Genomic DNA, 55,975 nt, shown 5'->3' with positions numbered 1-55,975 from the left:
GCGACGTGGAAGGAACCCGGGAAACATTGACGGCGATGCTGGCCGGTGTCACCGGCGAAAAAATCAGGAAGCTCGACGCCGGTGCTGCCGCGGCGCTGCTTGCCGGCTACGGCATCGCTGTGGTGCCCACGTTGGGATTCGGTACGCCGGACGAAGCCGTGCAGGCGGCTGAGACGGTGGGTTGGCCTGTGGTCCTGAAGACCACAGACCCAGCCCTCCGGCACCGGCTGGACCTTGGCGGCGTACGGTTGGACATCCAGGACGCGGAATCGCTGCGCCTCAATGTTGCACAGATGCGGCGGGCTTTGGAACCGTACGGATCGCCGTCCCTTGAGGTCCAGGCCATGGCTCCTGTGGGACAGGCCTGTACGTTCCGGGCCATTGAGGATCCGTTGCTGGGGCCCGTGCTCTCCTTTGGATTGGCCGGCGATGCCGTGAACCTGCTGGACGACTGGGCCCACCGGGTACCGCCGCTCTCAGCTGCGGACTTGCACGACGTCATCCGCTCCCCGCGGGCCTCCAGGAAACTCTTCGGTTACCAGGGGCTGCCTGCGGTGGATGTGGCTGCCTTGGAGGACATAGCTGCCAGGCTTGCCAGGCTGAAGGACGACCACCCGGGAATTGCGCTGGTGGAATTCAACCCCGTCCTGGCCGGCCCCTCAGGAGCCACGATCCTGGGTGCCGACGTCTGGATTGGCAACGCCGCACAGCGAACTGACAGCGCGCGGCGTGCAATGCGAAGTTAGCCACAGGGCGGGACGCACGGTTAGGAAGTCACCAAGCGATCTGTGAAAATGGGGGAATGAGCACCCAGTCTCCGACGCCTCAATCACGCCCGTCCAACACCGGGCACCACACCGCGCATAACCACAGCTCGCAGGGGCAGAGCCTGGACCAGGCGCTGCAGCAGGCGGGGTTTTATCCACGGCTGGTTGCCGACGTCGTCGATGACGCCTTGGACGGCCGGGAGTGCCTTTCCCATTTGGTGCATTTGGAGACGCACTTCGACCGCGCCGAGGTCCGCAGGCACATCACTGTACTGGTGCTCACCGAAGACATGCTGGTGATTACCCATGTTGACGACCAGCAGCTTGATGAAGCCGGCGAGCAAATTGTTGCGCAGATCTCCACGGAATCCGTCCCAGTGGCCCAAATCCGCTCTGTGGTCCTCAGCTACATGTACTCCCAGCCCCAGGACTACAAGCCCTCCGATCCTGTACGGGAGCTCACTGTCTCCATTGCCTGGTCCGGAGGCCAGCGTTTAGACATGGGGCCGGCGAGTTGCGGAGACCCCCAGTGCGAGGCAGACCACGGGTACAGCGGAACCATTGCCCAGGAAGATATTGTGCTGCGCATCAGCGCCGAAGCCGATGGTCTGCAGGCCGTCCAGGACGCCAAGCTCTTTGCCCGCGCCCTGCGTGCCGTTAACACAGGAAATCCGGCTCCCGTCCAGCACACGGCCATCCCGGCTCCACGGCCACGTTCGGGTGTCTTCAGCAACCGTCTGAGCCGCGGACACCAGCGTTGAGGGAAGCCGCACAGACCTCGTCACCGGTGACCCACGACACAGCCGATCTTCCCTCCGCCCCGCTGTTCGGGAGCAAATCGATCGCGGAAGTCTTCACGAGTTCTGCAGCAGCTCTCGGAGTGCCCGGGTTCGCCAACCACCTACAGGTACCGGCATCCCAACGAGTCTGCGTTGTCCTCGCAGATGGCTTGGGCCGCAACCTGCTCAAACAGAAGGCCTCCCACACGCCTTTCCTCCGCTCCGTTCTGGCCGAAGGGCAGGGCAACGTCCCGCAGTGGATCGACTCAGCATTTCCCAGCACCACGGCAGCCTCCCTGGCGAGCCTGGGCACCGGCTTGCCCGCCGGACAACATGGCATGGTGGGATACGACGTCCTGGATCCTGCGCAGGACAAGGTAGTGAACCTCCTGGGCAACTGGGATTCACAAGTGGATCCGGTGGAATGGCAGCCCCACGCCACCGTCTTTGAACGCCTGGCCCCGGAACTGGATGTGGTGACAGTGAGCCTGCCGCAATTCGGTAATTCGCCCATGACGCAGGCCGCCCTGCGGGGAAGCCGGTTTGTTGGCGGCACCACGCTGCATGCACGGACGGCCGCGGCGGCGGAGGCCATGTCCGGTGGCGGACGTTCCCTGATGTACTTCTACCTCAATGAGCTGGATAAAGCGGGCCACCGCTATGGCTGCCAGTCGGACCGTTGGGAGCATCAACTCGAAGAACTGGATTCCGCGGTCAAACGGCTCTCCTCGACGCTCCCGGCAGGTACCACCATCCTGTTGACCGGTGACCACGGCATGGTGGACGTTCCGGAGTCCCAGAGGCTCGACTACTCCGCGGATGAATCTTTGGTGGCAGGAGTAAGGCACACTGCCGGGGAGCCGCGCATGGTCCACCTGTACCTTGAGCCGGACGCCACAGTTGAGCATCGCGATGCCCTGCTTGCAGCCTGGCGGAATCGTTTCGGTGAGCGGATCTGGGCTTTCACGCGGAACCAGGCCGTGGACGCCGGATTGTTCGGTGCTGTCCGACCGGAGGTTGCACCGCGCATCGGCGATGTCATGATTGCAGCCCGCGACACCCTGGCACTGTATGACACCCGCCGTGCCCGCCCCGCTTCCCTGGAGGTGGTGGGCCAGCACGGATCGCTGACCAAAGCCGAGCGTGAAGTTCCCCTGGTATGTTTCGCTGCTGCCGGCAAGAAGGGTAAACGTGGCTGAACTGGTCTTCTTCTCCGGCACCATGGACTGCGGCAAGTCCACCCTGGCCCTCCAGATGGACCACAACCACCGCGCGAGGGGCCGCGGAGGTGTTCGCTTTAGCTGCAACGACCGCGCCGGGTACTCCACCATCTCCAGCAGGTTGGGACTCCACATCGACGCCGTGGAGGTTGAGGGCAGCACTGACTTCTGGGACGAAGTGGTGGTCCGCCGCACCAGCGGACTTCGCGTGGACTACCTTATTTGCGATGAAGCGCAGTTCTATACACCCGCCCAAGTGGAGCAGTTGGCGCGCGTGGTGGATGAGATGGAGGTGGACGTCTTCGCCTTTGGCATCACGTCGGACTTCCGCACCAGGCTGTTCCCTGGCTCGCAGCGCCTCATTGAGCTGGCCGATAAGGTCCAGGTGCTGCAAGTGGAAGCTTTGTGTTGGTGTGGGCGCCGGGCAACCCAGAATGCCCGGACGGTGAACGGCATCATGGTGGTGGAAGGCGAACAAGTGATGGTGGGTGACGTAGCACCCTCCACCGGAGGCGACAAGGCTGTGGTGGGCTACGAGACATTGTGCCGCCGCCACTACATGCGGCGGGTCACAGCGCATGGTGCCAACCTGATGGCAGGGGCGGACCAGCCGCTCCCTTTCGACATTGACGCCTGCCTCTGGCCGGGCGCCGGGGGGCTCCGCCTCAGCTAGGTCGTGGAACTAGTCTCCGCGGGCTCCAAAGACGATTTCATCCCAGCTGGGAATACTGGACCGCTTTGGCCGTGACGGCTGGCGCTCGGCAGGGGCATCGGCGTCCTTGCGGACCCCGGAGTCCTCGGGGTTCTTGGCATCATCGGCAGGCGTTTCGCTGCCCCGGGGATCTTCAGGAGATTCCTCGCGTGGAGAGTCCTCTGCCTTTCGAGGAGCGCTGCTGCCACCAAGGAGCTCGTCAAGACCGGCGGGTTTGCGCCCTGTGAGGGAAGTGACGGGGCGCAGCGGGCTGGCTACCACCGTGATTTCCCGTGTTTCCGTGCTGACGCCCTGGTGAAGCTTCAGCGAATCGTCATCATCTTCATCGTGGGGCTCGAAGTGCCGCGGTGCCAGGCTCAGCCGCGACAGCATGGAGGGGCGTCCGTCCTTGCGTGCGGGTTCCTCCGCGACCACCGTGGCCGGTTCGGGCTCTGCAGCGGCGGTTTCTTCGAGGTCCTCGTGCTCGCTCCCGGACCGTGGGTGGGCGGCGGGAACGTTGCTCAGCAGCACCGCCAAGGCGTCGTCTCCGTCTTCGTCCACGCCCAAGCGTTGCCCCCGACGCGAACGGAGCATTTCCAGCAGGCTGTCCGACTCCTTGGCAGATGCACGGGCGGCTGTCTCAGCATCGGTTTCGAAATCGAAGGGCCGGTCCGAGACGGCAGCAAGCCTGCGTGCCGGGACAGGTCCATCCAGTGGCTCCAGTTCGCTGAGTTGCTGGGCCCAGCGGTTGGCGTTCTGAAGGGACTTGCGCTGTGGGCTGAAGGTCCACATGGCGGGAGGTTCCTCGCCGATGCTGCCGTGGGTGCCCGGTACCGTTTCGAAGCGTGCGACGACGGTCCAAGAACCGTCTGTACGGCGCCACGAGTCCCATTCCGCTGTGGCGGAATCGATGCCGTGGGCAGCGAGCCTGTGGTCTACCATTTCACCCAGCGTGGCCGGGTTGTCGCCGAAAGCTGATCGGTAGGCGTCGTGGCCGGGAGCGGGTGCAGCGACCTCGATGTTGCGTGCTTGCCTGACGACGTACTCACGCTCAGCGAGGACGGGTCCTTCGTAGCGTTGGACGTTGGCGAGGGGCAGTCCGGACAGCTCGGCCACTTCGGCCGCGGTTGCTCCACTGCGGATCCTTGACTGGATGTCGCGCGGGGACATGGCAATGGCTGTGTTGGCGGCGCGGGCCGCCACTTGGGCAGGGGTCCGGCTCGCCGCTGCCCTCAAGGCTTCGTCGATCGGAAGCTGGAACATCGCACCGCCGGGGCCGCTCAAAAGCAGATGCCCGCCGTCGTCGTGGACGCCTACCAGTCGTAGATCCTGCATAACACCCTCCACCACATGGCATAACTGACATTCGAAACTCTGCCACCCGCCGGGGTCTTTTCCTACTAGGAGCGAGGGCGTGCCGTGATATTCCGGTGAAACAGGCCTGGTGATGAGTTTTCCCGGTGCTCATTGGCAACGACGGGGGCTATGGACTTTAGCGGGCCGGGAGAGGACAATCTGGCCGATATCGGGCACAAATCCGAGGCGTGCGGCGTTGCACCCTCACACCGGCGGCGATGGCCGCCGGACCGGCGAGAATCCACTGCAGGTATGGAGGAGGACTAGGAAGGACCATGGCCACCGATTACGATGCCCCTCGAAAGACCGAGGAAGACGTCAGCGAGGACTCCCTGGAAGAGCTCAAGACGCACCAGTCGGGGAAGCAATCTTCCGCCGTGGACGTCGATGAGTCGGACCTTGCCGACGGCTTTGAGTTGCCGGGTGCTGATCTGTCAGGTGAAGAACTCCTGATTCAGGTCATGCCACCCCAACCGGACGAGTTCACCTGTTCCAACTGCTTCCTGGTGAAGCACAGGTCCCAGATCGCCGCAGAGCGTGGCGGACACTTGTACTGCAGGGAGTGCGAAAGCTAGGTGCGTCAGTCTGCAGGGTGTTCCTGCAGAACGTTGTCAGTCCCGCGGGGCGGTGAGCGCCGACACCAGCTCGTCAGGCCTGCGGGAAGAGGCAAGCCAGTACGGAGTCCGGTCCGCGGGGTCCGTGATGTCAATCTTGACCACGGGGTCGATCCAGCCACGGAAGCACATGTAGGCAAGTCCGTTGAGCCGGGGGCCCCGCTCGGCGGTGGCTTCGGCTTTGGTGAAGGCCTGGACGGATCCCACGAACTTCCGGTCGATGCTCGCCCGGCCAACCCGGACGGTGGTGGGGGTAACCGTAATGGTGGGTGTTGAGAGCACCAACATGATGGTCATGATGGCAAGCAGGACCAGGGCGGCGATGATGCCCGTTGCTGCGCTGATGGGGCCGAACATCAGGATGCCGGCGCCGGACAGGCCAACCACCACAACCCAGATCCACACTGACGGCCACAGTTTCTCGGAGTAGAGGATCTCTGATGACGACGGGGTGTTCCGGGCAGGCACGGGGGAGGACTGGTCAGGCGTAGGCATGCCTCCAGCTTATCGGGCGATGCGGCGCCGCTGCGTCCACCGTCAGGTGACGGCGGCCGGCACGCCGGGTGCGCGGGTTCCTGCTCCCAGTAGAATGGACCACTGTGAGCAATGAGACCGCAGTATTCAGTACAGACACCGCCCCCGGAACCGGCAACGGCAGTGAAACCCCCGCGGCCTACGGAGCCTCCACCCTCGAAGTGCAGCTGAAAATGCTCGACGCCGGGTTGGAAGCGCCGTCGTACGCGCACCCGGGAGACGCCGGAGCCGACCTCCGGGCACGCGAGGACGTTCATCTCGCCCCCGGCGAGCGGAAACTTGTTCCCACGGGCGTTTCGATCGCGTTGCCGAATGGATTCGTGGCTCTGATCCACCCGCGTTCGGGACTGGCCACCAAGCACGGGCTGACCGTCGTCAACGCTCCAGGCACTGTGGATGCAGGCTACCGGGGTGAGATCGCAGTGACGCTCCTGAACACCGACCAAAACCACGCCATTGACCTCAAGCGCGGCGATAGAATTGCACAAATGGTGATTCAGCGCGTTGAGTACGCGCGGTTCGTGGCCGTTGACCAGCTGTCCGATTCCGTTCGTGGAACCGGCGGGTTCGGTTCCACGGGCGGCTTCAACGCACCGAAGGCCTAAGCAAACCACTGGACCTCCCTACGTCGGGGCATCGCCTTGGCGAGGTTAACGTGGTTCAACGTGGGTGCGGTTTACTTGGGGATAGACCACTACTAAGGAGAAAACCCAATGCTTTTTGGGCGCGGCAAAAAGTCCAAGGACGAGCGGTCGGAAACCACCGGCACCGTCGAGGAATCCGGTGCTGAGGCACAAAGTCCTGAATCAGATCAGCCTGGCACGCCCGGTGATTTCCGGCTTGCCAAAGGCCCCTTGGATATAGACGAGGTCGAGGACCGTGACGGTTACGTGGACCTCGGTGCGCTCCTCATCGCTCCTGCCGAAGGTCTCCAGTTGAGGCTCGAGGTTGAAGAGGCCACCCAGCGCGTGGTGGCCGTGACCATGGACCTGGATGGTTCCAGCCTGCAGCTCCAGGCGTTTGCGGCACCGCGTTCTGAGGGCTTGTGGGACGAGATCCGGGAACAGATCACTCAGTCCGTGGCCAGTCAGGGCGGGGAAACCGAAGAGGTTTCCGGGGCGTTTGGTACCGAGCTGGTGGCCAAGTTGCCAGCTGAAGCGGCCGATGGCAGCCGCGGCTTCCGCGCAGCGCGCTTCATGGGCGTGGATGGACCGCGCTGGTTCCTCCGCGGAGTCCTTGGTGGTCAGGCTGCCTTGGAACGTGACGCCGCAGCAGGGCTGGAAGAACTGTTCCGCCGGGTAGTGGTGGTGCGCGGCGACAACCCGATGCCTCCGCGCGAACTGCTGCAGCTGCGCCTGCCCAAGGACGCTGCCGGGCCGGGACAGGCTGGCGCTCCGCAGGGTGCTCCGGCCATGGAACAGCCCGAACGAGGGCCGGAGATCACGCAGATTGGCTGACACTTCGGGCGGGGGAGGGCTGGCAGGCCAGCGTCCCCGGACGCAGGGAGTCCGTGATCTTCCTGCCCGGGGAAGGGCGGTGTGCACGGGCTTCATCGAGTCGGTCACGCATCAGCCGCCCAGCGATCAGCCTTTTTTCTCCGCTGTTGTCGTCGACGCCCTGGGCCCTGGATCACATCAGGCCGTCAGCGCAGGCGGAGTCCGGAAGCCCTACGACCGTCTTCGCGTCATTTGGCTCGGCAGGACACGCGTCCCCGGCATCGAGGCCGGTGTGCAGCTTCGCCTGAACGGCATGGTGACCCAGCATGACGGTTTGCCGGCCATGTTCAATCCACGCTACGAAATACTTTCCCGTCAGGAGCATCTATGACCGTGGCCAACGGATCAGAACCCAAGGAAACCGGGGGCGCAGTTCCCGATCACCGGACCTCACCGGCGGCTGATTCCGCAAAGCCGTCGGCGGAAGCCTCCGGCTTGTCCGATCTCGCTGCCGGCTACGCCGAAAAAGCCGGCCTTCACCGGAACAGCGCTGGGCATGTGGACATGCTGAAGTCCGCCGGTGGGTGGCAGGGAATCGCTGAGAGCATTCTTCCCGGGCTGGTTTTCCTGGTGGTTTTCACCGTGACGCGGGATCTGACCCCTGCGTTGGTGGCGGCTTTGGCTGCCGCCGCGGTGTTCACCGTGGTCCGGTTGATCCAACGGCGTCCCCTGACCCAGGCATTGGCCGGAGTGGTGGGCGTCGGGATCTCCGCGTGGCTCGCGAATACCACGGGCAAGGCAGAAGACTTCTACGTCCTGGGCTTCTTCACCAACATCGCCTACATCGTGGCCATGGTGCTCTCCATTGTCCTCAAATGGCCGGTGGCAGGACTTCTCTTTGGCTTCGTTCGCAATGAGGGTCTCGAGTGGCGGAAGGATCCCGAACGGCTCCGGGCTTACAAGCTGGGTACGTGGATCGTGGTGGCGGTGCTTGCACTGCGCCTGGTGGTGCAGGTCCCGTTGTACTTCATGGGTGAGGCCGGCCTGACAGCGTTGGCGACCACCAGGCTCCTGATGGGCGCCCCACTGTACATCCTGGGCCTCTGGATTGCCTGGCTGCTCACCAAGCCTGCACCTCAGCCGTCGAAGCCATCGTCCTCAGAGGACTGATCAGCGGCTCCGGACGTTCCCTCACGGGGTTCGCCGCCGTCGTCGGAACCTGGCGACAACAGTGACCGGAGGCCGTCTTCGGCCGCGATGGTGGTGACGAAGAACAGCTCGTCGCCGCCATCGAGGACATCATCCCGGGTTGGGGTGATCGGCGCTTGGTCACGCAGGATGGCTACCAACGTGGCGTCCTCCGGCCAGTCGATCCCGCCCACAGTGCTGCCGATGACATGGGAGTCATGCGGGACGGTGAATTCGACGATCGAGGCCACTCCGGTCTGCAGCGTCAGCAGGCGGACGATGTCGCCGATTTCCACGGCCTCTTCCACCAGCGCCGTCATGAGCTGCGGGGTGTTGACCGCGACGTCGACTCCCCAGGAATCATTGAACATCCAGTCGTTCTTGGGGTTGTTCACACGGCCCACGGTGCGTCCCACACCAAACTCGGTCTTGGCCAGCAGGGACACCACAAGGTTGACTTTGTCGTCCCCTGTGGCTGAAACCACGACGTCGGCATCCTCAAGTTTTGCATCCTGCAGGGTGCTGAGTTCGCAGGCATCGCCCACCAACCAGCGGGCGCCGCGCAACCCGCTGCGGCCAATGACCTCGGGCTTGAGGTCGATCAGCAGTATCTGGTGCTTATGGGCCAGAAGTTCGCGCGCAATGGACGAGCCGACGCTTCCTGCGCCAACAATGACAACTTTCACTACGACTCCTTGGCGGGTGCTTTGGCGAGGATCCGGCTGATCTCGGACGTACTGTCCAGGCTCAGCATCGCGTGGACCGTGTCGCCTTCCTGGTAAGCCGTACCGGCCTGGGGGAGCACGCCCTCACCAAACCGGGTGAGGAAGGCGATGCGGATGCCCGAGGCGGCCTCGATCGAAGCGAGGCTGTGGCCGATCCAGTCTTCGTGCAGGTCCACTTCGGCCAGCACGAGCCGGCCTGAAGGCTCGCGGTAGTCTCCGGCCAAATGCTGCTCCGGCAGAATGCGGCGGAGGACCTGGTCGGCGCTCCAGCGGACGGCTGCCACCGTGGGGATGCCCAGCCGTTGGTAGATTTCGGCGCGTCCGGGATCGTAGATCCGTGCCACGACGTGGGCAACGTGGAAGGTCTCGCGGGCTACCCGGGTGGCCAGGATGTTCGAGTTGTCGCCACTGGAGACGGCGGCGAAGGCGTAGGCCTCTTCCACGCCGGCCTGCTTGAGGGTGTCCCGGTCGAAACCCACCCCGGTGACCTTGCGGCCGGTAAAGGTGTTGCGCAACCGGCGGAAGGCCCGCTCGTCCTGGTCGATGATGGCGACCGAATGGCCGGCATCCTCCAAAGTGTGTGCCAGGGTTGCGCCAACACGGCCGCAACCCATGATCACGAAGTGAGCCACCATGTCTCCTTTATCTGTGCTGTCCGTCCCGCTCGGTATGACTTTACCGGTGCGGCGTGGCTGCGCCCGCGACAACCGTCATGACATCGATGGGGATTCAGAGTAGCTTTGCGGAGTGCTGACAATTTTGAATGCCGCGAAGCGGGTTTTGGTGGGCCGGCCAGTCAGGAACGACCGGCTGTCCCACACCTTGTTGCCCAAACGCATCGCTTTGCCGATCTTCGCCTCGGATGCGCTGTCTTCGGTAGCCTATGCCCCTGACGAAATCCTGCTGACCCTCGCGCTGGCGGGAGTCAGCGCCGTGGCTTTCTCCCCGCTTGTCGGCCTCGCGGTCATGGTGGTTTTGCTCACAGTGGTGGCGTCCTACCGGCAAAACGTCCACGCTTACCCGTCCGGTGGCGGCGACTATGAGATTGCCAGCGTCAACCTGGGCAAATATGCCGGGCTCACGGTGGCATCGGCCCTGCTGGTGGACTACGTGCTGACTGTGGCGGTGTCCATGTCCTCGGCGGCAACCTACCTCACTACGGCCATTCCGTCGTTGCACGGACAACAGGCACTCATCGCCACCATCGGAGTGGTCATCCTTGCGCTGGTCAACCTCCGCGGGGTCAAGGAAGCCGGGACGCTCTTCGCCGTCCCCACCTACATCTTCATGGCTTCCATCCTGGGCATGACCGCGGTAGGCATCTTCCAAGCAGCTACCGGGACACTGGGTGAGGCGCCCTCCGCCAACTTCACCATCGTCCCGGAGCCGGGCTTCGACGAGGGACTGGTAGGACTTGCCGGAGCTTTCCTGCTGCTGCGGGCCTTTTCCTCGGGGGCCGCGGCGCTCACAGGTGTTGAGGCCATCAGCAACGGCGTGCCCAATTTCCGCAAGCCAAAGAGCAAGAACGCAGCCAGTACCCTCCTGCTGCTGGGCGTCATAGCGGCCTCCATGCTGGCCGGAATCCTCTACCTCGCCAACGCCACCAAGGTGCACATTGTCCTGGACCCTGCGCGCGAGTTCCTGGTGGACGGCAAACCCCTTCCGGAGGATTACATCCAGACGCCCGCCATCAGCCAGATCGCGGACACCATCTTCGGCTCGGGCTCCATCCTTTTCTATGTCGTGGTGGCTGCCACGGGTGTGATCCTCGTGTTTGCGTCCAACACCGCGTTCAACGGCTTTCCGGTGCTTGGCTCCATCCTGGCCCAGGACGGTTACCTTCCCCGCCAGCTCCGAACCAGGGGTGACCGCCTTGCTTTCAGCAACGGCGTCCTGGCTCTGGCGGCCGGCGCCCTGGTGCTGATCCTTGCGTTCAATGCCGATGTCACAAAGCTGATCCAGCTTTATATCGTGGGCGTCTTCATCTCGTTCACGGCCAGCCAGCTCGGGATGATCCGCCACTGGGGCCGGGAGCTGAAGCTTGCCAGGGACAAGGCTGTCCGCCGCCGCATCTTCAAGTCGCGCACCATCAACATGCTGGGCTTCGGCATGACCGCCTTGGTCTTGGTGATCGTGTTGATCACCAAGTTCGAGCAAGGTGCCTGGATCGCTTTGCTTGCGATGTTTGTCCTCTTCCTCATCATGTGGAGCATCCGTGCCCACTATGACAATGTGGCCAGGGAACTGGCCGTGGACGAGGACTCGTCCCCGCGGGCGTTGCCCACCCGTGTCCATGCGGTGCTGCTTGTCTCGCACGTCCGCAAGCCTGTCCTGAGGGCGCTGGCCTATGCCAGGGCGTCGAGGCCCTCACGCCTTGATGCAATTACCGTAGACATCAACACCGAGGAGACCGAGCACACCGTCCGGGATTGGGAGAAACTGGAAATTCCGGTGCCCCTGACCGTCCTGGCCAGCCCGTACCGCGAGACCGTGACGCCCATCATGGACTACATCAAGAACATGCGCCGTGACTCGCCGCGGGACCTGATCGTGGTTTACATCCCCGAATATGTCGTGGGCAAATGGTGGGAACAACTGGTCCATAACCAGACAGCACTCAGAATCAAGACGAGGCTCCACTTTGAACCTGGAGTCATGGTTGCCAGCGTTCCGTGGCAGCTGAAATCCTCCGAAGAAGCAAAGGCACTGCAGGATACCTAAATGACCTCCCACAGCAATTCCTCCCACACCGATCACCCCGTCAATGACAACCAGGGGGCGTCCGGTACTGAACTTGTCGTTGACATTGGTCCCATCGCGCACGGAGGGCACTTCGTCGCGCGGCATGATGGCCGCGTCATCTTCGTCCGGCACGCCATCCCGGGGGAGAAGGTCCGTATCCGGTTGACTGACTCCGGTGACTCGTCGCGCTTCTGGCGGGCCGACGTCGTCGAAGTCCTTGAAGCCTCGCCGCACCGGATCCCGCACTTCTGGAGGGCAGCGGATTCGCAGGCCTCCTGGCGCCGCGGCGGGCCGCCGGTTGGCGGAGCCGAGCTCGGGCATATTTCGCTGGAGCACCAGCGCGCCCTGAAAGCCGAGGTGCTCGCCGAACAACTCAAGCGGCTGGCCGGACTGGACCTCGCCACCGAGGTGGAAGCCGTGGGGGACCATCACGATGACGGCCTCGGCTGGCGCACACGCGCCGGCTTTGCCGTGACCTCCAAGGGGCGGTTGGGCATGCATGCCCACCGCTCGGACGTGGTGCTTCCCATCAAGGAGATGCCGTTGGCGCTCCCCGGACTGAACGACCTGAAGCTGTGGGACCTTGACCTCTCGGGCATCGCCCGCGTCGAGGTTGCCGTCCCGGCCAATGGTTCCAGGCCCCTGATACTACTGGCGCCGGAGGAGGGGACGAGCCCCAAGAGGGTGCACAGCATTTTGTCTCAGTTGCCGCATGACGTGTCCGTCGCCAGCTTCGACCCCAGCAAGGGCGAGGTCCTGCAGCTCCGGGGGAGGACCTGGGTGCAGGAGACCGCGGCGGGCCATGATTACCGGGTCACCGGCGAGGGTTTCTGGCAGATCCACAAAGACGCACCGGAAACGCTGGTGGGCGCTGTGACGGACTATCTTTCGCGCGGCGGGCACTTGCAGCCCGGCGCCGCAGTTGCCGATCTCTACGCCGGTGCCGGGCTGTTCACGGCACCGCTGGCCGATGCAGTGGGTGTCACTGGCTCGGTGCTTTCAGTGGAGGGTGCCCCCGGCACAAGCCGCGATGCCCGCAAGAACCTGCACGGGCAACCGCAGGTGGAAATTGTCCAAGGGCGGGTGGAACGCGTGTTGCACCAGAGTGCGCGGAGCTTCGATTCCCTGGTGCTGGATCCGCCGCGGGCGGGAGCCGGAAAGGCTGTCATCAAGCAATTGATGGCCACGGGTCCCCGCGCAATCGCCTATGTGTCCTGCGATCCTGCTTCCTTTGCGCGTGATCTGGGTTACTTCCATCAGGGAGGCTGGCGCCTCGAGTCACTGCGGGCCTTCGATCTCTACCCCCATACCCATCACCTCGAAACAGTGGGCCTGATCGTCCCTTCCGCCTAGCCGGAGTGTCGCCCGCCCGCCGGAGTGCGGCGGGCGGCGCCGGGTTTGGTCGGCAGCCTGCCACTCTTGGCACGGATGCCACTACGATGGGCGTAGTACCCCGCTTCGCAGGAATCATCACCGCGGACCGGGGTGATCACGAGAGATGCCGCCCGGCTAAGTAAGGTGCGCCTAACTGGCTAGCGGCCAACCACGCGACAAAGATGAAACTGTTGCGAGAGGAGTCCTGCCATGAGCACTGTGGACAGCTTCGGTTCCAAAGGCGTACTGAATGTAGCCGGCACCGATTATGAAATTTTCCGGTTGAACTCCGTAGAGGGCGCAGACAGCCTTCCGTTCAGCCTTAAGGTATTGCTTGAAAACCTCCTGCGGACTGAGGATGGCGCCAATATAACGGCGGACCATGTCCGCGCCCTGGCCGGTTGGGATCCCAATGCGGAGCCCGACACGGAAATCCAGTTCACCCCGGCCCGCGTCATTATGCAGGACTTCACCGGCGTTCCCTGCGTTGTTGACCTCGCCACCATGCGCGAAGCTGTCAAGGAACTTGGCGGCGATCCCAAGCGCGTCAACCCCTTGGCACCTGCAGAAATGGTCATCGACCACTCCGTCCAGATCGACGCCTTCGGTAACTCCGGCGCACTGGAGCGCAACATGGAGATCGAATACCAGCGCAATGGTGAGCGCTACCAGTTCCTTCGCTGGGGCCAGACCGCGTWCGACGACTTCAAGGTTGTCCCCCCGGGAACCGGCATCGTCCACCAGGTCAACATCGAGTACCTGGCACGCACCGTCATGACCCGCGAGGTAGATGGCGTTCTCCGCGCTTACCCCGATACCTGTGTGGGCACTGACTCGCACACCACCATGGTCAACGGCCTGGGCATCCTGGGTTGGGGCGTTGGCGGCATCGAAGCCGAGGCAGCAATGCTCGGCCAGCCCGTCTCCATGCTGATCCCGCGCGTTGTGGGCTTCAAGCTCAAGGGCAGCATCCCGGCCGGCGCTACCGCCACCGACGTCGTCCTGACCATCACCGAAATGCTGCGCAAGCACGGTGTTGTCGGCAAGTTCGTCGAGTTCTACGGTGAAGGCGTTGCCGCCGTGCCGTTGGCCAACCGCGCCACCATCGGCAACATGAGCCCGGAATTCGGTTCCACGGCTGCCATGTTCCCCATCGATGACGTCACCCTGGACTACCTGCGCCTGACCGGTCGTTCCGAAGCGAATGTCGCCCTTGTGGAGGCATACAGCAAGGAACAGGGCCTGTGGCACGACGCCTCACGCGAACTGCGCTTCTCCGAGTTCCTCGAGCTCGACCTGTCCACGGTTGTTCCTTCGATTTCCGGCCCCAAGCGTCCCCAGGACCGCATTGAGCTCACGGATGCCAAGGAGCAGTTCCGTAAGGACATCCACAACTATGTCTCCATTGAAGACGGCAGCGTGGACGAGTCCCTGGATGAGTCCTTCCCCGCTTCCGATTCGCCGTCCTTCACGCACGCCGATTCGCACACCACGGAGACGGCACGCGTTGCGTCCGCCGCCAATGGTGCGCACGGCCGCCCGTCCTCGCCCGTTCACGTCAAGACCGCCGACGGACGCGAGTTCGAGCTGGACCACGGTGCAGTGTCGATCGCATCGATCACATCCTGCACCAACACGTCCAACCCGTCCGTCATGCTGGCTGCTGCCCTCCTGGCACGCAACGCCGTGGACAAGGGCTTGACGTCCAAGCCGTGGGTCAAGACCTCTGTAGCCCCCGGCTCCAAGGTGGTCACGGACTACTACGAGAAATCCGGCCTCACCCCGTACCTTGAGAAGCTCGGCTTCTACATTGTGGGCTACGGCTGCGCCACCTGCATCGGCAACTCCGGCCCGCTGGAGCCGGAAATCTCCGAGGCCATCCAGGCCAACGACCTCTCCGTGACGGCGGTCCTCTCCGGTAACCGCAACTTCGAAGGCCGCATCAACCCGGACGTGAAGATGAACTACCTGGCCTCCCCGCCGCTGGTCATCGCTTATGCACTTGCCGGTTCCATGGACTTCGACTTCGAAACCGATGCCCTGGGCACCGACTCCGAAGGCAACGAAGTCTTCCTGAAGGACATCTGGCCGAACCCCACCGAGGTGCAGGAAGTCATCGACTCCTCCATCGACGAGGCAATGTTCGCCAAGGGTTACGAGGGCGTTTTCGACGGCGACGACCGTTGGAAGGCACTCGACACCCCCGCCGGTGACACCTTCGCTTGGGCCGAGGATTCCACCTACGTACGGAAGCCCCCATACTTCGAGGGCATGAAGGCCCAGCCGGATCCTGTCCAGGATATTTCCGGTGCCCGCGTGCTCCTGAAGCTTGGCGACTCCGTCACCACGGACCACATCTCGCCGGCCGGTTCCTTCAAGTCGGACACTCCGGCAGGCCAGTACCTCCTTGCCAACGGTGTGGAGCGCAAGGACTTCAACTCCTACGGTTCACGCCGTGGCAACCACGAAGTCATGATCCGCGGTACCTTCGCCAACATCCGCATCAAGAACCAGCTCTTGGACGGCGTTGAGGGTGGCTTCACCCGCGACTTCAGCCAGGAAGATGCACCGCAGGCCTACGTTTACGATGCCGCTCAGAACTACCAGGCTGCGGGAACGCCGCTGGTGGTCCTGGCAGGCAAGGAATACGGCTCCGGTTCATCTCGTGACTGGGCAGCAAAGGGCACGGCGCTCCTCGGCGTCAAGGCCGTCGTCGCTGAAAGCTATGAGCGCATCCACCGCTCCAACCTGATCGGCATGGGCGTTCTTCCGCTGCAGTACCCGGCTGGCGAGTCCGCAGCAACGTTGGGCCTGACCGGTACGGAAACCTTCGCAGTGGAGGGTGTGACCGAGCTGAACAACGGCACAACCCCGAAGACGCTGAAGGTCACAGCCACGGCTGAGGACGGCACCAGCAAGTCCTTCGACGCAGTCCTGCGTATCGATACCCCGGGTGAAGCGGACTACTACCGCAACGGTGGCATCCTGCAGTACGTTCTGCGCCAAATCACCGCAAAGTAGGTCCAGCTGCTTTCCAGCTGAATCCGACGCAAGACAGCCCCGGCCGGTCGCCTGACCAGCCGGGGCTGTTGCCGTCCCGGTATCGATGCCACGCAGTGCGCCAGCGTGGGGAAACACGCGGGTCCCGGGCACGCGCTAAAGTTAACAAGCACGTCATTCACCCTAAGGAGGGCCGTTGGGACTTTTGGAAGCCGTCAAGGATCCACAGGACCTGGCCAAACTGTCCGGCACCGAGCTGGAACAACTGGCCGGCGAAATCAGGGAATTCCTGATCACCAACGTAGCTGCGACAGGTGGACACCTGGGCCCCAACCTTGGCGTCGTTGAACTCACCTTGGCCGTCCACCGGATTTTTGAGTCCCCGCGGGACAGTATTGTCTTCGATACCGGGCATCAGTCCTATGTGCACAAGCTGCTTACCGGCCGTCAGGATTTCAGCACCCTCCGCCAGCAGGGTGGACTCTCCGGATATCCAGAGCGCGCTGAATCAGAGCATGACATTGTGGAGAGCTCCCATGCCTCGTCTTCCCTGTCCTGGGCCGACGGCATTTCACGGGCCCGCCAACTCACCGGCGAAGGTGACCGGTTCGTCGTCGCCGTTGTGGGAGATGGCGCACTCACCGGTGGCATGACGTGGGAAGCCATCAACAACATCGCCGCTGACAAACGTCGCCGTGTGGTCATTGTGGTCAATGACAACGGCCGTTCCTACGCACCCACTGTAGGCGGCTTTGCCGACTACCTCGCTTCGCTGCGCCCCACCATCGACTCCCTGCGCACCACCCCGGCGTATGAGCGGATGCTGGACTGGTGGAAGAAGAAGCTCCAGAACGGCGGACCCGCCGGGCAGTTCACTTACAAGAGCCTGCACGCCATGAAGAAGGGCATCAAGGATTGGTGGGCCCCCCAGGGCATGTTCGAGGACCTGGGCATGAAGTACATCGGTCCGGTGGACGGGCACAGCCTTCAGGCCATGGAAAATGCGCTGAACACCGCCAAGGCCTACGGAGGTCCGGTGATCGTCCACGCCATGACCGAGAAGGGCCACGGCTACGCTCCGGCCTTGGCCAACGAGGCAGACCAATTCCACGCCGTGGGAATCATCGACCCCGAAACGGGCGAGTCCACGGAGATGCCCGGCGCCAGGTCATGGACCTCGGTGTTCGCTGAGGAGATCGCGGACATTGCCGATGAACGCGAGGACATCGTGGGCATTACAGGCGCCATGCTGATTCCGGTGGGCCTGCACAAGTTTGCCGAGAGGCACCCGGAACGCGTCATCGACGTCGGCATCGCTGAGCAGCACGCCCTCACGTCGGCTGCAGGCATGGCCTTCGGCGGCCTTCATCCCGTGGTGGCGGTGTATGCCACCTTCCTCAACCGGGCCTTTGACCAGCTCCTCATGGATGTTGCCCTGCATAAGGCCGGCGTCACGATTGTCCTGGACCGGGCCGGAGTCACCGGCCCGGACGGCCCCAGCCACCACGGCATGTGGGACATGGCCATGGTCCAGATCGTGCCGGGACTCCATTTGGCGGCGCCCCGCGATGCCACCAGGCTCCGCGAAGAACTGAGGGAGGCTGTCGCGATTGACGATGCCCCCACGGTGGTGCGGTTCTCGAAGGGCAGCGTTGGTTCCGAGGTTGAAGCGATTGAACGACTTCACGACGGCGTTGACATCCTCGCCCGCCGACCCGATGGTTCGACCGAAAACGATGTCCTCATTGTCAGCGTGGGGGCCATGTCTGAGCTTGCGCTGGATGTAGCCGGCCGACTGGGCGCCCAAGGCATCAGTTCCACGGTGGTGGACCCCCGTTGGGTCCTTCCGGTCCGTAAATCGATCATTGCCCTCGCTGCCCGCCATCGCCTGGTCATCTGCATTGAAGACGGCGTGCGCGCTGGTGGCGTTGGCTCCCGCATCCGGCAGGAAATGCGTGCTGCGGGAGTGGACACGGCCCTTAATGAAGTCGGTTTGCCGGTGGAGTTCCTCGTCCACGGCACCCGGAGCCAGGTCCTGGAGCGCGTTGGACTCACCGCCCAGAAGATAACGCACGACGTCGTAGCCCAGGTTTTGGGGACCAAGGTCCCCTTCGCGAGGCCCCTGCCTGGCCAGGAACACCCCACCACCGGCAGTCTGCCCACGTTGTGATGGACAACCGCGGACCGGGCGCACTGCAGCCCGGCGACCTCGTGGTGTCGAGGAACAGGAAATGGAACGGCAAAGCCCACTGGGTGGTGCCTGGCAGGTATCTTGGCGAAGACATTCACGGCTGGTGGATTTTCCAGGGCGCGGGGGAGTTCTGTTCCCGTCCCGGGGCAGCCTTCTACACGGCTTCGGACGCTGTCCTGCTGGTCCCGAGGACCGGTGAGTTCGTGGCGACCTTCTACGACGATACGTACCCGGGCGACTTCCGGATCTACGTTGACCTCGCCATGGCCCACAGTTGGAACACCATCAGGCCCGGTGTCACGGAGTTCCATATGATCGACATGGACCTGGACGTGATCCGCTCCACCCTGCACGGTGTGTTTGTTGACGATGAAGACGAGTTTGAGCAGCACCGGGTGGCCATGGGCTATCCGGACGAAACAGTGGCCGCTATGCGCATGGAATGCGCAGCCCTTTTGGAGGCTGTAGCGGCCATGAAAGAACCGTTCGATGTCGCTGGTGCCAGCACCAGCGCCGAATGGTTCAGGAAAGGACGGGCATGAGCGGCATTATTCGTACGTACAAGCGGGACGTTGAGGGAGTTCTGCACTTCCGGGAAGCCTGGTACGACGACGAGGACCAGCAATTCGTGATCAATCACGGCGTTGTGGGTCATCAGAGCAAAACCGACGAAACCGGCGTGGAGGACGAATCCTCGGTGGAGGGTTTGATGTCGGCCTTCGCTGCGCAGTGCGAGGAAGACGGATACGCGGAGATTCCCGAGTCCGGGCAGTTCTGGGTTGTTGCCCAGATTGCCCTCAAGACCACGGATGGCACCGAGCGGGACCGTCATCTTGAACGGAAGGCCAAGGCCGCACTGACAGGGGAACTGGCATGGCGTGGATTGGGCGTCGTGGACCGGTCCGAAATTGGGAACGGCCACCTGAACATCTTCTGCCTCTGCCCGGACGTCAACAAGGCCGTGAACGCCATCAAGATCTGTGTTCGTGGTGAGGACCTGGACTTTACCAAGCTCACCATCGCCGCGGCGCCCCACAGCGAGCCCGACGCCTTCCGGGTGAAGCACTCGCCCAAGCAGGGCGTGGGCTTTACTCTCTAAGTAGCACCCCAACGCACCAAGGAGGGACTTCCATGGCGTCCAAGAGCAACTGGCCCGGACATACACCCCTGCCCAAGGGGCTCGCGGCACCGGCGAGACGGGCTTTGGCGCACGAGGGAATTGAGACCCTGGAGCAGTTGGCGGAATTCGGAGAGGTAAAAATCTCCAAGCTCCACGGCATGGGACCGGTGGCCATCGCCCAGCTTGAGGACGCCATGGAGGAATCGGGAATCTCCTACAGCGGCGGCTAGGCTGATTTCATGACTGAATACCGACGCCTTGGCCATTCCGGATTGACCGTCTCAGCCGTTGGGCTGGGCTGCAACAATCTAGGGCGCGCCAATACACCCACCGAGTCCCAGGAGGGCACGGACGCCGTTGTCCAGGCCGCGCTTGATGCCGGAGTGACCTTCTTTGACGTTGCCGATGTCTACGGACGCGAGCCGGGCCTGAGCGAGGCCATGCTGGGCAAGGCGCTCAAAGGCCGGCGTGACGACGTCGTCATTGGCACCAAGTTCGGCATGGACATGAAGGGTGTCAACGGGAACGATTTCGGAGCCCGTGGTTCGCGCCGCTACATCGTGAAGGCCGTCGAAGCATCGCTCCGCCGACTGGATACCGAGTGGATCGATCTCTACCAGTTCCACACTCCTGATCCCCTGACACCCATCGAAGAGACGCTCTCCGCGTTGGATGATTTGGTGGCAAGTGGCAAGGTCCGCTACATCGGACATTCGAATTTTGCGGGCTGGCAGATCGCCGAAGCGGAGTACGTCGGTCGCCAACTGGGGGGTGCACGCTTCATCTCGACGCAAAATCATTACAACCTGCTGGATCGCCGTGCTGAACTCGAAGTCCTGCCTGCCGCCGGGGCTTTCTCCTTGGGTGTGCTCCCGTACTTTCCGCTTGCCAACGGGCTGCTCACCGGAAAGTACTCTGCCGGCAAAGCGCCGGAGGGTACCCGCCTGAGCCACACACGCACCAACCTGGTGCATGACGCCGACTGGGATCAGCTGGGTCGCTTTGGCCAGTTCGCCAAGGAGCGGGACATCACTGAATTGCAGCTGGCCTTCTCCTGGCTTGCCGCGCAGCCCGGCGTCGGCAGCGTCATCGCAGGTGCCACCCGTCCGGAGCAGATCCGCCAGAACGCCGAAGCCGTTTGCTGGGTTCCCACACTGGATGACCGGGCCGAACTGGATGAGATCTTCCCGCAAGCACCCAAGGTTGCCCTCTTCTAGCCGTCTCTCACATAACAGCCCTTAAACCGGAGCGCTCTCTCATCTTGGTGAGAGAGCGCTCCGGTTTAGGCCGCGGGAGGTGAAAGAGGGACGGGTCAGGCCGGTGCCGAGGCAATCCCCGGTGCCAGGAACCTCTTGCCGTTGACCCGCTCCGAAGCGCCCACACGATCCAGGTACGGAGTGATGCCTCCGAGGAACATCGGCCAGCCGGCGCCCATGATGACGCATAGGTCGATGTCTTCCGGTCCGGCGACGACGCCCTCGGCGAGCATGAGCCCGATTTCCTCCGCCAGGGCATCCTGCGTGCGTCGAAGGACTTCGGCACTGGTGGACGGGGTGTCGCCGAAGGACATGATGGCCAAGGTCTCAGCCGGGATGACAGGCGTTCCATCGGGGCTTGGGACCCACAGGGATTTTACTCCGTTGTCGATGAGCTTCTGCAGGTTCTGCGAGACGGGGAACCTGTCGCCGAACGCTGTGTGCAGGGACTCCTGCACGTGCTGGGCGACCGGCAGGCCCACCATGGCTGCCAGGGTAAACGGTGACATTGGCAGCCCCATGGGACGCAGGGCACTGTCAGCGACGTCGGCAGGTGTTCCTTCGTCGAACGCTGCGATGACTTCACCCATGAGGCGGAGCAGGATGCGGTTGACCACAAAGGCAGCGGCATCCTTGACCAGCACGGCGGTCTTCTTGAGACCCTTGGCGAGTTCGAACGCAGTGGCCAGTACGGCGTCGTCCGTTTTGGGTGCCCGGACTATCTCCAGCAGCGGCATGACAGCAACCGGGTTGAAGAAGTGGAAGCCCACCAGGCGTTCCGGGTGCAACAGGTCCTCGGCCATGGCAGTGACGGAGAGTGACGACGTGTTGGTGGCCAGGATGCATTCGGGAGAAACGATCGCTTCAACCTCTGCGAAGACTTGCTTCTTGATGTGCAGTTCTTCGAAAACTGCCTCGATGACGAAGTCGGCGTCGGCGAAGGCTTCTTTGGAGACGGAGCCTGTGATTAGCGCTTTGGTCCTGTTGGCGGCGTCGGGCTTGATCCGCTTCTTCGCCAACATCTTGTCCACCTCGGCATGGACGTAGGCGACGCCCTTGTCTACCCGTGCCTGATCGATGTCGGTCATGACGACGGGGACTTTCAATTGCCGGGCGAAGAGCAAGGCCAACTGGCTTGCCATGAGCCCTGCGCCAACCACACCGATCTTGGTGACCGGGCGGGCCAGCTTGCGGTCAGGGGCACCCGCAGGACGCTTTGAGCGCTTCTGGACGAGGTCAAGGAAGGCGTACACGGTGGAGCGGAACTCGTCGGTTTGCATGAGCCCTGCGAGGGTCTCACACTCGAGTTCTGCCGATTCCGACTGTGTCATGGTGCGGTTGGCCTCCATGACGTCCAGGACCTTTGCCGGGGCAGGGGAGGCGTTGGAGGTCTTGGACTCCACAAAAGCCCGTCCAGCGGAGACTGCCGACGCCCAACGCCCAGCGACTGCGTCGTCCGCGGCATCTACGGAGTTCTTCCGCTCAGGCGTGACATCGCCGGAAATGACCCGTGCTGCCCAGGCGAGCGACTGTTCCACGAAGTCGGCCGGCTCGAAGATGGCATCGGCCACTCCCAGCTCGAATGCTTGCGGTCCAGTGAGTGTCCGGTTGTTGCTGAGGGGATTCTCGATCATCACCTTGACGGCGTTCTCGGGGCCGATGAGGCGCGGCAGGATATAGACGCCGCCCCACCCCGGCACGAGGCCGATGAACGCTTCGGGCAGGGCCAAGGCACCGGCACCTGTGGAGACGGTGCGGTACGTGGACTGCAGGGCGATTTCGAGTCCGCCGCCCAGGGCAAGGCCGTTGATGAAGGCGAAGCTTGGCACGCCCAGGTTTGCCAGGGTGCTGTACACGGCGTGGCCAAGCTGTGCCATCCAAAGCCCGTGCTCGCGCTCTTTGAGCGTTTTCACGGCCGAGAGGTCGGCGCCGGCCACCAGGAAGTACGGCTTGCCTGTGACACCGACGCCCTCGATTTCACCCCGTGAAGCGCGTTCCTTGAGGTGGTCCAGGACGCCGCCCAATTCAACTAGCGTGTTGGGGCCCAGCGTGGTGGGCTTGGAGTGGTCCAAGCCATTGTCCAGGGTGATCAGCGCGAAGGTTCCTGCGCCACCCGGCAGCTGAATATCCTGCACGTAGGAGTGGGTGACCACTTCGTCAGGGAAAAGGGCGGCGAGCTTCTGGAATTCGGCGGCGCTCATGCGGCGGCTCCTTCGGTGGTGGCGGTGTCAGCGGTGGAGGAAGCGTAGTGGGCGTGGTGCGGGTTCTCCCAGATCACTGTGGCACCCATGCCAAGGCCGATGCACATAGTGGTGATGCCGTAACGCACGGTGGGATCTTCCTCGAATTGCCGGGCCAGCTGGTTCATCAGCCGGACGCCGGAGGAAGCAAGCGGATGTCCGACGGCGATCGCCCCGCCGTAGCGGTTGACGCGGGAGTCGTCGTCCGCGATGCCGAAGTGGTCCAGGAAGCTCAATACCTGGACAGCAAAAGCCTCATTGATCTCAAAGAGCCCTATGTCCTCGATTCCCAGTCCGGCGTTCTTGAGCGCCTTTTCCGTTGCCGGAACGGGACCGATGCCCATCACTTCCGGTTCGACGCCGGCGAAGGCGTAGGAGACGAGGCGCATCTTGACTGACAGGCCCAGTTCCTCCGCAGCGTCAGCAGAGGCGAGCACGGCAGCCGTGGCGCCGTCATTGAGTCCTGCGGCATTGCCGGCAGTGACGCGGCCATGGGCCCGGAAAGGGGTCCGCAGTTCGGCAAGGTCGGCCACCGTGGTTCCGGGGCGCGGGGGTTCGTCCGTGGTGTGGAGCGCCCAGCCCTGGCCCGGCTTCATGGTGGCCACGGGGACGAGGTCGTGCTGGATTTGCTCGTTGGAGTACGCGGCGGCGAGCTTGGCTTGTGAAGCCGCTGCGTAGGCGTCCGTGCGGTCCTTGGTGATGGCAGGGAAGCGGTCGTGCAGGTTTTCGGCCGTGTTGCCCATGTTCAGGGCAGCCGGGTCCACCAGCCGCTCGGACATGAACCGCGGATTGGGGTCGGCTCCGGCGCCCATGGGGTGGTTGCCCATGTGTTCCACTCCGCCTGCAATGACGACGTCGTAGGCGCCGAACCCGATGCCGCTCGCCGTCGTGGTTACCGCCGTCATGGCACCTGCGCACATGCGGTCGATGGCGAAGCCGGGAACGGTGCGGGGGAGTCCGGCCAACAATGCGGCGGTGCGCCCGATGGTGAGGCCTTGGTCGCCGGTCTGGGTGGTGGCGGCAATAGCCACCTCGTCCACTCGGTCCGCAGGCAGCGACGGGTTGCGCCGCATCAGTTCGCGGATGCACTTCACCACGAGGTCATCGGCCCTGGTACCCGCGTAAATTCCCTTGTCGCCGGCCTTGCCGAAGGGGGTGCGGACTCCGTCCACGAAGACGACGTCGCGGACGTTCCTCTGGGCACTGCGTGATGGACTCATGTATTAACTCCTCGTTGAGACATGGTGCCGGCCCGCATCGCGGGTGCTCCGGTTGGCATTAACGCTATGTTACTCGTCGGTAACTTACGGTGCAAGGTGTGTCAACCTCCTGCCGAATGAACCTGGAGACGCGAAAGGCCCGCCGCCGCGAACCGGAGTTCGGGGTGACGGGCCCGGCAGTCTGGACAGGCTCAGGCGGAGTCCGTTGACTGTTGGGTTTCCTGGGGCTGCCGATTGTCCTTCGCTTTGGATTCTTTGGCCGGAAGGGGTTTGGGGTTCAAGCATGCCTCCGTGAGGATCGGTGCGGCAAAGGAGACCTGCCATTCGCGGGCGCCCAACGCACGCAATTCGGCAGCTACCGCTTCCAGGGAAACGTCCGACGGCGGCCGCCAGGTAATGCGCCTCAGGAAGTCCGGTGTCAGCAGGTTCTCTACCGGCAGGTTGAGTTCGTCAGCCTTGGCCTGCAGGGCGGGTCGTGCCGTCGCCAGGCGTGCTGCAGCCTCAGGATCGCGGTCCACCCACACCCGCGGCGGTGGTGGAGCGTTGGTGGGCAGGTGCAAGGGCGGTACATCGGTCAGGGTGCGGGCGCTGGTGATGCATCGAAGCCAGCGTGGTGCCTCGCGTTGGGCGGAGCGGCCATGGAAACCCTTGGTGGCCAGGAGTTGGGGGACAGTGGTGGGCATGGCTTTCGCGGCTGCCACCAGGGCCGAATCGGGAATCAGGCGCCCCGGCGCCACATCGCGTTTACGTGCCAGCTGATCGCGCTCCTCCCAGAGTTCGCGGACTGCCGCCAATTGACGGCGGTCCCGGATCTGGTGCAGACCGGACGTCTTCCGCCAAGGATCCACCCGGGGCGGGGAAATACCGGCGGCAAGGATGCCGGCGAATTCCTGCTTGGCATACTCCAGCTTGCCGTCGGCCTCCAGCAGTTCGATGAGCTCTTCACGCAATTCCGCAAGAACTTCGACGTCGAGCGCTGCGTACCGGAGCCAGGGCTCGGGCAGTGGGCGGGTGGACCAGTCGGCTGCAGAGTGTTCCTTGGCCAGGCCGAATCCGAGAAGTTGCTCGATGACGGCTGCCAGGCCCACCCTGGGAAGCCCGGCAAGGCGTGCTGCAAGTTCGGTGTCGAATAGTTTGTCCGGCCACATGCCGAGTTCGGACAGGCAGGGAAGGTCCTGGGTGGCTGCATGCAGGATCCATTCGACGCCCCGGAGCGCCTCGTTGATGATGTCCAGGTTGTCGAAAGGTTCGGGGTCGATCAGCCAGGTTCCCGCTCCCTCGCGGCGGATCTGCACCAGGAAGGCGCGTTGGCCGTAACGGAAGCCGGAGGCGCGCTCTGCGTCCACCCCGGCGGGTCCTGTTCCAGCGGCGATGGCGGCGGCGCAGCGCTCAAGTCCGGCGGGAGTATCGATGACCAGGGGGACGCCTTCGCGTGGCGTATCGAGATCGATGACTTCGGGGACGTGGCTGTCAAAGCCGTCTACCTTGATGTGGGTGGTGGGATCAGCAACCGGATCGCCGGCTGTGGTTTTATCCAGATTTTCAGGGGTCATGGTGGCTTAAGCTTACCGATTCACGCCGGGTTCACGCCGGGACGCAGTACTGGCCGTGTATTGGCCGCCTTCGGCGACGTGTCATCAGTGGTCAATTCAGCCTCCTGTTGGGAAGTCCAGTAACGCCCGGGGGAAGGGGAGGAAGCCCCGCGAAAGTGCAGACCATGTCGGACCAGGCCTCCAAGTGCGCCTGGACGTCAGCGCTGGCTGGAGTCCAGGAAGCGCGAAGTTCAATATCTATGGTGTCCGGGCGTTCGGACAGTGTGCCGAAGCTCTCGGAGAGGATCCTTGTTGCGGTGCCGCCCGCCGCGCGATACGGGGCTGAATGGTTCTCCAAGGCGTCCACCAACCAAGTCCAAGCGACTGAGCCAAGCATGGAGTCGTTGCCCATCTCTGCGTCCATTTGGGCCCGGATGTAGGTGACAATCCGGAACTCACCTTCCCACACCGGTGAACCATCCGGATCGTAGAGGAGGATGAAACGGCCAGTGGCCAGTTCGTCGTCGTCCTCGCTCGCCGGCGTGTTCGCCTGGCTCGCTGCGAAGGCCTTGGCCGCCGGCCCGTGAACGGGTACGCGACGCGTAGCCGCAGTGGGGCTGAAAACTTCCGCACCCAAAGCCACCGCGTACGGGGCCAGCCGGGCGGGCGCAGGGATCTCATCCAGCCGCAATTCACTGCGGCATTGGGCTTTTCGTAGTGTTCCCAAGGCGACGAGAAAGTCCGAGGGAACCTGTGCGAGGGCGTTCACCCTCGCAGGTTATGCTTCCGGGGCGGCGAATCCCAGCAGGCTCGCCGCCCCGGATGCGCGGCGGTTACAGGGAGGCCAGCTCCCGCTCGATGGCCGCAACGAAGGCGTCGATGTCTTCCTCTGTGGTGTCAAAGGAGCACATCCACCGGACCTCGCCCCTGGCGGCGTCCCAATCGTAGAAGGCGAAGGACTTGCGCAGGCGGTCAGCTACACCGGCCGGGAGGATGGCAAAGACCCCGTTGGACTGCGTCGCCTGGGTGGGCTCCACGCCGTCGATCGCTTCAACGGCCGTCCGCAGGCGGGCGGCCATGGCATTGGCGTGGGCGGCGGAACGCAACCACAGGCCATCCTCCAGCAGGGCAATGAACTGGGCTGAAATGAAGCGCATCTTCGAGGCGAGCTGCATGTTCATCTTGCGAAGGAATTTCAGGCCATCGGCGGCCTCCGGGTTCAGCGCCACCACGACCTCGCCAAAAAGAAGCCCGTTCTTGGTGCCGCCGAAGGACAGGATGTCCACGCCGGCGTCGCGGGTAAAGGCGCGGAGTGGGACGTCCAGGTGAGCGGCGGCGTTCGCCAGCCTTGCGCCGTCCATGTGAAGCTTCATGCCCTTGGAATGGGCGTGGTCGGCGATGGCCCGCACTTCATCCGGTGTATAGCAGGTACCGAGTTCAGTGGTTTGGGTGATGGAGACAACCAGCGGCTGGGCGCGGTGCTCATCGCCCCAGCCCCACGCTTCACGATCAATAAGCTCCGGGGTGAGCTTGCCGTCCTCGGTGGGAACCTGAAGGAGCTTGATCCCGCCCACCCGCTCGGGTGCACCATTCTCATCCATGTTGATGTGTGCTGTGGAGGCGCAGATCACCGCTCCCCACCGGGGAAGGAGGGATTGCAGGGCAAGGACGTTGGCGCCGGTGCCGTTGAAAACCGGGAAAGTCTCGATGCCCGGGCCGAACTGCTGCTCCAGCACCTCCTGCAGCCGTGCGGTGTACACATCTTCGCCGTAGGAGACCTGATGCCCGCCATTGGCGGTTGCCAGTGCGGCGAGGATCTGCGGGTGCACGCCGGAGTAGTTGTCGGAGGCAAATCCACGAACCGATGGGTCATGGAGTTGGCTGTGCCCGACCATTCCGTCGGCGCTGTTGGCGCGGTGGATGGCCTCTGTTGTGCTCGTCACTTGTTCATTCACGCTTTCAAGTCTATTTGGCCAGCAGGATGCGCTGGCCGTTGAGGTTTGCAGCCGGTTCCTCGAACAGGCCGACGACGGCGGCCGCCAGGTCCTCGACGTCCGTGTAGCCGGGGAACCTCCTGTCCGGATGCGCGGCACGCATGGCAGAATCCACCAGGGCTTTGACCACGAAGATGACGGCTGCGCTGTGTTGGGCTTCTGACTGCTGCTGATGGTCCGGCGGGCTGTCGGCCTGTGCACGGCGGAACCCATCAGCCACTGCCAGGGTCCAGGCTTCAGCGGCAGCCTTTGCCGCGGCGTAACTGGCGGCAGCGGCAGTGGGGACTGACGCGGTAGTGGAGGAGATCATCGCGAGCCGGCCGTGCGGGGATGCCTCGAGCTGGCTGTAGAACACGCGGGAGACGTTGCGCAGGGTAGTGATCGCGCCCCGTTCCATGGCATCCCAATCCTCATCGGTTTGGTCTTCAATGCCCTTCGCGCCGCGCCAGCCACCCACCAAATGGATGACTCCGTCCACTTTTTCAACGCCGTGGCCGGAGAGCCCGTCCGCGAGGTCGCGAACCGCATCATACGAAGCGAGATCGCACACCACGGGTGTCACTCCGTTGCCGGCCTCATTCGCCGCGGCCTTGATCCGAACGTCGTCCGACCCCACAGTGAAAACCCGGTGACCGGCGGCCCCCAATGCCCGCGCCGCAGCTATGCCGGACGCGCTGCTACCGCCGGTCACAAGGATGTTCAGAGGGGGCATCAGGCGGCCGTCGCGCCGGTGATGCCTGTGGTGGATTCGATCACGGGGCGCATTTTCTTCTCCAGTGCTTCGTAGAACATGGACAGCGGGAACTCGTCGTCAAGGACTTGGTCGGTGAGCCCGCGGGGAGGGCCGTCCAACGGCAAGGCATCCGGACCCTTGGCCCACACCGACGCCGGGTGGGCAGTTACCGTGCCGGAAATGAGCTCGTATGCGGCCAGCCAGTGGGCGGCCTTTGGGCGGTCGATGGAGCGCCAGTAGAGTTCTTCGATCCTGGCTCCGAGTTCAACCACTACTGCAGCGGCATCCTCCCAGTCAATGGAGAGCTTGCTGTCCGTCCAGTGAAGGACGTGATGCTGGTGCATCCACGCGAACAGGAGTTGACCGCCGAGTCCGTCATAGTTGCGGACGCGGCTGCCGGTGATCGCGAAGCGGAAGATCCGGTCAAAGATCACGGCGTACTGAACGAGTTTCGCGTGCTTGCGTGCGTCTGGATCTGCGTTCTCATCCTTCTCGATGAGGACGGACTCGCGGAACGCGGTCAAATCGCAGCGCAACTCTTCCAGCGAGTAGAGGAAGAACGGCATCCGCTGCTTGATCATGAACGGATCAAAAGGCAGATCGCCCCGCATATGGGTGCGGTCGTGGATGAGGTCCCACATGACGAACGTGCGCTGGGTGAGTTCCTGGTCCTCGATCAACTGGGCTGCATCCGCGGGAAGCTCCAAGGACGTGGTTGCTGCTGCTGCCTTGAGGACGCGGCGGAAGCGCGCGGCTTCGCGGTCGGCGAAGATGGCGCCCCAGGTGAAGGTGGGGGTTTCGCGCACTGCAACGGTTTCGGGGAAGAGCACCGCGGAGTTGGTGTCGTACCCGGGAGTGAAATCGATGAACCGGATGGGGACGAAGAGCTTGTTGGAGTACTCGCCTGCTTCCAGGCCGCCGATGAACTCCGGCCAGATGACCTCGATCAACACCGCTTCGACCAGCCTGTTGGTGCTGCCGTTCTGCGTGTACATGGGGAAGACCACCAGGTGTTGGAGGCCGTCAACGCGAAGTTCCTGGGGCTGGAACGCCTGCAGTGAATCCAGGAAGTCCGGTACGCCGAAGCCGCCCTGTACCCACCGGCCGAAGTCCTCCACCAGCAACTCCAGGTACCGGGCGTCGTGGGGGAACAGCGGAGCCAAAGCTGAGGTGGCTTCGCAGATCGTTGCTACGAGCGCTGCTGCCTCGCCGTGGGCAGAAGGATCGGCGATGGAACCGTCCTGTTCCTGGTGTGCTTGGAGTGCTGTGGCAGCGGCCTTCAGCGATGTCCACTCTGCGTTGTCGGCGGTGACGCGCGGGAGGGTGGAGGTGGCGGTTGTTGTCATGGAGCTGGGCCCTTTCCGAAGTAGTGATTGCTTCTGGGCCGAGCGTAGCAAGCGCACAGCGTTGCTAATCGTAAAAAGACCTGAGCATAAGTAACTCTTGCCCATTGGGTGTTCCTGCACTGGTCAAGGTCCAGCGCCCCTCGCTTCTGCCGGAGAGCATCTCCGGACGGACCATGCCAAGGGCCGGCCCGTCCGGACCCTGTCAGCTCTCGTCCGGCTTTATCAGCCGAAGCGAAACAGAGTTGATGCAGAACCGCTGATCCGTGGGCGTGCCGTAGCCCTCGCCCTCGAAGACGTGCCCCAAATGCGAATCACAGTTGGCGCAACGGACCTCCACCCGCTCCATCCCCATGGTGCGGTCATGAAGATAGCGGACCGTGCCTTCAGCCAGGGGAGCCCAGAACGACGGCCAACCGCAGTGGGAATCGAACTTCTCCTTGCTGGTAAACAACTGGCTGCCACAAGCACGGCACTGATAGACGCCCTCCGTGTGGGTGTCCCAGTACTCGCCGGTGTACGGCCGCTCGGTTCCCGCCTGCCGGAGAACGCGGTATTCCTCGGGGGTCAACTCCTCGCGCCACTGGGCATCGCTCTTCTCCTCAGGCGCAGAAGTTGTCTTGCTGGTGTTCTCGGGAGTGTTCATGTCTTGTGCAACGCTCACGAGTCGCCGATAAATCCCGAACCCGCGTACAGGTGGAGTACCGGAAGTCCCAATTGATCCTGGGCTTTGTTGGCCCAGTCGGTGTGGAACGTATCAGCGATGGCATGGGGGCGCGTGACCACCACGGCCTGGGCGGCATCGAGTGCGCGCACCTTGGCGACCAAGCCGGCCACAGCACCGCCGTCGACGACTTCACCCGTGACGCCGCCACCCAAGCCGGCCAACGCCGCCAAGGAGGCAGCGAGCGTCTCCGACGCTTCAGCACGCTCCTCCTCTGGATCCGGCGACTGCGCTGTCAGTTCGCGGAACGCCTTGGCAATATCGAGCAACGAAAGATTTTCCAGGAAGTCCACCAGGAGATGTCGCTCGGTATTGGCGGGTACCAGGACAACAAGGGGTGCGTCGCCGCCGTCCACCAGTTTTGCGATGTTGACGCGGTCGTCGGGGCCAAGGGGCTCTTCAGTCAGGATGACTATGGGATCACTCATGGCTACAGCGTAGTCCTGCCTAACCGGAGTCCGCAGGCTTTGGCGCCGATTACGGGCACAGGTGCGCCGCGCGCTCCGCACCTGCACCTGGCAACGCCAAGGAGCAGCAACAATGGAAGCATGGCATCGACAAACCGGTCAGCGAGCGACGCTGCAGAGAACAAAATGTCCCTCCGCACCAAATGGGCCATTGGCGGTTTCCTCGCCGGCGGCACCCTCGCCGGTCTGCTGGGCGCCGGGTCCTCTGCGCTCGCCGTCTATTTTGCCCGCCGCGTCATCACCCCGGCAGCCCGTCACCAGGACCAGGAGGTCCTCGCCGTCATCCGGGGCGACAAGGGGCCGCAGGTCATCCTCGCCGCTACCCCGGACGCCACCATAGACGGCGTGTTCAGCCTGTTCTTCGCCGGCGGCCACGGACACGCGCGGATTGGCCGGATCGTGTCCTATTCCCCGGCAGAGCAGACTGTCCTCCGCGAGGTTGAAGAGGTCTACAGCGGCAATCTGGCAGAGGCCCGCCGCGGCTGGTGGAGCGGCGCCACCTACCCGGACCCGGCATCGATCGGCCTTGCGGCCGAGGATGTGGAGATAGAGGTCGACGGCGGGCTGGCGCCGGCGTGGTTGGTCCGCGCCGATGCTTCCGCTCCAGCTCCGGTCTGGGCGATCATGGTGCACGGACGTGGCGCCACACGGCTCGAGGGCCTCCGGGCTGTTCGTATGGCGCGGAGCCTGGGACTGGACAGCCTGCTCATCTCCTACCGCAACGACGGCCTCGCCCCTTCGGCCCTTGACGGGCGCTACGGCCTGGGATCCACTGAATGGCGGGACGTGGAGGCTGCCATCGACTACGCCTTGGAGCATGGGGCGGAGGAGATCGTGCTCTTCGGGTGGTCCATGGGCGGGGCGATCAGCCTTCAGACCGCCGATCTCTCCAGGCACCGCCACCTTATCCGGGCCCTGGTGCTGGACGCTCCAGTGATCAACTGGGTCAATGTCATGGCACACCATGCCCAAATGAACAGAATTCCCTACACTGTGGGGCGGTATGGGCAGTTGATGCTCGGTCACCCGCTGGGGCGCAGACTGACCGGCCTCGCGGCCCCAGTTGACCTCAAGGCCATGGATTGGGAAGCCCGCGCCATTGAACTGCGAACGCCCACGCTGATAATCCACAGTGTTGACGACGACTACGTTCCGTTCGGGCCGTCCGCCAGCCTCGCCGAGAAGAACCCGGAGATGGTGACCTTTGAACCCTTCAGCGGCGCGCGGCACACCAAGGAATGGAACGTGGACCCGGAACGGTGGGAACGCGTGGCGCATGCGTGGCTGCAGCGACAGTTGGCTCCCCGGAACAATCCTGGACAGGCCGCGGCTGAAGGGACGCTGGATGGTGCGGGCCCTGCTGGCAGGTCCCGGCCGGCTGGCGGGTAAGGGCTCAACGGCTAGGGTCGGCGCCTGGTGTCAGCCTTTGGCTGGCGGAGAGGTCCCGATGACCGCAACGGCGGCCTTGGTCAGCCGGATCAGGTCTGCCGGAGCAAGTTCGATGTCCAGCCCGCGACGGCCCCCGGATACCAGGATGGCGGCAAAGCCCAGGGCTGATTCGTCCAGGACCGTGGGGGAGGGCAGCCGCTGCCCAAGAGGAGATATACCTCCCAGTACATAACCGGTGCGGCGCTCAGCGGCCTTGGGGTCGGCCATGGCCGCTTTCTTGGCTCCCACGGCTGCAGCAACCGATTTCAGGTCCAGGTTGCCTGACACGGGGACAACGGCTACCGCCAGTTTGCCTTCGACCTCCACCATGAGAGTCTTGAAGACCCTCTCCGGTTCGATGCCCAGGACCTCTGCTGCTTCCATGCCATAACTGGCCGCGGCTGGATCATGGGAGTACGGGTGAAGCACAAAAGGAACGCCGGCCGCAGCAAGAGCTGCAGTTGCCGGCGTTCCCTGTGAAGCCATCTTCTTGGCCATACCGTGTGGTGACGCCTTTCAGTGCTCTGGCGGACTCAGTGCTCCAGCCGGCTGGCGGCTGCAACTTTGCGCTTGATACGGCCGAGCATGGCAGTCATTCCCCGCATACGCAGGGGAGTGATGGCACGTGTCAGGCCCAACAGTTCGGGCATGTCGTCCGGAACAGCAAGGATCTCTTCGGCGGTGAGACCGTCGAGGCCCTCGTGCAGGACGCCGGCGAAGCCGCGGGTGGTCGGCGCCTCCTGGGGAGCCTTGAAGAAGAGCCGGTACTTACGGGCACCGTCAGGGTTCTTCTCCGACTCGATCGTCAGGAACAACGGGGACTGGCATTCCACAACCTGCTCCAGCAACTCAGGGTGGTCCTTCAAGCGCTCCGGAAGCTCCGGAAGGCCCCTGGAGAACTCAAGCAGGAGTTGCAGACGGTCAGGCTCCGTCAGTGCCTGGAAGTCATCGACGATTTCCGCCAGAGCGGTGGGCAAAGTGTACGTACTCATCTCTTCCAGCTTACGCACAACCGAGGCGATTGCGCTCTGTATGCCGCAACACTACGGTGCCCTCCGGACAGTGGTGGATTCACGCAAAGACTAGTTGCGTGCGAAGGCTGCCGGTACGGAACCGCGGTCCGCACCCTTGACGATGGGAACGCGCACGGCGTTGCCCCACTCTGTCCAGGAGCCGTCGTAGTTGCGCACAGTATCGAAGCCCAGCAGGTACTTGAGCGCAAACCAGGTGTGGCTTGAGCGCTCACCGATCCGGCAGTAGGCCACGACGTCGTCGCCGGCTGCGAGCCCGGCCTCACCCAGGTACAGGGCTTCGAGTTCTTCGCGGCTGCGGTAGGTTCCGTCTTCTGCAGCTGCGCGGGCCCACGGAATGGATGCGGCCGTGGGGATGTGGCCGCCACGGAGTGCGCCCTCTTCGGGGTAGGCCGGCATGTGGGTGCGCTGTCCCGTGTATTCCTCGGGGGAGCGCACGTCGATCAAGGGGTTTCCCAGGTGCGCCAGGACATCTTCCTTGAACGCGCGGATGGGAGCGTCGTTGCGCTCTACTTCCGGGTATTCGCCGACGACGGGCTGTGAAGTTTCGGTGGTCAGCTCGCGGCCTTCGGCGATCCACTTGTCGCGGCCGCCATCCAGGAGGCGAACGTCCTCATGGCCGAAGAGAGTGAATACCCAGAGGGCGTAGGCAGCCCACCAGTTGGACTTGTCGCCGTAGATGACAACGGTGCTGTCACGGGAAATTCCCTTTGACGCTGCGAGGGCGGCGAACGCCGGGCCGTCGACGTAGTCGCGGGTGACCTCATCGTTCAAGTCGGTGTGCCAGTCGATTTTCACGGCTCCCGGGATGTGGCCGGTCTCGTACAGGAGGACGTCCTCATCGGACTCAACCACTACCAGTTTGCCGTCGGCGATAGCGCCGTCGGCAAGCGCGGATGCGAGCCATTCGGTGGAGACAAGGCGTTCGGGGTTCGCGTACGACGCGAACTTTTCGTTCTGTTCAACGGGGTAGGACATGGTGATGGCCTTTCACTGACAACGGACGGGAGCCAGGCCGCGGGAGGTGGTGCAGGTGCCAGCCCGGCTGCTCCCAACACTAACCACGGGGCGCCGGGATTGCTTCCCTGCGGTCACACGGTGAAACATGGGCTTGGTCACGTGTCCAGCCGGGACCGCCCGATGCCGGTATTCTTGCTGGGGACCTAATACCGAATGAACGGACCACCGTGGTACAGATCGAACAACTGGCTGCCCGCACACCGGCAGTCTCCGTGGAGGAACTCCTCAAGGGTTTCTACCCCTCTCCGCGATTCGGAGAGGTATCGTTCGACAGCTACCGTCCCGACCCCTCGCAGCCGAGCCAGGCCAACGCCGTGAAGCTCCTCTCGGCCTTCGCCGACGGGGTGGGATCAGAAGACAATGGCGGCCTGTTCAAGAAACTCTTCGCCAAGAAGGCGCCCGCCACCCGGGCAGGAATCTACCTTGACGGCGGCTTCGGCGTCGGCAAGACCCACCTCCTGGCTTCCTTGTGGCACAGGTCGCCCGGACCCAAGGCCTTCGGTACGTTCGTGGAATACACCAACCTGGTTGGTGCGCTCTCATTCCGCAAGACCGTGGAGGCACTGAGCAGCTACAAGCTGGTCTGCATCGACGAATTTGAACTCGATGATCCCGGCGACACCGTGTTGATGTCCCGCCTGATGCGTGAACTGGCCGACGCCGGCGTCAAGCTCGCTGCCACGTCCAACACCCTGCCTGGTTCGCTGGGTGAGGGACGCTTTGCCGCCGTCGATTTCCAACGCGAGATCCAGGTTCTCGCGGACCAGTTCGATGTCGTGAGGATCGACGGCGAGGACTTCCGGCACCGTGGATTGCCCGCAGCTCCGGCGCCGCTGAAGACCGAAGAACTCAAGCACCGCATGAAAGCCGAATTTGCCGGCAAGACCGTGGCTGTGGACGACTTCCGCACGCTGGTCAACCATCTGGCCGCGGTTCACCCCAGCCGCTACCGTCAGCTCATCTCCGGCGTCGAGGCCGTGGTGTGGAGCGACGTCGAAACAATCACGGAACAGGCAGTAGCCCTCCGCTTCGTAGTGCTGGCTGACAGGCTTTATGACAAGGATGTGCCCATCCTGGCCAGCGGCGTCCCCTTCGACAAACTCTTTACCGAAGAGATGATGACCGGCGGTTACACCAAGAAGTACTTCCGGGCTGTCTCCAGGCTGACCGCCCTTGCCCGTGAGGCGCAAAACCACGAGCCCGCCTGATTCACGCTTTGTGAACAGGCTCGCGGCTCTTGAGCACCCATCGCACCAGGATGCCTCCGGCCAACGCCCAAAACGCTGCGCCGACTCCGGCGAAGCTGAGGCCTGACGCTGCCAGCAGAAAAGTAATGCAAGCTGGAATGCGTTCCTCCGCCACAGCCAGTGCTGAGGAAATGGAGGCTGCCAGGGTTCCGAGGAGTGCGAGGCCGGCGACGGCTTCCAGAAGTCCTGAAGGGGCTGCGGCCACCAACGTCACCAGCGCCGCGGAAGCCGCGGCCAGGACAAGGTAGGCCAGTCCGGAGGCGAACGCTGCGATCCAACGCCTGCCGTGGTCCTTGCCTGCTTCCTCTCCCGCGGCCAGTGCTGCGCTGAGCGCGGCGAGGTTGATCGCGTGGCCGCCGAAGGGTGCACCGGCAATAGTGCCCGCGCCAGTGACCAGCATCGAGGGACGCCATGGAGTGGTGTACCCGAACGACTTCAGGACTGCGACGCCGGGAATGTTCTGCGACGCCATGGTGACGATGAACAAAGGCAATGCCAGCCCTACGGCAGCCTCCACGGAGAAAGCAGGAGTTGTCCACTCAAGCTTTGGCACGAGGCTGTGAAGGGATACCTGAACGCCGTTGGAGACTATGTGGATCCCGATGACGGCGAGGGCAACCAGCAACGACGCCGGGACAGACCAGCGCGGTGCAAACTTCATCAGCACAACCCAGCACAGGACCACCGGAGCAATGAGGAGCGGGGCCGAACCCAACGACTTGAAAGGAGCCAGGCACAGGGGGAGCAGGACACCGGCAAGCATGGCTTGCGCCAGCGCGGTGGGGATCCTGGCCATGAGGCGCCCCAACACCGGCAACAATCCCGTCAGGACGATCAGTACCCCAACCATCAGGAACGCACCCACGGCAGCCGGCCAACCGCCGTCGACCATTCCAGCGGAGGCGAGCAGCGCAGCCCCGGGCGTGGACCACGCGAGCGTCACCGGCATCCTGGATTGCCAGGACAGCCACAGGATCCCGAGGCCGAAGGTCAGGGTGAGCGCCAGGAGCCCGCTGGATGCCTGGGCCTGATTGGCCCCCACTGCCTGCAGGCCCGCCAGGACTACCGCGAACGATGAAGTGAAACCCACCAATGCTGTCACTATGCCGGCGGTGATCGGCGGGCCCAGTGTCTCCCGGCTGGAACTGTGGTGAGTGGTGGGTGGGGAGACGGAAGGCATGAAGTCCAACGTACCTGACCAACAGGGGGTGTTGGTCAACTGATGTGCTGCTCAGGCGGCCAAGCGATGTGCCGGTTAAACGCCAAGGGCACCGGTGGCGCCTCTCGGCGGGACCGGTGCCCCCTTGACGTATCTGGTACGGCGGCTCAGGCAGCTACGGCTGCTTCGGCTCATCCGTGACGGGAGCCTGTCCAGGCTGACCGTCGTTCTTAGCCACGAAGTCGGAAGCGGCGTTCTGGACTTTGTCGACGTGACCGGCATACTTGCCGCCCGTCTTCTCGTCCACAAAATCCCCGGCCTTTTCGATGCCATTCTTGATGGCTTCTTCGTTGCCTTGAATGAGACCCTGAGCCTTGCCCTTCAGGTCGTCAATTAAACCCACGGGCACCTCCCTTCCATCGCGGAGCCAGTTCGCTCCTCCGCGTCCGACCCTAACACCACTTGCCTGGGGTGCCAAGGGTTCCGGACGGGGCTGTGGACAAACTATGCCAACGGCTTACTTTCCACCTTGTGGCGCGGGCTGTCCGGGTTCATGAGTGAGTGCCTGCGACCGTACGCGAAGTAGATCACCAGGCCGATGACCAGCCACGCTCCAAACCGGACCCAGGTTTCCCAATGCAGCTGGAACATCAAGAATCCGGAGGCCAGGACACCGAAAGCGGGGACAATCGGCATGAAGGGCAACCGGAAGGTCCGCGGAGCGTTCGGCTTGGTGTAGCGGAAGACAATCACGGAAACGCAGACCACCACGAAGGCGGCCAGGATACCGATGTTGGTGAGGTCGGCGACTTCCTTGATGGGGAAGACGCCGGCAAGGAAGGCCGAGGCAACGCCGGCGATCCACGTCACACGCTGTGGCGTGCCGTGCCGGTCCGTCTTGGCGAACCATCCCGGCAGCAGGCCGTCGCGGCTCATGGAGAACCACACGCGGGTGACGCCCAACAGGAAGGTCAGCATGACGGTCAGGATGGACAGCACGGCGAACACAGAGATGATGGTGGCAATGACGGGCAGCCCGACTCCCTGGAACGCCGAAGCGAAGCCGGCCGTGGGGTTGATGTCCTTGTAGTTCTGCATGCCGGTCAGGACCAGCGTGGCAGCTACGTACAGGAGCATGGCGATGATCAAGGACAGGATGATGGCCTTGGGCATGTGCTTCTTGCCGTCCTTGGCCTCTTCGGCCGCTGTGCTCATGGCGTCATAGCCGAAGACAGCGAAGAAGACCGTTGCGGCGCCGGCGATGACCGGACCGAAGCCGCTGGGCATGAAGGGGTTGTAGTTTTCGGTGTTGACGTAGAAAATGCCCAATCCGATGATGAACAGGATCAGGATGACCTTGATGGCCACCGCTACAAGTTCAAACCGGCCAAAGGCCTTGGTTCCACGGCTCAGGATCCACGTGACCAGAAGGCAGACCAAGATAGCCGGGAGGTTGATGATGCCGCCCTTGCCCTCGTCGGCAGTGGACGTCATCCAGGTTGGCATGTGGATTCCGATGCCGGAGAGGAACGCGTCAAAGTAGCCGGAGATGCCGATGGCCACGACTGCCACGATCGCGATGTATTCCAGCAGCAGGTCCCAGCCGATGAACCAGCCAATGATCTCGCCAAGAGCCACATAGCCGTAGGTGTACGCCGAACCGGCGCGGGGTATCATCCCAGCGAATTCAGCGTAGGAAAGCGCGGCTGCGCCGGAAGCCAGACCGGCGATCAGGAAGGAAATCAGCACTGCCGGGCCCACGCCCGGAGTTCCCTCGCTGCCATGGGCTACCAGCCCGGCAAGGGAGAAAATCCCGACGCCGATAATTCCGCCGACGCCGATGGCCGTCAGTTGCCAGAGGCCAAGACTCTTGAATAGTCCGCTGTGCTTGTTTTCTTCCTCAATGTCGTCGATCGGCTTGCGTCTCAGGACGGACTTGGAAGTCGTCTGTTGATTCATGGGGGTACTCCTGCCAGTTGGCGTGGAACGGTGATGAGCTCGCAGTACATTATGCGAGCCGAATCACATTAGATAAAGCGAATTCTTCTGAGGGGTATCAGTTACTTCACGTAATGAGTCGGCGATAAGCCAAAATTGGGCACAAAAAAAGCAGCTCCGGGGAGCTGCTTTTCTTTTCTGGAGCGGACGACGAGATTCGAACTCGCGACATCCACCTTGGCAAGGTGGTGCTCTACCAGCTGAGCTACGTCCGCACATGTTGTMTTCCGGGCTGATGCCTGGCCTTCAACAACAAACAAGTTGCCTTGTTTTGGTGGGCGATACTGGGATCGAACCAGTGACCTCTTCCGTGTCAGGGAAGCGCGCTACCGCTGCGCCAATCGCCCATGCATCCAGCCAACTGCTGGAAGACATGGTTTTCACCGAGGTGGGTACGGGATTCGAACCCGTGTATACGGCTTTGCAGGCCGCTGCCTCGCCTCTCGGCCAACCCACCGTGTAAGCCGAATTCCGGGGAATTCCTGCCTTGACAGTGCCTTGCGAGCGGACGACGAGATTCGAACTCGCGACATCCACCTTGGCAAGGTGGTGCTCTACCAGCTGAGCTACGTCCGCAGTATCGTTTTGACGGCCAACCCTTCAGGCTTTCCGTCGCTTTCCGACGAGTAAAAACTCTATAGGAGGTTGTTGCAAACTCCAAATCGAGGGCGGAGATTTGGTTTCGCGGGTGGCCGGATCCTTGATTCTGCGCGGAATCTGCTGAGTTTCACGCATGTAATTCCAGGGGTGTAGTTCGGTACGGCCATGAAGGTGCTGATCGGTTTTGCAATCAGGCGGTGGTCGGTTAGTGTTTTCTATGCACCCGGGCGATTGGCGCAGTGGTAGCGCGCTTCGTTCACACCGAAGAGGTCACTGGTTCGAACCCAGTATCGCCCACCAACAGAACCCCCGGCATCCCGGGGGTTTTCTGGTTTTCAGGGCTTTCTCGCCCCGTCTGAGGTACCTGGACTAAATCGCCGTAGCTTGCTGTCGAAGCAGTCGATCGCACGCGCAACGTCATGGCGCCTCTCTGTGGCCAGATCTTGTTCCGATGGGACATCACACTCAGCGAGACGGGACTACGTCGCTGGGAGTGCCTCGTAGTTCAACAAGATCGCGGAGCGTTGCTTGCCTGCCAAGATCGAAGGCTTCGTCCATGCACCCATCGTAGGCAAGGCGGTGGTTTCCGAGCAGGAGCGTCTGGCTGGATTGGCCCCGTCGCTGACCTTTACGGCGGCGGGAAGGACGCGCCTGGACCTAGATGGCATCAGTAGTCGATTCCACGTTTTTGGTTCCCTCATTCGCCACTGTAACCATTACCGTGCCCGTGGAGAGGCTATTTTGCTACCTCCGGGTCCGGGGCACAGCGGCTGCTGCCATCGATTATTGTGCCGAGGTCGCCTGTGTATAGGGCGACGGATAACCCATCGGGTCCGAAGGCAGTAGTGATGAGCAAATTATTCGTGGTGGTTGATTTATCGAGGGTCTGAACTTCGTACCCGCGTGATTCATAAAATGCTGAGACTTTCTGCCTGAGGGTCTCGCGCTCGGCGGAGCTGAGGGGTCCCGTGGTCCGGCCGCCGGCGAACTGCTTGCCGCTTCCGGTGTCCTGGTTGTTGCAGTATCCACCTGCCGGAACGTCCTCGTTCACCCATTCACGTGGTGCCAGGGCTTGGATCTCATCGAGGAGTCCGAAGAGCCCCGTCCTGGCCTCGTCCGGTGTCATTGTTGCCCCTTTCCCGTCATCGGGAAGCATGTTGCTCGCTACGGATTGAGAGGGTGGGAGATCTGTATCAGTGCCCTTGCCCGAAGATCCAGCGGCGCATCCGGACACGAGCAGCAGCAGGACGGCACTCGCCGAAACGGTACGTATCGTCAGCCGTCGTCGATTTAACAGTTTTGATCCCTTCATTAGTGGGGCACCACAGGCTTTCCAGAGTTCGTCAGCTTATCTGTGAGTCCAAGGGAAACATTCGCTTGCTTAAGGCTGGACTCGGTGCCTACGGAAGCGTATCCAAGATTCCCGTCCGCCTGGAGCCAGCCGTGATTCTCGGTTGGCAATGCTGACTCTTTGCCTTCGGTTGTTCCGGTTCCGTCTGCTCCAAGCTGTGTCGCTCCGTACCCGGGTAGGGGCACCGTGACCGATGGTCCACCTTGAGGAGCCTGAAACGTCTGGGTGTGGAAGCCCTGAATACGTTGCCTGCTCGCATTTCCGATTTCGGAGATATTGTCGACGGTGAATTTGGTTTGGGGATAGTTGCAAGAGAATCAGGGATAAACCTGGAAATGGTGAAGTCATCGACGCTTCTGACTACCCTGGGGCGTCCGAGAAGCTGAAACGTCTCGGAGTCGGCGGGAAAAACTACGTCACGATTGGCGCGGCCTTCCCACTCAGAGGTATGAGGCAGGCTCTTGAGCGACGCGGATCACAAGCTCTCACATTGGAGAAGGTTTCCGTCTCTTTGCACAGCCGGGACAAGGGATGTTATGGAATCGACAATAGGTCGACGGGCTTTGATGGCCAGTGGAGGGCTCGCTTTGGTAGCAGGTGCGGCTTTCGCGGGCACGGCTCCGGCAGCAGCGGCGGCTGCTGTGACAAGAAGTGCCAAGAGGGTTTACTACGCATCGGACTTCGGAATCCTCCCTAAGGCGATGATGCCTTTGGTGAATTTGCCGGTTAGTTCAGCTGATCCGACAATCCGAAGGTACAGCGCGGGCAAGGAGGGGAAGCCAAATGTTCAGGCGATCGGTGCGCCAGGGACCGAGGCGATTGACCAGTCTGATGAAATCAACGCGTTTCTCCAGCAAATTGCGACTCTGGGTGGCGGTATTGCCATCTTCGAAGGAGACACTAATCAACTTGTAGGCTACGGCGTGAAGAAGCCCATCGTCATGCTGTCAGAGGTTGCCATTTGGGGTCTCGGATGGAACAAGACCACCTTCATGTTGATTGACGGTGCCAACTGTTCCGTCTTTGTCAATAAACCGAAAAGCAACTATCACGATGTTCGTGACCTGAGGATCAACGGAAACCGTTGGGGTCAGAGCTTCCCTGACGCATTGAAGTCCTCGGGACCAGGAGTGGATCTTTCGAGTGACCACCACCCTGCAAACCCTGACAACTGGCAGTACAACTCGCATGGCATACTCATGGTCCCTGACTACACGGCGCCAAATGAAGCCCCGTACGGCGACACGTACTCCAGCTTTGAAAATATCTTCGTGGTAAACCCCTATGGAAGCGCTGCCATGACGAACAAGGTCGGCGGCGAGATACGTTTTCGTAACGTTGTTTCCCAGAACGCCGGCGGCAACGGGTTCACCGTGGGCTACGACACTTACCTTAGTGAAGTAACCGCCGCCAATTCCGAGTACCACGGATTCCTGCAACAGAACGGCTCGACTCGGTTCACCAATACCAAGGCGTTTTGGTGTGGCCAGGTGCTTGATCGATGGCAGATCGGCGGGGGAGGGGTGAAGGTGCGGCGAGCGTCGATTGGCTACAAGATCATCAATGGTTGCTGCGAATTCTCCTCGACTGAAGCCCAGAACTGCGGAGGCGAAGGCTTTTGGTTTGAGAACGCAGAGAGCGTCAACGGCCAGATCGCTTCGTTTGCCAACAATATGATCGCTGACACGGCCGCGATCTCCAATCCTGATGGATGGGGTCCGGTCCCAAACAACTTTGCCAACGACGCCGCCTGGAACGGCGGTGCTTCTTCGACCAAACCCACGCCGGCGGACCATCCCGCTGTGAGGTTGATAGGGAAGTCCAGATACAACAATCTCTCAATCACCTCGCGAACCGCGGGTCAACAGGCCGGGATGGGCCTGGGTCAGCAGGCTTATGCGCTTGGTGTCGATGTTCTGGGTGGCGCAATCGAGAACAACATATCGGTGACTCACTCCGACGGATACGACGGACAACGCGTCAAAGGGATACTGCTGCCTGGAACGCCACATGAGGCTATTGCGGGCAACTGGATCCTGGCCAATGGCCGACCGGTAAGCGATGCGGTTCGAAAGGCGCCCAACGACCTCCTCACCATCGATGCAGTGGGCACTTATATAGCGGGAGGCCAAGGGTATCTCAACAACCCCTTTCCGGGCGGGACAGTCCGGATCATATTTACTGAGTTCAACGGAGCATTTTCGATGGAAGCGGTGCGACTCGACGAAGCTGGCGCACCGTTCACCAACATCAAATACAACGACGGGCTTGGTTGGCGGGGATGGGTTCAGCGGAGTCGGGCGTAGGAATTTGTTCCACGTGACCGGTGTCCAGGACTACATCAGCACGGTGCTCCAAGCCGACGACTGAGCACGTCCCTGCAGGTGACTCGCCCGGCTCGGACTGTCAATGCCGCAGTCTGGGTTGGGCAGGTTTCCGCAAAACTTCCACGACGTTCGTGACCACTGACATAGCAACGACTCGTCGGAAAAGCATCGAAAACGAGTACTGGGGGGTCTCTTCAAAACGAAGCGGCCTGAACAAGAACCCACAGACGAGGATTTGTGGTTCTTCACAGTCTCCGAGGCGGAGAGATTCCGGGCCGCGGCGTGCGAAATGTTCGGGAAACTGGGCTATGAAGTGCACTTTTTTTGTGACCAGGCGGTTGATGCTGCGGGACTCGGGTATGGATTCTGGAGTGTTGCTGCATCGTGCAATACCAGTCCGGAATATCACTGGCGGGGACATTATCGGGCAGCACCTCCAGAAGGTGCTGGCCGGCTTCGAAGCGCCGGATCCCTTTGACGGGCTCACGCCCGTTACGTTGCTGACCAGATTCATGCCGCCTCTTCGATGAGGTAACCATCCCAAATCCAGAGGCATACCCTCACACCGAATTCGCTCCAGGTGTCATTGAGATGCTGGCGCTCGATCTTCCCGATACGGTGGCTGTCTTCAATGGAGAGCACGTGGGCAGATTCGGGGACTTGGGGGCTCTGCGTACCCAGGGCATCGCAAATATCAGGATGGTGCAAGATCAGCATGTAGAAGATGGGCAGTGGTTTTGCGTCACGAAACGTTCCATGGGAGCACTTCGTCAACGTGCATGCCGATGATGAACGTGAACTGTCCCTGGCCATATCTGACCCCGTGCTGTCCTGCGGGGAGCTGGCTGGGAAGGCGCCCATCCTCGCGGCGAAGCTGGCCCGGCTGCCCCCGGAGCAGCTCGCAATGATCTTCTCGCCGGAGAATTCTGTCGGCCCTGTATGACACAGTCTTTATATGACTGCTCCACTGCTTGCCCACGCTACTGACTACGGCCGGATGTATGCCCGCTCCACCACGGAGCAATTTTCGGTGCCCTCGATCACCACGGTAATCGGACAACAGGCGCACTCATTGGATGGCTGGTTCAGTTACATGGGTGCGAGCAGTCTCGCTGCGGATCCGGAGCTTCCCGCGATCCTGGGGAGTCCAGCCAAGACCCGCCAGGCCATCAACAAAGCCGCCAAAGCGGCGGAAGTGTACCGGGATGCAGCGGCAGCACGCGGCGACCGCGTGCACACCTACTGTGAGCAGGTTGCCTTGCGTGCTCTGGGACGTCCGCACCGCATGCAGGAATGCCGGGACGACCTCGCAGCCCATGGTGAGGAGGCGTTTGCCGCCCGTTTTGATGAATGGTGGGAGCTGTACCGGGTGGAGCCGTTGGCCCCCGAGATCACCGTGTGGAACAAGACTGTGGGCTACGCCGGGACACTTGACCTTGTGGCCCGGATCAACGGACGTATCTGCCTGATCGACTACAAGACCAAAGGCACTACCCGGGACGGAACGGTCAAGGCGCTGGATGACAAAGTGGTCATGCAGCTTGCCGCTGGGATGAAGGCTGAGGAGAGCCTGGTTGATCCCGTTGCCGGGGAATGGGAACCCTGGAAATACGGTGACAACCCCATGCTGCTCGCTGTAGCAATCGGAGAGACCGAAGTCAGGCCGATGCGGGCCAACCCGGAAATCCTCAAGCACCACTGGTGGAAGTTCTGCGCCCTTCGGCGCGTCTGGGAAATGTCGGCAGACGTCTCTGCAGCGGGACAAGCACTGTTGCCCATTGCTCCACCTGTGTTTGCATCGGTTGGGGCCGGGGCGGCAAACAGCGGCAGTGGCGAATGACCTCAACTAAACTGGCTTAGGCTCCGCAACACCCGGAGCCGGGTTTGACGATAGTGAGGACTGACAGCACATGGCAATTTTGAGTATCCGAATCATCGGGGATCCGGTGTTGCGCACCGTAGCGGACCCCGTCACCGATTTCGGTCCGGAGCTCGCCAAGCTGGTAGCTGACATGACCGAAACCATGGAAGACGTGGAAGGCGCAGGCCTCGCCGCACCCCAAATCGGCGTCAGCCAGCGCGTTTTTACCTACCGCATTGGGGGAGTGGAAGGCCACATCATCAACCCTGTCCTGGAAAACAGCGATGACTTCCAGCCGGACGAAGTAGAGGGTTGCCTCTCGATCCCCGGCCTGGGCTTCCCGGTCCGCCGTTTCCGGACAACCAGGGCCACCGGTGTCGATATCAACGGCAACCCGGTCTCGGTGGAAGCCGAAGGCATGCTTGCCCGGTGTTTCCAGCACGAGACGGACCACCTTGACGGCATTTTGTACACGGACAGGTTGGAAGGGGAGGACCGCAAGGCAGCTCTCCGCGCCATCCGGAACGCCAATTACCACGCCATCACTGAGAAGACCACGTCCCAGCGCGCCACCAGCGTGGGATCAAGTTTTGGTGGCGGCAGCTTCGGGGCACCCGAGTGAGGGTCCTTTTCGCAGGAACCCCCGCCGTTGCGGTCCCATCGTTGGACGCTTTGGTCAAGGCGGGATTCGACGTCGTCGCTGTCCTGACGCGACCGGACGCCCCCCTGGGCAGGAAGCGGGTGTTGACGCCTTCGCCCGTCGCGGCGCGGGCATTGGAGCTGGGTATCGACGTCATCCGTGCGGCCAAGGTCGATGCGGATACCACCGCCCGGATCTCTGAGTTTGCCCCGGATGTCGCCGCCATTGTTGCCTACGGTGGAATTGTTCCGAAGACAGCTTTGACAGTTCCGACGCATGGGTGGGTCAATCTGCATTTCTCCCTCCTTCCTGCCTGGCGGGGCGCTGCCCCGGTCCAGCGTTCAATCATCGCCGGGGACGAAATCACCGGCGCTGTGACGTTCCAGCTCGAAGAAGGCCTCGATACTGGACCCGTATTCGGTACCCTCACTGAAGCTGTTCGGCCGGACGACACCGCGGGGGACCTCCTTGAGCGCCTCTCCATCAGCGGGGCCGTGCTTCTCAGCCAGACGCTCTCCGCGATCGACGCCGGTCAGGCTGCCCCGCAGCCGCAAGCCGGGCAGGTCTCCGTTGCTCCCAAGTTGGGGCTAGAGGATGGCCGCCTTGACTGGCAGTTGCCTGCCCTGGCCCTCAGTCGTCGGGCCCGTGGTGTGACTCCTGAGCCGGGAGCATGGACAACGCTGGAAGGCCAGCGGATCAAACTTGAACCAGTGACCCTCCGTCCTGAGGTTAAGGACCTGGCTCCGGGCGCCATCAGGGTGGATGGCAAATCTGTTCTGGTCGGCACCGGATCCCACGCTGTTGAGCTCGGCAGGATCCAGCCGGCAGGTAAGAAAATGATGTCGTCGGCTGACTGGGCCCGCGGCTTGGCAACACCCGAGAGAGTGGTATTCGAATGAGTGAGTCCGGCCGGCGAGGCCCCAACAACAGCGGGAACCGGGACGGCGGCGGACAAGGCAACCGGGGTGCACGTGGCGAAAGCCGGCGTGACGCCCAGGGCCGGGAGCGAAACCGTGGCCCTCAGCGGGGCTTCACGAACAATGCTCCCTCGCAGCGTACGCGCCGCGCCGACCCGGCCCGCCTTGTGGCCTTCGAAGTGCTCCGTGCGGTTGCTTCCGAGGATGCCTACGCCAACCTCGTGCTTCCAGCCCGCATCCGGGAACACCGTTTGGATCGCCGGGACGCCGGCTTCGCCACGGAGCTGAGCTATGGCGCTTTGCGCGGTCAAGGCACCTATGACGCCATTCTTGCCCGCTGCGTAGACCGCCCCCTTGATCAGTTGGATCCTGCAATCCTGGATGCCCTGCGGATTGGCGCCCATCAGTTGCTTTCAATGCGTGTTCCTGCGCATGCGGCGTTGGACCAGACCGTTGGCCTGGCACGAGCCGTCATCGGCGCAGGTCCGTCGGCCCTGATCAATGCAGTCCTGCGCAAGGTCACTGCCCACAGCATGGGCGAGTGGTTGGACATCCTGCTGGCCAGCGAAACCGATGAGACCCGGATCGCCTCGCTCCGGCATGCCCACCCTGAATGGATCGTGCGCGCACTGCGCCAGTCACTGGTCAACCACGGCCGTCCGAAGTCGGAGATCGATGACCTGCTGGAGGCGGACAACGCCGCGCCGGTGGTCAATCTTGTAGCGCTGCCGGGCTTGGGAAGTCTTGACGAGGCTTTCGAGAATGGGGCCACGGCAGGCGAACTGGTGGAAGATTCGGCATTGTCCGCCGGTGGAGACCTCGGTCGCCTGGAGACGGTCCGTCGCGGAACCACCCGTGTCCAGGACGTCGGATCCCAGCTGGTTGCCCGGGCTTTGGCCGGCGTGGACCTTGGTGCCTCTTCCGGAAGCGAACGCTGGTTGGACTTGTGTGCCGGTCCGGGAGGCAAGGCCGCTCTTCTGGCTGCCCTGGCGCATCGGGACGGCGCTACCCTGTTGGCCAATGAGCCCGCGCCACATAGGGCGAAACTCGTTCAGCAGGCCCTTTCAGCTGTTCCGGAGGACACTTGGTCGGTACGGACCGGTGATGGACGCGACGTTGGTTCGGAGCAAGCAGAAGCTTTCGATCGCGTGCTGGTTGATGTTCCCTGCAGTGGGCTGGGAGCGTTGCGCAGGCGACCCGAATCGCGGTGGCGGCGCTCACCCAAGGACATTGGCGACCTCGGCCCGTTGCAGCGTGATCTCCTGAAGTCTGCAATTGAAGCCGTGAAGCCCGGCGGCGTGGTTGCTTACGTGACATGCTCGCCGCATCCGGCCGAGACCACCGCGGTTGTCAGCGACGTCATGGCCAAGCGTGAGGACCTGGAACTGCTCGACGCCGGTCAGGCGCTTGACCATGTCAGCCTCACCGGGAACTTGGGTGCCGGTCACGAACAAACAGCCCAGTTGTGGCCACACGTCCACCAGACCGATGCCATGTTCATGGCCATCATCCGTAAAAAGCCGTAACTGCCGGAATCCGGCTTGCCATTCCCACCGACCCAGAGGGGCTGCCTTGTCTCAGTGCTGTATCAACCCGAGCATCCTGTCTGCCGATTTCGTCAACCTTGAGGCGGAACTGCAGCGGATCAGCAATGCCGATGCCGTCCATGTTGACGTCATGGACAACCACTTTGTCCCCAACCTGACGCTGGGACTGCCGGTGGTACAGCGGATCCAGGCGGTCAGTCCGGTACCGTTGGACGCCCACCTGATGATTTCCGACGCCGACCGTTGGGCGCCTGCCTACGCGGACGCCGGCGTCGCTTCAGTGACATTCCATGCGGAAGCCGCCATGGCCCCAGTCAAGCTGGCACGCGAACTGCGTGCGCGGGGATCCAAAGCGGGAATGGCCCTTCGTCCGGCTACACCGGTTGAGCCCTACCTGGACATGCTCAGCGAGTTGGACATGCTGTTGATCATGACGGTGGAGCCCGGATTCGGCGGGCAGTCCTTCCTGGACATTACCCTGCCCAAGATTCGACGTGCGCGGGCGGCAATCGAGGGCTCGGGCATCGGGGTGGCCATCCAAGTAGACGGGGGTATCACTGAGGAAACGATCATCAGGGCCGCGGAAGCCGGTGCCAACGTGTTCGTGGCAGGCTCGGCGGTCTATGGGCACCAGGACCCCGCAGCGGCCATCGATCGACTCCGTGCGGCGGGTCAGGCTGTGACGGCGACGTTCGCCTGACGATCGTCACCACATGTTACGAAGATGGCTGGGAATAGCCCGGCCATCTTGGTAGTTGTGGCAGAATAACAACACACATACGTGCTCCGGGGTCGGTGTAAGTCCGAACCGGCGGTTATAGTCCGCGACCCGCGAGCCATCGGATTCCAAGTGATTGGATCTTCGATGGCAGACGGTTGAACTGGTGAAATTCCGGTACCGACAGTTAAAGTCTGGATGGGAGAAGCACGTACAGTCATGCCGTGGGCGTTCCTTTAGCGACGCCCGGCATTGCGCTGTCGTACACCCCCGGAGTCATCGCGGCTTACTGGGAAGGAACGGCATGGACTTTCTGCGATGGCTCTTCGAAGCACAGATCCCCGTTGGAGGATCTGCTCTTGTCTTACGCGAAGTGCTTGGAAACATTTTTGGGCTTCTCAGCGCCCTCGGCGGAATGCGCCGCAAAGTCTGGGCTTGGCCGTTCGGCATAGTCGGCAACATCCTCCTGCTCACGGTCTTCCTGGGTAACGTCTTTGGTGCAGCAGCGCCGGCTACCCTGTGGGGGCAAGCAGCACGGCAGGTGATGTTCATCGCCGTCGCCGTTTACGGCTGGTATCGGTGGCAGCAAGGCCGGCAATCGAGCAGCCAAGGGCGCGCCATTGTGCCAGGCTGGGCCAGCAATAAGGTCCGCATCGCTCTGATTGGCGCCATGGTGGCCGGCACAGCGGCATTGACTCCCTTGTTTGATGCCCTCGGCTCCTACCCGCCGGTCTGGGCCGACGCCTGGACCTTCATGGGGTCACTTCTGGCGACGTACGGCATGGCCCGTGGATGGACTGAGTTTTGGTTGATCTGGGTTGCCGTGGACATCGTGGGTGTGCCGTTGCTGTTCAGCGCCGGCTACTACGCCAGCGCGGTCATGTACCTGTTCTACGGTTTCTTCACCCTGTCAGGCTTCTTCGTCTGGTGGCGGGCTGAAAAGCGCGAACGGACCAAAAACGATGCCGGCAAACCGGACATTGCCGTACCAGCGGGAGTTGCACGATGAGCGCCGATACGGCGGCCTACACACCAGCGGAGCGTGGCGCCATGGATGCCGCACTCGCCGCAGCGTTGGCCGGTCCGCGCGGAGCCAATCCGTTGGTGGGTGCAGTAATCCTCAGTCCTGAGGGCGAGCAATTGGCTACGGGGTACCACCGGGGTGCCGGCACGGCCCATGCCGAAGCAGACGCGATCTCCGAAGCCCGCAAGCAGGGCATCGACACCGTGGGAACAACCATGGTGGTCACTCTGGAACCGTGCAACCACGTGGGCCGCACAGGACCTTGCGCGCAGGCAATCATGTCGGCGGGAATCTCAACGGTGATCTACGCTGTCGACGATCCCCACGATCCCGCTGCGGGCGGCGCGCATACGCTCCGCTCCGCCGGGGTGGAGGTCCGTTCCGGGCTGGCCCTCGACCGGGCGTTCGACCTCAACCGCGATTGGTTCGACGCCGTTGCCGCCAAGCGTCCGTTCGTGACCTTGCACATCGCCCAGACGTTGGACAGCCGCATTGCGGCTAACGACGGCACGAGCCAATGGATTTCCAGTCCGGAGTCGCTCGCTGACAACCATGGGCTGCGGGGACTCATCGACGCCATCCTGGTGGGCACGGGAACCGTCCTGATCGACAACCCACGGCTCACTGCGAGGGACGCTGAGGGAGAACTCTCCAGCCGACAGCCGGTCCGCGCCGTGATGGGTTTACGGGACGTCCCCGAAGATGCCGCCGTCCGGGGAACCGACGGGCGCTTCGTGCACCTGCCAACGCGGGATCCGGCAGAGGCTTTGGGCATGCTGTTCGACCAAGGAATCAGGCACGTCATGGTGGAAGGCGGCTCGTCCATCCTGAGCGCATTCCTTGGTGCGCACCTCGTGGACGAATTGATCGTCTACATGGCTCCGACGTTGCTGGGATCCGGAACTCCTGCGCTGCACGACCTCGGAATCGCCACGCTGGCGGACGCCCAGCACTGGTCCTGGGACGACGCCGGTGGCGGAGCGGTCAGGACGCTCGGCAACGACCTTCGGTTGCACCTGCGGTCGCCCCGGGGCGCCGCAGCCAAGATCAACAATTTGGTTCCACACAAGAATTTGGTTCCGCGCAGTGAAGCTGCGGAACATGTCACAGGAGGACACTGATGTTTACGGGAATCGTTGCAGAAAAAGGCACCGTACTGGGCATTGAGCACGACGGCGATGCCAGCGCCACACTGCGGCTGAAAGCACCCACCACTACCGATGGGTTGGCTTTGGGTGGGTCCATCGCCGTCAACGGTGTGTGCCTGACCGCCACGCAGATCGACGGACAGGACTTCAGCGTTGATGTCATGGGCGAAACCCTCGTCCGGACCACCATCGGCGGGCTGGCCCCGGGTGACACCGTGAACCTTGAACGCTGTGTTCCAGCGGGGGGACGGCTGGACGGCCACGTGGTGCAGGGGCATGTGGACGGTGTTGGAGAGTTGCTGGAGCGCGAGGCCTTGGGCAACTGGGATCGGCTGCGCTTCGGCGTCCCGGCCCCGCTGGCACGCTACATTGCCGAGAAAGGTTCGATCGCCGTCGACGGCGTCTCGCTGACGGTGACCGCCGTCAGCGCTGCGGCCGAACCGTCGCCGTGGTTTGAGGTGGGGTTGATCCCCACGACGTTGGAAGAAACCGGGCTGGGAGCCAAGCCACTAGGTGGCCGCGTCAACCTGGAAGTCGACGTGCTGGCCAAGTACACCGAACGCCTCCTGTCCTTCGCGCCGCAGGCAGGGAGCACACGATGAGCGCCCCTGCAAAGACATCACCGGCCGGAGCGCCCCGTACCGGACTGGATCCCGTGGAAGCGGCCATCGAGGCCATGGCCGCAGGCCGGGCAGTGATCGTGGTGGACAACGAGGATCGTGAGAACGAAGGCGACATTATTTTCGCCGCCCAGCACGCCACGCCCACCCTCATGGGATGGACCATCCGGTATTCATCCGGCGTCATCTGCGTCCCGTTGGACGGCGAACGAGCGGACGCACTGGTGCTGCCTCCCATGGTGGAGATCAACGAGGACGCCAAGGGGACCGCGTACACCGTTTCCTGCGACGCAGCGATCGGCGTCAGCACTGGTATATCGGCTACGGACCGGGCCCTGACGGCCCGTATTCTGGCAGATCCGAGCAGCACCCCGGCCTCAATCACCCGCCCCGGGCATATTTTCCCGTTGCGTGCGGTTAACGGGGGAGTGCGTGAACGTCCGGGTCACACGGAAGCTGCCGTGGACCTGTGTCGTCTTGCCGGGCTGGCCCCGGTGGGTGTGATCGCAGAGTTGGTACATGATGATGGTGAAATGATGCGCTTGGACAGCCTGCGCGACTTCGCCGCCCACCATGGATGCCCCCTCATCTCCATAGAGGACCTGGTGTCGTATGTTGAGGCGGTAGAGTCCCAGGCGGCACGTATTTCACAGGAGGACGAGGAGAAGCGATGACCGCATCGACCACGCGCAGCAGTGAGCATTCCGGCCCGGCGCCGCACCCCGTCAGCGGTGGACCCGTTGTGCAGTTGCCCACGGCATTCGGAGACTTCGTGGCGCAGGCCTGGACGGACCATGTGACCGGCGTTGAACACCTCGCCGTCAGTTCGCCCAATCCGCCCAAGGACGGCCGCGCGCCCCTGGTACGGCTGCACTCCGAATGCCTGACCGGCGATGTTTTCGGTTCATACCGCTGCGACTGCGGAGAGCAGTTGGCCTTCGCCTTGGAACTCATCCACGCCGAAGGCGGAACGCTGCTCTACCTGCGCGGCCAGGAAGGCCGCGGCATTGGACTCGCCAACAAGATCAAGGCCTATGCCTTGCAGGAAGCCGGGTTCGACACCGTTGAGGCCAATGAGCAGTTGGGCTTGCCGGTGGATGCGCGTTCTTACAGCGCGGCAGGACAGATCCTCGCCGAAATGGGCCTCCACGAAGTCCGGCTGCTGAGCAACAATCCCGACAAACAGCACCGGCTCGACAAGGCCGGAGTGACTGTGGTGGAAATGGTGCCCACCGAGGTGCCCTCACGCGAACAGAACCTGCGCTACCTGCAGACCAAGAAGGACCGGATGGACCACCGGCTGACGCTCGATGTCGAGCCCGTCAGCAATGGCAAGACGCCTTCGAACCACACCTTTGACAACAACCAAGACTGAACGGATCCACAGCACACCATGAGCGGACACGGCGCGCCCACTATCGACCTCACTACCCTCAACCCCGAGGAAACCTCACAGCTCAAGCTCGCCATCGTGGCGGCAAGCTGGCATACACAGATCATGGACGGACTGGTGGATGGCGCACTCCGCGCCGCCAAGGAAGCCGGGATTGCCGAGCCCACAGTCCTGCGTGTTCCGGGCAGCTTTGAGCTTCCGGTCGCGGCCGCCAGGCTCGCGCCGCACTTTGACGCAGTGGTGGCACTGGGCGTGGTCATCCGCGGCGGGACACCGCACTTTGACTACGTATGCCAGGCCGCGACGTCGGGCCTCACCGATGTCAGCGTCCGCACCGGCGTGCCGGTGGGCTTCGGTGTCCTCACCTGTGACACCGAGCAGCAGGGTCTGGACCGCGCAGGCCTCCCCGGTTCCAAGGAAGACAAAGGCCACGAAGCCGTCACCGCAGCCCTCGCCACGGCAGTAACGCTGAAGCAGTACAGCTAACGCCCGCTGACTGCAGGCGCCAAGGGGGATGTGCGTGTGTCTTCACTCACATCCCCTTCGTCATGCAACGCCCCAACAAGCGGCGTCCGGCCCGGAGCAAGTAGTCTGGAGGGCGTGAAGAATTTCGAGACGCTGTTCGCAGAACTGAGTGAGAAAGCAGCGACCCGCCCGGCAGGCTCGCGCACGGTTGCCGAACTGGACTCCGGAATCCACGGCATCGGCAAGAAGGTGGTCGAAGAGGCCGCTGAAGTCTGGATGGCCGCGGAGTACGAATCGGACGAAGCTGCCGCTGAGGAAATCTCCCAGTTGCTGTACCACCTGCAGGTCCTCATGCTCGCCAAGGGCCTCACCCTGGAGGACGTTTACAAGCATCTCTAGCCACGCCACTCCACTTGCCTGTAGTGGAGCCCCTGCGTGGCCCAGGTGCCTGAAAACCTCCCTTCCAACAAGAAAGTCTCCCCATGCTCCGTGTAGCAGTTCCCAATAAGGGATCCCTGTCCGAAGCCGCCTCGGCCATGTTGTCCGAGGCCGGTTACCGCCAACGTCGCGATACCCGCGAACTGGTTATGGTGGACCCCGATAACGACATTGAGTTCTTCTTCCTCCGTCCCCGTGACATCGCTGTTTACGTGGGCCAAGGTACGCTTGATGTTGGCATCACCGGCAGGGATCTCCTGCTCGATGCGAAGGTCGAGGCCGAGGAAATACTTCCCTTGGGCTTTGCGCCATCAACCTTCCGTTTTGCCGGTCCGGTGGGTGACTTTGCCGGCGTCGAACAGCTTGAAGGCAAGCGACTGGCCACCAGCTATGACGCACTCCTGCGCGACTACCTCGCCGAGCGCGGCGTGAACGCCACTGTGGTTCGACTGGATGGTGCTGTGGAGTCCTCCGTCCGCCTCGGCGTGGCGGACGCCATTGCCGACGTCGTTGAAACCGGCAACACCCTCAAAGCAGCCGGCATGGAGATCTTTGGCGATCCCATCCTGAAGTCCGAGGCCGTGCTCATCCGCCGCTCCGGTTCAGGTGGAGCAGCCAACGGTACAGCCAAGGAAATCGAGATCCTCATCCGCCGCCTCCAGGGCGTCCTGGTGGCCCGCCAATACGTGCTGATGGACTACGACATCCGCAAGGACCTGGTGGAAGACGCCGCTGCGCTGACTCCCGGCCTTGAATCGCCCACGGTGTCGCCCCTGCGTGATTCCGAGTGGGTTGCCGTGCGGTCCATGGTTCCCAAGAAGGAAACCAACCGCATCATGGACGAGCTCTACGACCTCGGTGCGCGCGCCATCCTGGTCAGCAGCATCCACGCCTGCCGCATCTAACCCACGCAGTGACCGAGTAGAGCCCCAGCAGAACTGAGGAGCAGCACATGGCTGTAGCCGTCCGCGTCATACCCTGCCTTGATGTCGACGCAGGCCGCGTCGTCAAAGGCGTCAACTTTGAAGGCCTCCGCGATGCCGGTGATCCGGTGGAACTTGCGCACCGGTACGACAATGGCGGAGCCGATGAACTGACGTTCCTGGACGTCACTGCCTCATCCGGCAACCGTGAAACCACGTTCGACGTCGTCCGCCGCACGGCTGAGGAAGTCTTCATTCCCCTCACCGTGGGCGGTGGTGTTCGTGGCGTGGCAGAGGTGGACAAGCTCCTGCGCTTCGGTGCGGACAAAGCGTCCATCAACACCGCGGCTGTTGCGCGTCCGGAGGTCATTGACGAAATCACCCGTCACTTCGGCTCGCAGGTCCTGGTGCTTTCGGTGGACGCGCGCCGTACCCGCGAAGGTGACGTCCCGACGTCGTCCGGTTTTGAAGTCACCACCCATGGTGGCCGCACCGGAACCGGAATCGACGCCATCGCCTGGGCCAAGGAAGCAGCGGACAGGGGTGTGGGCGAAATCCTGCTCAACTCGATCGACGCCGACGGTACGAAGGACGGCTTCGACCTCGAATTGATCCGCTTGGTCCGTGCTGCGGTGAACATTCCGATCATTGCCTCGGGCGGTGCAGGGGAACCGGCACACTTCCCGCCCGCCGTAGAAGCAGGAGCTGATGCCGTACTGGCCGCTTCGGTGTTCCACTTTGGGCCGGACGACATGATCGCCCAGGTCAAGGCCGCCATCCGCGAGGCCGGCTTCGAGGTCCGCTGATCCGCAGAGTTTAAAAAGCAATGGAGGGTCACCGCTCAGGTGACCCTCCATTGGTCGTTTAGAGGCCG

The 55,975-nt window shown here is 62.8% G+C and carries 57 protein-coding genes, 5 tRNA genes and 1 riboswitch (2 of these 63 cut by a window edge); of the genes, 36 read left to right on the top strand and 26 right to left on the bottom strand.

Annotated elements, in window-relative coordinates:
* The 4 genes in view from AB4Y77_RS12150 to AB4Y77_RS12135 are tightly spaced (at most 56 nt apart) and all read left to right on the top strand, a layout consistent with a single transcriptional unit that may run on beyond the window.
* Positions 1-746 carry the 3' end of a bifunctional acetate--CoA ligase family protein/GNAT family N-acetyltransferase gene (locus AB4Y77_RS12150; protein ID WP_442014120.1) on the top strand. Its footprint begins 1,942 nt before the window's first position, so the window shows 746 of its 2,688 coding nt (coding positions 1,943-2,688); its start codon lies off the left edge, out of view; its stop codon occupies positions 744-746.
* A gap of 56 nt (positions 747-802) precedes the next feature.
* Positions 803-1,528, top strand: coding sequence for a DUF5998 family protein (locus tag AB4Y77_RS12145; RefSeq protein WP_311214782.1), 726 nt, complete (start codon positions 803-805; stop codon positions 1,526-1,528).
* A gap of 26 nt (positions 1,529-1,554) precedes the next feature.
* Positions 1,555-2,745: an alkaline phosphatase family protein gene (locus AB4Y77_RS12140; protein ID WP_311214783.1), complete on the top strand. Its 1,191-nt coding sequence runs from the start codon at positions 1,555-1,557 to the stop codon at positions 2,743-2,745.
* The gene (locus AB4Y77_RS12135; protein ID WP_311214784.1) at positions 2,738-3,439 is read left to right on the top strand and encodes a thymidine kinase; all 702 of its coding nucleotides are present in this window, start codon (positions 2,738-2,740) and stop codon (positions 3,437-3,439) included. The genes AB4Y77_RS12140 and AB4Y77_RS12135 overlap by 8 nt, the downstream gene beginning before the upstream one ends.
* Positions 3,440-3,448: 9 nt before the next feature.
* On the opposite strand, the gene sepH is transcribed toward AB4Y77_RS12135, so the two are convergent.
* Positions 3,449-4,792, bottom strand: a complete 1,344-nt coding sequence (gene sepH, locus AB4Y77_RS12130) for a septation protein SepH (RefSeq protein ID WP_311214785.1) — start codon at positions 4,790-4,792, stop codon at positions 3,449-3,451.
* A 296-nt stretch (positions 4,793-5,088) separates the two neighbouring features.
* Here sepH and AB4Y77_RS12125 point away from each other — a divergent pair, with 296 nt between their 5' ends.
* Positions 5,089-5,388: a DUF4193 domain-containing protein gene (locus tag AB4Y77_RS12125; RefSeq protein WP_311214786.1), complete on the top strand. Its 300-nt coding sequence runs from the start codon at positions 5,089-5,091 to the stop codon at positions 5,386-5,388.
* Positions 5,389-5,424: 36 nt separating this feature from the next.
* On the opposite strand, the gene AB4Y77_RS12120 is transcribed toward AB4Y77_RS12125, so the two are convergent.
* On the bottom strand, positions 5,425-5,922 hold the full coding sequence (locus tag AB4Y77_RS12120; protein WP_311214787.1) for a DUF3093 domain-containing protein: 498 nt from the start codon (positions 5,920-5,922) through the stop codon (positions 5,425-5,427).
* A 104-nt stretch (positions 5,923-6,026) separates the two neighbouring features.
* Between AB4Y77_RS12120 and dut the strand changes: the two genes are divergently transcribed.
* From dut to AB4Y77_RS12100, 4 genes are all read left to right on the top strand, one after another.
* Entirely contained in the window at positions 6,027-6,566 is a 540-nt protein-coding gene (dut, locus tag AB4Y77_RS12115; RefSeq protein WP_442014119.1) for a dUTP diphosphatase, read from the top strand.
* A 108-nt stretch (positions 6,567-6,674) separates the two neighbouring features.
* Positions 6,675-7,418 carry a DUF3710 domain-containing protein gene (locus tag AB4Y77_RS12110; protein WP_442014118.1) on the top strand — a complete coding sequence of 248 codons (744 nt, stop codon included), beginning with the start codon at positions 6,675-6,677 and terminating at the stop codon, positions 7,416-7,418.
* Positions 7,411-7,788: a hypothetical protein gene (locus AB4Y77_RS12105; protein WP_311214790.1), complete on the top strand. Its 378-nt coding sequence runs from the start codon at positions 7,411-7,413 to the stop codon at positions 7,786-7,788. The genes AB4Y77_RS12110 and AB4Y77_RS12105 overlap by 8 nt, the downstream gene beginning before the upstream one ends.
* Positions 7,785-8,567 (top strand): DUF3159 domain-containing protein, encoded by a 783-nt coding sequence (locus tag AB4Y77_RS12100; RefSeq protein WP_442014117.1) that lies wholly within the window; start codon positions 7,785-7,787, stop codon positions 8,565-8,567. The genes AB4Y77_RS12105 and AB4Y77_RS12100 overlap by 4 nt, the downstream gene beginning before the upstream one ends.
* Here AB4Y77_RS12100 and AB4Y77_RS12095 read toward each other — a convergent pair.
* Both AB4Y77_RS12095 and AB4Y77_RS12090 read right to left on the bottom strand, forming a co-directional pair.
* Entirely contained in the window at positions 8,534-9,271 is a 738-nt protein-coding gene (locus AB4Y77_RS12095) for a potassium channel family protein (protein WP_311214792.1), read from the bottom strand. The two genes, AB4Y77_RS12100 and AB4Y77_RS12095, sit on opposite strands and share 34 nt — an antisense overlap.
* Positions 9,271-9,942 (bottom strand): potassium channel family protein, encoded by a 672-nt coding sequence (locus AB4Y77_RS12090; RefSeq protein ID WP_311214814.1) that lies wholly within the window; start codon positions 9,940-9,942, stop codon positions 9,271-9,273. Before AB4Y77_RS12090 ends, AB4Y77_RS12095 begins: the two co-directional genes overlap by 1 nt.
* A gap of 115 nt (positions 9,943-10,057) precedes the next feature.
* Here AB4Y77_RS12090 and AB4Y77_RS12085 point away from each other — a divergent pair, with 115 nt between their 5' ends.
* From AB4Y77_RS12085 to AB4Y77_RS12050, 8 genes are all read left to right on the top strand, one after another.
* A complete protein-coding gene (locus AB4Y77_RS12085) occupies positions 10,058-12,031 on the top strand; it encodes an APC family permease (RefSeq protein ID WP_311214793.1) in 1,974 nt (657 codons plus the stop codon).
* A complete protein-coding gene (locus tag AB4Y77_RS12080; RefSeq protein WP_442014116.1) occupies positions 12,032-13,405 on the top strand; it encodes a class I SAM-dependent RNA methyltransferase in 1,374 nt (457 codons plus the stop codon).
* Positions 13,406-13,636: 231 nt separating this feature from the next.
* Complete coding sequence (acnA, locus tag AB4Y77_RS12075) at positions 13,637-16,447, top strand: aconitate hydratase AcnA (protein WP_442014115.1); 2,811 nt, start codon at positions 13,637-13,639, stop codon at positions 16,445-16,447.
* Positions 16,448-16,622: 175 nt separating this feature from the next.
* On the top strand, positions 16,623-18,596 hold the full coding sequence (gene dxs, locus AB4Y77_RS12070) for a 1-deoxy-D-xylulose-5-phosphate synthase (RefSeq protein WP_311214796.1): 1,974 nt from the start codon (positions 16,623-16,625) through the stop codon (positions 18,594-18,596).
* Positions 18,593-19,159 carry a DUF402 domain-containing protein gene (locus AB4Y77_RS12065; protein WP_442014114.1) on the top strand — a complete coding sequence of 189 codons (567 nt, stop codon included), beginning with the start codon at positions 18,593-18,595 and terminating at the stop codon, positions 19,157-19,159. The genes dxs and AB4Y77_RS12065 overlap by 4 nt, the downstream gene beginning before the upstream one ends.
* Positions 19,156-19,716 (top strand): hypothetical protein, encoded by a 561-nt coding sequence (locus AB4Y77_RS12060; protein WP_311214798.1) that lies wholly within the window; start codon positions 19,156-19,158, stop codon positions 19,714-19,716. Before AB4Y77_RS12065 ends, AB4Y77_RS12060 begins: the two co-directional genes overlap by 4 nt.
* A gap of 32 nt (positions 19,717-19,748) precedes the next feature.
* Positions 19,749-19,967 carry a hypothetical protein gene (locus AB4Y77_RS12055; RefSeq protein ID WP_207597183.1) on the top strand — a complete coding sequence of 73 codons (219 nt, stop codon included), beginning with the start codon at positions 19,749-19,751 and terminating at the stop codon, positions 19,965-19,967.
* Between the two features lie 9 nt (positions 19,968-19,976).
* Positions 19,977-20,954 (top strand): aldo/keto reductase, encoded by a 978-nt coding sequence (locus AB4Y77_RS12050; protein WP_311214799.1) that lies wholly within the window; start codon positions 19,977-19,979, stop codon positions 20,952-20,954.
* A gap of 95 nt (positions 20,955-21,049) precedes the next feature.
* On the opposite strand, the gene AB4Y77_RS12045 is transcribed toward AB4Y77_RS12050, so the two are convergent.
* The 9 genes from AB4Y77_RS12045 to AB4Y77_RS12005 form a co-directional block, all read right to left on the bottom strand.
* Positions 21,050-23,194, bottom strand: coding sequence for a 3-hydroxyacyl-CoA dehydrogenase NAD-binding domain-containing protein (locus AB4Y77_RS12045; protein ID WP_442014113.1), 2,145 nt, complete (start codon positions 23,192-23,194; stop codon positions 21,050-21,052).
* Positions 23,191-24,453 carry a thiolase family protein gene (locus AB4Y77_RS12040; protein ID WP_311214801.1) on the bottom strand — a complete coding sequence of 421 codons (1,263 nt, stop codon included), beginning with the start codon at positions 24,451-24,453 and terminating at the stop codon, positions 23,191-23,193. Before AB4Y77_RS12040 ends, AB4Y77_RS12045 begins: the two co-directional genes overlap by 4 nt.
* A 191-nt stretch (positions 24,454-24,644) precedes the next feature.
* Positions 24,645-26,006, bottom strand: a complete 1,362-nt coding sequence (locus tag AB4Y77_RS12035; RefSeq protein ID WP_311214802.1) for an HRDC domain-containing protein — start codon at positions 26,004-26,006, stop codon at positions 24,645-24,647.
* 91 nt (positions 26,007-26,097) lie between these two features.
* The gene (locus AB4Y77_RS12030) at positions 26,098-26,754 is read right to left on the bottom strand and encodes a DUF3000 domain-containing protein (RefSeq protein WP_311214803.1); all 657 of its coding nucleotides are present in this window, start codon (positions 26,752-26,754) and stop codon (positions 26,098-26,100) included.
* A 64-nt stretch (positions 26,755-26,818) separates the two neighbouring features.
* A complete protein-coding gene (locus AB4Y77_RS12025) occupies positions 26,819-27,880 on the bottom strand; it encodes a threonine aldolase family protein (protein WP_311214815.1) in 1,062 nt (353 codons plus the stop codon).
* Between the two features lie 70 nt (positions 27,881-27,950).
* On the bottom strand, positions 27,951-28,691 hold the full coding sequence (locus AB4Y77_RS12020; protein ID WP_442014112.1) for an SDR family NAD(P)-dependent oxidoreductase: 741 nt from the start codon (positions 28,689-28,691) through the stop codon (positions 27,951-27,953).
* Entirely contained in the window at positions 28,691-30,058 is a 1,368-nt protein-coding gene (locus AB4Y77_RS12015; RefSeq protein ID WP_311214805.1) for a DUF6421 family protein, read from the bottom strand. The genes AB4Y77_RS12020 and AB4Y77_RS12015 overlap by 1 nt, the downstream gene beginning before the upstream one ends.
* A gap of 202 nt (positions 30,059-30,260) precedes the next feature.
* A complete protein-coding gene (gene msrB / locus AB4Y77_RS12010) occupies positions 30,261-30,701 on the bottom strand; it encodes a peptide-methionine (R)-S-oxide reductase MsrB (RefSeq protein ID WP_442014148.1) in 441 nt (146 codons plus the stop codon).
* Positions 30,702-30,715: 14 nt separating this feature from the next.
* Positions 30,716-31,207 (bottom strand): hypothetical protein, encoded by a 492-nt coding sequence (locus AB4Y77_RS12005; RefSeq protein WP_311214806.1) that lies wholly within the window; start codon positions 31,205-31,207, stop codon positions 30,716-30,718.
* A gap of 120 nt (positions 31,208-31,327) precedes the next feature.
* On the opposite strand from AB4Y77_RS12005, the gene AB4Y77_RS12000 reads away from it, so the two are divergent.
* Complete coding sequence (locus AB4Y77_RS12000; RefSeq protein ID WP_442014111.1) at positions 31,328-32,635, top strand: alpha/beta hydrolase family protein; 1,308 nt, start codon at positions 31,328-31,330, stop codon at positions 32,633-32,635.
* A gap of 30 nt (positions 32,636-32,665) precedes the next feature.
* Here the strand turns inward: AB4Y77_RS12000 and ybaK are convergent, their stop codons facing one another.
* The 3 genes from ybaK to AB4Y77_RS11985 form a co-directional block, all read right to left on the bottom strand.
* Positions 32,666-33,172, bottom strand: a complete 507-nt coding sequence (gene ybaK / locus AB4Y77_RS11995; RefSeq protein ID WP_442014110.1) for a Cys-tRNA(Pro) deacylase — start codon at positions 33,170-33,172, stop codon at positions 32,666-32,668.
* A gap of 35 nt (positions 33,173-33,207) precedes the next feature.
* On the bottom strand, positions 33,208-33,666 hold the full coding sequence (locus AB4Y77_RS11990; protein WP_198318399.1) for a SufE family protein: 459 nt from the start codon (positions 33,664-33,666) through the stop codon (positions 33,208-33,210).
* A 90-nt stretch (positions 33,667-33,756) separates the two neighbouring features.
* The gene (locus AB4Y77_RS11985) at positions 33,757-34,683 is read right to left on the bottom strand and encodes a sulfurtransferase (RefSeq protein WP_442014109.1); all 927 of its coding nucleotides are present in this window, start codon (positions 34,681-34,683) and stop codon (positions 33,757-33,759) included.
* 209 nt (positions 34,684-34,892) lie between these two features.
* On the opposite strand from AB4Y77_RS11985, the gene zapE reads away from it, so the two are divergent.
* Positions 34,893-35,933 (top strand): cell division protein ZapE, encoded by a 1,041-nt coding sequence (gene zapE / locus AB4Y77_RS11980; RefSeq protein WP_089594571.1) that lies wholly within the window; start codon positions 34,893-34,895, stop codon positions 35,931-35,933.
* 1 nt (position 35,934) lies between these two features.
* Here the strand turns inward: zapE and AB4Y77_RS11975 are convergent, their stop codons facing one another.
* The 7 genes from AB4Y77_RS11975 to AB4Y77_RS11945 all read right to left on the bottom strand — a co-directional run bounded on the left by AB4Y77_RS11975 (position 35,935) and on the right by AB4Y77_RS11945 (position 39,705).
* Positions 35,935-37,152, bottom strand: a complete 1,218-nt coding sequence (locus AB4Y77_RS11975; RefSeq protein WP_442014108.1) for a benzoate/H(+) symporter BenE family transporter — start codon at positions 37,150-37,152, stop codon at positions 35,935-35,937.
* A 154-nt stretch (positions 37,153-37,306) separates the two neighbouring features.
* Positions 37,307-37,540, bottom strand: coding sequence for an antitoxin (locus AB4Y77_RS11970; RefSeq protein ID WP_026540338.1), 234 nt, complete (start codon positions 37,538-37,540; stop codon positions 37,307-37,309).
* Positions 37,541-37,635: 95 nt separating this feature from the next.
* Positions 37,636-39,090, bottom strand: coding sequence for an amino acid permease (locus AB4Y77_RS11965; protein WP_442014107.1), 1,455 nt, complete (start codon positions 39,088-39,090; stop codon positions 37,636-37,638).
* A 178-nt stretch (positions 39,091-39,268) separates the two neighbouring features.
* Positions 39,269-39,344 (bottom strand) — tRNA-Gly (locus AB4Y77_RS11960).
* 57 nt (positions 39,345-39,401) lie between these two features.
* Positions 39,402-39,476 (bottom strand) — tRNA-Val (locus tag AB4Y77_RS11955).
* 39 nt (positions 39,477-39,515) lie between these two features.
* Positions 39,516-39,586: transfer RNA gene (locus AB4Y77_RS11950), tRNA-Cys, on the bottom strand.
* 46 nt (positions 39,587-39,632) lie between these two features.
* Positions 39,633-39,705 (bottom strand) — tRNA-Gly (locus tag AB4Y77_RS11945).
* A gap of 249 nt (positions 39,706-39,954) precedes the next feature.
* Between AB4Y77_RS11945 and AB4Y77_RS11940 the strand changes: the two genes are divergently transcribed.
* A tRNA-Val gene (locus AB4Y77_RS11940) sits at positions 39,955-40,029 on the top strand.
* Between the two features lie 436 nt (positions 40,030-40,465).
* On the opposite strand, the gene AB4Y77_RS11935 is transcribed toward AB4Y77_RS11940, so the two are convergent.
* Positions 40,466-40,855: a hypothetical protein gene (locus tag AB4Y77_RS11935; protein WP_442014106.1), complete on the bottom strand. Its 390-nt coding sequence runs from the start codon at positions 40,853-40,855 to the stop codon at positions 40,466-40,468.
* Between the two features lie 761 nt (positions 40,856-41,616).
* Between AB4Y77_RS11935 and AB4Y77_RS11930 the strand changes: the two genes are divergently transcribed.
* Positions 41,617-43,386 (top strand): hypothetical protein, encoded by a 1,770-nt coding sequence (locus AB4Y77_RS11930; RefSeq protein ID WP_442014105.1) that lies wholly within the window; start codon positions 41,617-41,619, stop codon positions 43,384-43,386.
* Between the two features lie 531 nt (positions 43,387-43,917).
* Here AB4Y77_RS11930 and AB4Y77_RS11925 read toward each other — a convergent pair.
* Positions 43,918-44,124: a hypothetical protein gene (locus AB4Y77_RS11925; protein ID WP_442014104.1), complete on the bottom strand. Its 207-nt coding sequence runs from the start codon at positions 44,122-44,124 to the stop codon at positions 43,918-43,920.
* A 7-nt stretch (positions 44,125-44,131) separates the two neighbouring features.
* Between AB4Y77_RS11925 and AB4Y77_RS11920 the strand changes: the two genes are divergently transcribed.
* From AB4Y77_RS11920 to hisF, 15 genes are all read left to right on the top strand, one after another.
* Entirely contained in the window at positions 44,132-44,350 is a 219-nt protein-coding gene (locus AB4Y77_RS11920; protein WP_442014103.1) for a hypothetical protein, read from the top strand.
* Between the two features lie 12 nt (positions 44,351-44,362).
* Positions 44,363-45,247 (top strand): cytochrome, encoded by an 885-nt coding sequence (locus tag AB4Y77_RS11915; RefSeq protein ID WP_311215091.1) that lies wholly within the window; start codon positions 44,363-44,365, stop codon positions 45,245-45,247.
* 70 nt (positions 45,248-45,317) lie between these two features.
* On the top strand, positions 45,318-45,890 hold the full coding sequence (gene def / locus AB4Y77_RS11910; RefSeq protein ID WP_311215092.1) for a peptide deformylase: 573 nt from the start codon (positions 45,318-45,320) through the stop codon (positions 45,888-45,890).
* On the top strand, positions 45,887-46,807 hold the full coding sequence (fmt, locus tag AB4Y77_RS11905) for a methionyl-tRNA formyltransferase (protein WP_442014102.1): 921 nt from the start codon (positions 45,887-45,889) through the stop codon (positions 46,805-46,807). Before def ends, fmt begins: the two co-directional genes overlap by 4 nt.
* Entirely contained in the window at positions 46,804-48,351 is a 1,548-nt protein-coding gene (locus AB4Y77_RS11900) for an RsmB/NOP family class I SAM-dependent RNA methyltransferase (protein WP_442014101.1), read from the top strand. The genes fmt and AB4Y77_RS11900 overlap by 4 nt, the downstream gene beginning before the upstream one ends.
* Positions 48,352-48,397: 46 nt before the next feature.
* Positions 48,398-49,072, top strand: coding sequence for a ribulose-phosphate 3-epimerase (gene rpe, locus AB4Y77_RS11895; protein WP_231338935.1), 675 nt, complete (start codon positions 48,398-48,400; stop codon positions 49,070-49,072).
* A 77-nt stretch (positions 49,073-49,149) separates the two neighbouring features.
* Positions 49,150-49,305, top strand: a riboswitch (FMN riboswitch).
* 89 nt (positions 49,306-49,394) lie between these two features.
* Entirely contained in the window at positions 49,395-50,099 is a 705-nt protein-coding gene (gene pnuC / locus AB4Y77_RS11890) for a nicotinamide riboside transporter PnuC (RefSeq protein ID WP_442014100.1), read from the top strand.
* Positions 50,096-51,235 carry a bifunctional diaminohydroxyphosphoribosylaminopyrimidine deaminase/5-amino-6-(5-phosphoribosylamino)uracil reductase RibD gene (gene ribD, locus AB4Y77_RS11885; RefSeq protein WP_442014099.1) on the top strand — a complete coding sequence of 380 codons (1,140 nt, stop codon included), beginning with the start codon at positions 50,096-50,098 and terminating at the stop codon, positions 51,233-51,235. The genes pnuC and ribD overlap by 4 nt, the downstream gene beginning before the upstream one ends.
* The gene (locus AB4Y77_RS11880) at positions 51,235-51,864 is read left to right on the top strand and encodes a riboflavin synthase (protein WP_442014098.1); all 630 of its coding nucleotides are present in this window, start codon (positions 51,235-51,237) and stop codon (positions 51,862-51,864) included. The genes ribD and AB4Y77_RS11880 overlap by 1 nt, the downstream gene beginning before the upstream one ends.
* Positions 51,861-52,556, top strand: coding sequence for a 3,4-dihydroxy-2-butanone-4-phosphate synthase (ribB, locus tag AB4Y77_RS11875; protein ID WP_442014097.1), 696 nt, complete (start codon positions 51,861-51,863; stop codon positions 52,554-52,556). Before AB4Y77_RS11880 ends, ribB begins: the two co-directional genes overlap by 4 nt.
* The gene (gene ribA / locus AB4Y77_RS11870; RefSeq protein ID WP_311215099.1) at positions 52,553-53,257 is read left to right on the top strand and encodes a GTP cyclohydrolase II; all 705 of its coding nucleotides are present in this window, start codon (positions 52,553-52,555) and stop codon (positions 53,255-53,257) included. Before ribB ends, ribA begins: the two co-directional genes overlap by 4 nt.
* Before the next feature lie 18 nt (positions 53,258-53,275).
* A complete protein-coding gene (gene ribH / locus AB4Y77_RS11865) occupies positions 53,276-53,761 on the top strand; it encodes a 6,7-dimethyl-8-ribityllumazine synthase (protein ID WP_311215100.1) in 486 nt (161 codons plus the stop codon).
* A gap of 114 nt (positions 53,762-53,875) precedes the next feature.
* Positions 53,876-54,139: a phosphoribosyl-ATP diphosphatase gene (locus AB4Y77_RS11860; RefSeq protein WP_024820576.1), complete on the top strand. Its 264-nt coding sequence runs from the start codon at positions 53,876-53,878 to the stop codon at positions 54,137-54,139.
* Positions 54,140-54,222: 83 nt separating this feature from the next.
* Positions 54,223-55,083 carry an ATP phosphoribosyltransferase gene (gene hisG, locus AB4Y77_RS11855; RefSeq protein WP_311215101.1) on the top strand — a complete coding sequence of 287 codons (861 nt, stop codon included), beginning with the start codon at positions 54,223-54,225 and terminating at the stop codon, positions 55,081-55,083.
* 47 nt (positions 55,084-55,130) lie between these two features.
* The gene (gene hisF / locus AB4Y77_RS11850; protein WP_089594622.1) at positions 55,131-55,907 is read left to right on the top strand and encodes an imidazole glycerol phosphate synthase subunit HisF; all 777 of its coding nucleotides are present in this window, start codon (positions 55,131-55,133) and stop codon (positions 55,905-55,907) included.
* Between the two features lie 58 nt (positions 55,908-55,965).
* Here hisF and AB4Y77_RS11845 read toward each other — a convergent pair whose 3' ends face one another.
* A protein-coding gene (locus tag AB4Y77_RS11845) for a TIGR03085 family metal-binding protein (protein ID WP_172323894.1) crosses the window boundary here: on the bottom strand, positions 55,966-55,975 show its 3' end. Its footprint extends 635 nt past the window's final position; the window shows 10 of its 645 coding nt (coding positions 636-645); its start codon lies off the right edge, out of view; the stop codon is at positions 55,966-55,968.

The organism is Paenarthrobacter sp. YAF11_1, assembly GCF_052113445.1.
Lineage (GTDB): Bacteria > Actinomycetota > Actinomycetes > Actinomycetales > Micrococcaceae > Arthrobacter.
This window is presented reverse-complemented; position numbering and strand designations above follow the sequence as displayed.

Bases quoted from the DNA above. Each gene is read 5' to 3' on its own strand.
- AB4Y77_RS12145 (WP_311214782.1), top strand. From the start codon at position 803: ATGAGCACCCAGTCTCCGACGCCTCAATCACGCCCGTCCAACACCGGG.
- sepH (WP_311214785.1), bottom strand. From the start codon at position 4,792: ATGCAGGATCTACGACTGGTAGGCGTCCACGACGACGGCGGGCATCTG.
- AB4Y77_RS12125 (WP_311214786.1), top strand. From the start codon at position 5,089: ATGGCCACCGATTACGATGCCCCTCGAAAGACCGAGGAAGACGTCAGC.
- AB4Y77_RS12120 (WP_311214787.1), bottom strand. From the start codon at position 5,922: ATGCCTACGCCTGACCAGTCCTCCCCCGTGCCTGCCCGGAACACCCCG.
- AB4Y77_RS12110 (WP_442014118.1), top strand. From the start codon at position 6,675: ATGCTTTTTGGGCGCGGCAAAAAGTCCAAGGACGAGCGGTCGGAAACC.
- AB4Y77_RS12100 (WP_442014117.1), top strand. From the start codon at position 7,785: ATGACCGTGGCCAACGGATCAGAACCCAAGGAAACCGGGGGCGCAGTT.
- AB4Y77_RS12080 (WP_442014116.1), top strand. From the start codon at position 12,032: ATGACCTCCCACAGCAATTCCTCCCACACCGATCACCCCGTCAATGAC.
- AB4Y77_RS12060 (WP_311214798.1), top strand. From the start codon at position 19,156: ATGAGCGGCATTATTCGTACGTACAAGCGGGACGTTGAGGGAGTTCTG.
- AB4Y77_RS12055 (WP_207597183.1), top strand. From the start codon at position 19,749: ATGGCGTCCAAGAGCAACTGGCCCGGACATACACCCCTGCCCAAGGGG.
- AB4Y77_RS12050 (WP_311214799.1), top strand. From the start codon at position 19,977: ATGACTGAATACCGACGCCTTGGCCATTCCGGATTGACCGTCTCAGCC.
- AB4Y77_RS12045 (WP_442014113.1), bottom strand. From the start codon at position 23,194: ATGAGCGCCGCCGAATTCCAGAAGCTCGCCGCCCTTTTCCCTGACGAA.
- AB4Y77_RS12040 (WP_311214801.1), bottom strand. From the start codon at position 24,453: ATGAGTCCATCACGCAGTGCCCAGAGGAACGTCCGCGACGTCGTCTTC.
- AB4Y77_RS12035 (WP_311214802.1), bottom strand. From the start codon at position 26,006: ATGACCCCTGAAAATCTGGATAAAACCACAGCCGGCGATCCGGTTGCT.
- AB4Y77_RS12025 (WP_311214815.1), bottom strand. From the start codon at position 27,880: ATGGTCGGGCACAGCCAACTCCATGACCCATCGGTTCGTGGATTTGCC.
- AB4Y77_RS12020 (WP_442014112.1), bottom strand. From the start codon at position 28,691: ATGCCCCCTCTGAACATCCTTGTGACCGGCGGTAGCAGCGCGTCCGGC.
- AB4Y77_RS12015 (WP_311214805.1), bottom strand. From the start codon at position 30,058: ATGACAACAACCGCCACCTCCACCCTCCCGCGCGTCACCGCCGACAAC.
- msrB (WP_442014148.1), bottom strand. From the start codon at position 30,701: ATGAACACTCCCGAGAACACCAGCAAGACAACTTCTGCGCCTGAGGAG.
- AB4Y77_RS12005 (WP_311214806.1), bottom strand. From the start codon at position 31,207: ATGAGTGATCCCATAGTCATCCTGACTGAAGAGCCCCTTGGCCCCGAC.
- AB4Y77_RS12000 (WP_442014111.1), top strand. From the start codon at position 31,328: ATGGCATCGACAAACCGGTCAGCGAGCGACGCTGCAGAGAACAAAATG.
- ybaK (WP_442014110.1), bottom strand. From the start codon at position 33,172: ATGGCCAAGAAGATGGCTTCACAGGGAACGCCGGCAACTGCAGCTCTT.
- AB4Y77_RS11990 (WP_198318399.1), bottom strand. From the start codon at position 33,666: ATGAGTACGTACACTTTGCCCACCGCTCTGGCGGAAATCGTCGATGAC.
- AB4Y77_RS11985 (WP_442014109.1), bottom strand. From the start codon at position 34,683: ATGTCCTACCCCGTTGAACAGAACGAAAAGTTCGCGTCGTACGCGAAC.
- AB4Y77_RS11975 (WP_442014108.1), bottom strand. From the start codon at position 37,152: ATGCCTTCCGTCTCCCCACCCACCACTCACCACAGTTCCAGCCGGGAG.
- AB4Y77_RS11965 (WP_442014107.1), bottom strand. From the start codon at position 39,090: ATGAATCAACAGACGACTTCCAAGTCCGTCCTGAGACGCAAGCCGATC.
- AB4Y77_RS11935 (WP_442014106.1), bottom strand. From the start codon at position 40,855: ATGACACCGGACGAGGCCAGGACGGGGCTCTTCGGACTCCTCGATGAG.
- AB4Y77_RS11930 (WP_442014105.1), top strand. From the start codon at position 41,617: ATGGAATCGACAATAGGTCGACGGGCTTTGATGGCCAGTGGAGGGCTC.
- AB4Y77_RS11925 (WP_442014104.1), bottom strand. From the start codon at position 44,124: ATGCTGATCTTGCACCATCCTGATATTTGCGATGCCCTGGGTACGCAG.
- AB4Y77_RS11920 (WP_442014103.1), top strand. From the start codon at position 44,132: ATGGGCAGTGGTTTTGCGTCACGAAACGTTCCATGGGAGCACTTCGTC.
- AB4Y77_RS11915 (WP_311215091.1), top strand. From the start codon at position 44,363: ATGACTGCTCCACTGCTTGCCCACGCTACTGACTACGGCCGGATGTAT.
- def (WP_311215092.1), top strand. From the start codon at position 45,318: ATGGCAATTTTGAGTATCCGAATCATCGGGGATCCGGTGTTGCGCACC.
- AB4Y77_RS11900 (WP_442014101.1), top strand. From the start codon at position 46,804: ATGAGTGAGTCCGGCCGGCGAGGCCCCAACAACAGCGGGAACCGGGAC.
- pnuC (WP_442014100.1), top strand. From the start codon at position 49,395: ATGGACTTTCTGCGATGGCTCTTCGAAGCACAGATCCCCGTTGGAGGA.
- ribD (WP_442014099.1), top strand. From the start codon at position 50,096: ATGAGCGCCGATACGGCGGCCTACACACCAGCGGAGCGTGGCGCCATG.
- AB4Y77_RS11880 (WP_442014098.1), top strand. From the start codon at position 51,235: ATGTTTACGGGAATCGTTGCAGAAAAAGGCACCGTACTGGGCATTGAG.
- ribB (WP_442014097.1), top strand. From the start codon at position 51,861: ATGAGCGCCCCTGCAAAGACATCACCGGCCGGAGCGCCCCGTACCGGA.
- ribA (WP_311215099.1), top strand. From the start codon at position 52,553: ATGACCGCATCGACCACGCGCAGCAGTGAGCATTCCGGCCCGGCGCCG.
- ribH (WP_311215100.1), top strand. From the start codon at position 53,276: ATGAGCGGACACGGCGCGCCCACTATCGACCTCACTACCCTCAACCCC.
- hisG (WP_311215101.1), top strand. From the start codon at position 54,223: ATGCTCCGTGTAGCAGTTCCCAATAAGGGATCCCTGTCCGAAGCCGCC.
- hisF (WP_089594622.1), top strand. From the start codon at position 55,131: ATGGCTGTAGCCGTCCGCGTCATACCCTGCCTTGATGTCGACGCAGGC.